The following is a 55,059-nucleotide window of genomic DNA, read 5'->3' as shown; positions in this document are numbered from 1 at the left end:
GTCGCCGGCGCGGTCGCGTGGCGGACCGAAAACGTGTTCGCGACCATCGCGACCGGGATGGGAACGCTGTGGGTCTTCCGGTTCGTCGTGTTCGCGTGAGCGGGCAGTGATAGAGACGAGCGAGGCCGCCGTCAGCGATCGCGCTCGGTCGCGCGCTCCGACCGGCGCTCGCTCCCGTCCGGGCTCTCACGGTCGACGGGGCGGCCGGACCGGGCGTCGCGGTCGACCTCGCGCTCGCGGGCGGCGGCGATCCGCTGGGCGGCGTCGGCGAGCGAGTCGAGCGCGGCGAACAGCCGGTACGAGAGGTACGGTCCCACGGTGAGGACGAGGACGGTCCAGACGCCGAGCAGTATCTGTCCGAGGATCAGCAGCGAGTAGACGAACACGAACAGGCTCACGGCGGCGAGCGTGATGCCGACGCGCGTGCGGAGGGCCTCGGAGGGCGAGAGCGGGTCGTGTGCCATACGCGGAGCTTCCGGCGGAGCTCACTTAAAAATAAACACGAAGCGGCGAGAGGCGTCGACGCGCGAGCGCTCTCGCCCTCGCTCGGGACGCGTTCCCGCTCAGTCGTCGGCGGGGGCCGCGGAGTCGCCGGCGGAGACGCCGGTGCCGGGGCCGACGTCGATGCCGAGGTCGGCGAGCTTCTCGTCCGGGACGACGCCGTCGACCCAGCCGCGGCTCTCGTAGTACTCGGCCTTCAGCTGGTCGAGTTCGACGAGTTCGCCCTCGCTGGCGCCCGTGCCGGGGATGGCGTCCGGGTGGCCCTCGATGAACCGGTTCGGCAGCGTGTCGTCTGCGCCTTCGAAGCCGGCGAGGTTGTTGTAGTAGCGCTCGAGGTTGTAGATGCGCTCGCCGGCCTCGAACAGCTCGTCCTCCGAGAGGTCTTGGCCGGTCACACCGTTGTACTGGAGCACGTACTCCTCGATCCCCTCAGCGAACGCGCTGAACTTACAGATATCGAACGAGTCCGACACCGCGTGGAGGTCCTGGAAGGTGGCGGTGAGCTCGCCTTTCCCCTCCCACTCGTACGGATCGACCTTCTCCGGGATCCCGAGGATCTCGGCGGCCGGCGTGTAGCCGCGCAGGTGGCACGCGCCGCGGTTCGAGGTGGCGTACGCGATCGCCATCCCCTTCATACAGCGCGGGTCGTAGGCGGCCATCGTCTGGCCCTTCACGGAGAGCTTGTTGCCGTGCGCGTCCTTCGCGTCGGCGACGCGCTCGGGACCCTCCGCGAGGAGGTCGCCGAGGTCGGACGAGCGGTGACCGATCTCCTCGATGAGGTCGATCATCGTCTCCGAGTCGCCCCAGTCGAGGTGGCCGACGCCGTCGAGTTTGCCCTCCTCGCTCATCTCCATCGCCATCGCCATCATGTTGCCGGCCTCGATGGTGTCGAGACCGAGGTCGTTACACTGCTCCAACATGCGGGCGATCTCGTCGCGGTCGGAGTGGCCCGAGTTCGGGCCGAGCGCCCACGCGGACTCGTACTCGTACGACTCCGTGCGGACGTTCATCTCCTGGCCCTTGTGGGTGACGTTGACGTCGACTTCCTTCTTACACGCCACGGGACAGGAGTGGCACGTCGGTTCGTCGACGAGGATGTTCTCGCGGACGTTCTCGCCGGAGACCTGCTCCGCCTCGATGTCCGCGCCCTCCGCGTCGTGGTACGCCTCGGTCGAGGTGTACTTCGCGTTCTTCGTCGGGAGGCCGTCCATCTCCTCGGTCGCGTTCATCAGGACGTTCGTCCCGTACATCGAGAGGCCGCCCTCGTTGGGCGCGGTCACGTCGGACTCGCGGATGACCTCCATCGCCTGCTGGTACCCCTCTTGGAACGTCTCGGGGTCGGCGGGCTTCGGCATGTTGGTGCCCGACTTCACGACGACCGCCTTCACGTTCTTCGCGCCCATCACGGCGCCGGTGCCGCCGCGGCCCGAGGCGCGGTCGTCCTCGTTGATGACGCAGCCGTAGCGGACCTGATTCTCGCCGCCCTGCCCGATCGCCATCACGGAGACGTCGCGGCCGACCTTCCCGTCGACCTCCTCGCCGATCTGGTCGATCGTGTCGTGGACGCCCTGTCCCCAGAGGTGGGAGGCGTCGCGCACCTCCACGTCGCCGTCCTCGACGAACAGGTAGACCGGCTCGTCGCTCTCTCCGTCGAGGAGGACGCCGTCGAGTCCGGCCCACTTGAGCCGGGCGCCGGACCAGCCGCCGTGGTGCGAGTCGGTGACGGTCCCCGTCAGCGGGGACTTCGTCACCAAGGCGATCCGGCCGCTCATCACGGTCTGGGTACCCGTGAGCGGTCCGGTCATGAACGCCAGTCGGTTCTCCGGTCCCAGGGGGTCCACGTCGGGCCCCTTATCGAAGACGTATTTGACGCCGAGTCCGCGCGCGCCGATGTACTTCTCCGCGTCCTCGTCGTCGATCCCGTGGTAGTTGACCTCCCCGCCGCTGAGGTCGACCTGTGCCACACGGTCGCGGTAGCCGCCCATTTCAGTCATGTAATGCTCTATCATTATAGAAGGACCACAGCGTGTTAGTTGTTGACCTCCGTACGAAACCGTAAAGCGTTACAAAAGTGAACGCCTCGGAGGTGCGACGTTTATCAGTAGCCCGAGCGTTCACCGCGCGAATATCCGGAGACTGCGGCGCGGTGTGAGAGATTCACAGCGTCCGGTAGCGGCGTAGTGTAAACGACCGGTTTCGGTCGGTCTTACGGGTCGGGCGCCGAATATCGCGAAGACGCAGTCCATAATTGCCGGCGACTCGAAGCACGACCGTGACCGACCGAGGCGGACGGGGAGAGGCGACCGCTCGGCGTCCGGGGGAGATCAGGCGCCGCTTAGGGTCGATCAGGCGTGAGCGAGCGAGGGCGTTCGGGTTCGCGCTCGCCGTGTTCGTCGCGTCGGTGGTCCCGGTGCCCGGATCGTCCGGCGGGGGCGAGAGCGCGCTCGGCGGCGTCCTCGACGCTCTCCCCGCTGAAATCGGACTCACCGATCCGTTCCACGTAGTCGGGTACGCGGTCCTCGCCGGCCTCCTCGTTCCGACGACGGGGAGACGGCGGGTCGGTCCCTTCCTCGCGGCCGCCGCCGCGGTCGCGTTCGGGTTCGGCATCGAACTCGTCCAGGCGCCGATCCCGTGGCGCTCCTTCGCGTGGGGGGACGCCGCGGTCAACGCGGTCGGCGCGGTCATCGGAGCGGCGATCGCGGTCGCCTGGGGGCGCGGACCGGAGACGGCGGGCGACCGCGACGACGAGCGCTAAACCCGCCTGCGTTCAGCGTCCCGGCGGACCGGCGCTGCCGCGGCCCCGACCGCGGCGGCGCACGGTCGCCGACACGTCCGCGTTCAGCCGAGAGCGTTCGAAGTAGATGTGGTCGTACTCGCTAGACTCGTACTCGGCGTAGATGTCGAGCGCGACCTCGTCGCCGTCGTCCGCGTCCTCTATCGTGTCCGCCAAGTTGCCGTCGTCGACCCGGACGACGAGAGTCTCGTCCTCCTCGTCGAAGACGACCTTCTCCGCGTCGACGTGGTCACCTTCCGGCGTCCACACGGCGACGGTGTCCTTGGCGACCGACTGGACGTCGTCGGGCGCGTCGAACTGAGAGACCACCTTGCCGTTCCCGTCGACGGTGACGGCGGCGTCGGGCAGGTCGCGGTCGACGCGCTGCATCCGCCCCTCGACGGTCGGAGCGATGGTATCTTTCTCCTCTAAGTAGTTCACGACCGTCGTCGCCTGGAGTTCGCCGGTGTCCTCGACGGGCTTGTCGTCGAGCGGGTAGCCGCTCCCGCCGTTTGCGATGAAGCTGTTGACGGCCACTTCGTACGTCTCCTCGGGGTCGAGCGGCTCGCCGTCGACGTACACGTCGCGGATCGGTTCGTCGGCGTCGTCGTGGGGGACCCACTCGAAGCGCAGGCCGCTGGTCTGCTGAGAGATCTCCTCGCCGAAGTTCTGCCCGGTGTCGCTCTCCAGCGTGACGACCTGGCTCTCCAAAGTCTCGACGAGCTCCTCGCCAGTGAGCTCAAGCGAGACGACGGTGTTCGGGAACGGAAGCGTGTTGAAGATGTCTCCGCCGGTGATCTCGCCGGGCCCGTACACCGAGTCGGAGCGGATGCCGCCGGCGTTCGTGATCGCGACGTCGGCGTCGACGCGCTCGCGCATCGCGTCGGTGACCACGTTTCCGTAGTTCGTCTCGCGGTGGTAGTTCGAGCCGAACGTGGCGTCGAGCGGCGTCTCCGTCTCCACGATCACCGAGTCCAGGCTCACCTCTCCGCGGTACTCGTTGATGATGTCGGACGCGGTCGGGTCCTTCTCGATGTCGTCGGTGACCTCGATCAGCTCCCCGTCGAACGCGGTGACCTCGCCGCCGTCGATCGTCAGTTCGATCTCGCTGAGGTAACGGGCGCGGGCCCGGGCCTCGGAGACGATCGATCCGTCGACCTCCTCGGGCGGATAGAACTGCTCGTCGTCGCCGACGACGATCGCGTCGATGTCGTCGTCCGCGTCGGCCTCGGCGAGCGCCTCCGCGTCGCCGATGCCCGTGTGCGCGAGGGCGACGACGGCGTCGACGCCCTCGTCCTCCTTGAGCCGCTTCGCTTCGGCGGGGCCGGTTTCGGTGTACTCTTCGAGGGTCAATCCTTCTTCGTTGAATTTGATGTTCGTCTTTCCGAACGTCGCGCCCTCGTCGACGAGTCCGATCAGACCGACCTTGACACCGCCTCGCTCGACGATTCGGACGGACTCCGTTCCGTCGAACGCTTCGCCGGTCTCGCTGTCGACGAGGTTCGTCGCGAGCCACGGGAACTCGGAGTCGGCCGTCACGTCCGAGATAGGGTCGAGCCCGTAGTCGAACTCGTGGTTCCCGATCACGTCGGCGTCCGGCTCGACCTCGTTGAGCACGTCCACCGGCGCGCGCCACTGCGAGACGGGGCTCAGCGCGTGCGGCCCCACCTCGTCGCCGCCGCCGACCACGACGACGGGCCCGTCGGCCGCCGCCCGGCGCTGTTCGATGAGCGTCACCAGCCGCGGGAACTTCTTGTCCTCCGCCGCAGCCGTCTGAATGTCGTTGTACGACAGGACTGTGAGCGTCGTCGCGCCGTCGCCGTCGGCGGCCGTCGCCGACCCCGAGACGAGCGACCCGCCGAGTACGATTCCACCCGCTCGCAACACGTCACGCCGTCCGTAGTCACGGTCCCGTGACATCAAATTATTTCACTTAGTGATGTGTATAAAATCTTTCTATGAAATAGTATATATTTATCAATTCGCGATGTTTGAGAATCTTTCACAAACAACCCTTCTGAGACGGGTCGGCGAGGGACTCGACCGCGGTGGGCGCGCGGAAGAGTGTCCCCGCGGGCCAGACGCGATCACACCCGCAGCGACGCGCCGGCCGTTCCCGCGATGACGACACCGCTTTACGCGCTCGCCCGCTTCCACCGACAATGAGCCAGCCGAGCCCCGACGCGTACGAGCAGGGGCGCGGGATGGACGCGCACAACGCCGTGATGCGCGACATCCGCGCCGAGCGCTCGGAGACGTACGACCCGACGGAGCCCACCCGCGTCTGGATCGACGAGGACAACACGCCCGACGGCGTCGTGAACTCCCTCACGATCATCCTGAACACCGGCGGCTGTCGGTGGGCGCGCGCCGGGGGCTGTACGATGTGCGGGTACGTCGCGGAGTCGGTCGAGGGCGGCAGCGTCGCGCACGAGGACCTCATGACCCAGATCGACGCGTGCCTCGATCACGAGGCCGAGGAGGCCGACGAGCCGGCCGAGCTGATCAAGATCTACACCTCCGGCTCCTTCCTCGACGAGCGCGAGGTCCCCGCGGAGACGCGGCGGGCGATCGCCGAGACGTTCGCGGACCGCGACCGGATCGTCGTCGAATCGCTGCCGGACTTCGTCGACCGCGAGAAGATCGCCGACTTCGCGGACCACGAGATCGCCACCGACGTGGCGGTCGGGCTGGAGACGGCGACCGACCGCGTCCGTCACGACTGCGTGAACAAGTACTTCGACTTCGCCGACTTCGAGGACGCCTGCGCCGAGGCGGCCGCGGCCGACGGCGAGTTCGCCGCCGACGTGGGGATCAAAGCGTACCTCCTGATGAAGCCGCCCTTCCTCGCGGAGCCCGAGGCCGCCGCCGACATGATCGATTCGATCCGGCGCTGCGCGGCCGTCGACGGCTGTCACACGGTCTCGATGAACCCGACGAACGTCCAGCGGTACACGATGGTCGACGAGCTGTTCTTCGAGGGAGGCTACCGGCCGCCGTGGCTCTGGTCGGTCGCGCACGTACTGGAGGAGACCGCCGACGTCGACGCCATCGTCGTCTCCGATCCCGTGGGGCACGGCTCCGACCGCGGCGCGCACAACTGCGGCGAGTGCGACGACCGCGTCCAGACCGCGATCAAGGACTTCGACAGGCGGCAGGACCCGAGCGTGTTCGAGCAGGTGTCCTGCGAGTGCGAGGCCACCTGGGAGTACGTGATGGACGAGGAGACGAGCTACAACATGCCGCTGGCGCGGTAAGCGTGGTCGGCGCGTCGACCCAGAGCGGGCAGGGGAGCGCCCTCGCGCGAGCACAGCCCCCGCCAAACCCCCGGACGCGACCCGCCGATCCCGCGCCGGTCTCCGCGGAACGATTGTGAACGATGCCGATCAACATTTTCCTCATTTAGTAAACGTACGGCCTAGAATATTCGGAAGCGAGTCACAAATCGGCGTGGTAAAGTCGATCATACTGAACGATCAGGTCGAACAAGGCCCTTATACCTCGGACCCGTACAGTAGAACATGAACGCAGACGCCAGCGGTTCCCCGCCCTCCCGCGGGAAGTCGGTCCTCTTCTGTCCGGAGTGTCGCTTCGAAAGCCCCCTGTCGGACGGGTGGCTCGTCGTCAGTGACGGCGACGAGCGAACGCTCGTCTGTCCGAAGTGCGGCCACGTCGCCGACCACCGGTCGGCGCGATCAGCACCGACGCCGCAGCACGCCGACTGATTCCCGCGGCGAGGGTCGCAGCCGTCGTTATCCTTCTTCCGGCGCCCGTTCCGCGAGAACCGGTATCTCGGACAGCTTCTCCGCGTCGAGCGCGTCCCAGTCGACGCCGTCGGGTCGCGCGTACGCCGTCTCCGGCTGGAGCGCTCGCTCCGGTGTGACGACGAGGTCGAGCGGCACGTCGTGAGCGTCGGGCTCCTGGAGGTCAACATCGGCTCCGACCGCCGACTCGGGTCCGTCGAGGACGGAAAGCTCGTGAACCGTCGTCGCGACCGTCGTGTCGTCATCCACGGCGTCGAGTTCGCGGAGCACCGCCCACTCCAGGTCGCTGTACCCCTCGCCCTTGCCGACCCGGGCGCCGCCCGTCGTGACGCCAACGGAGCCGACGACGATCAGGCCGACGCGCGCGACGCCATCGGGCGCTGTCGGCGTCCCGTACTCGGAGATGCCGGAGACGGTCGTCGCGTCGTCAATCTCGTCGGGCGAGATCTCGGCCGGATCGAGGCGGAGGAACGGGTTCGGGTCGCGGAGCCGCGGCTGTGCGACGTAGACGGTCTTCCCGGCGCGGAGCGCGGCCCGGCGGACCGGCAGCTGCGGCGCGTCGGGGTTGGCCTTCAGCGTCGCGGCCGACTCCCACGCCTCGGTCTCCGCGAGCCGCGTCGCCGCGGCGTCCGCGCCGGCGAAGTTCGGGATCCGGTCGTGCGGCGGGAACGGGAACCGCGCCTGATCGCCCTCGTCGAACGCGTCCCACACCGCCTCGCGGACAGCCTCTTTGTCCATGGGAGTCGGTCGGCCCTCGCGGACAAGTAGTCGGCGACGCGGTGAACGCCGGGGAGCTATATACCCGATCGCCGTCATCACGGCGTATGATCGAAGACGGACTCTCCTATCCCGTGCGCGGCGACTGGGTCGGGCGGATGGTCGTCGGCGGCGTATTGGGGCTGCTCTCGGTGTTGGTGATCCCGACGTTCCTCGTGTTCGGATATCTCGTGCGGGTGCTGGAGCGCACCGTCGCGGGGGACGACGAGCCGCCGGAGTTCGACGACTGGGGCGACCTGCTGGCGAAGGGCGTCGTCGGGACGCTGATCGCGCTCGCGTACTCGGTCGTCCCGGTCGTCCTCTACGTGGTCCTCGTCACCGTCGTCGCCGGGATCGGGTCGGGCGTCGGCGGCGATCTGGGTGCGCTCATCGGGGTGACCGGCGCGCTGCTCGCGCTGGCGTTTCTCCCGGTGCTGCTGTTCGTCTACTACGCGGTCCCGGCGGCCCTCACGGCGTACGCGGTCCGCGGCAGGGCGGGCGCGGCGTTCGACGTCGACCTGCTCAAACCCACGCTTTTCAGCGCCGACTACCTCCTCGCAGTACTGGCACCGATTCTCGTCGCGATCGGGGTGTTCGTCGTCTCCGTCGTGCTCCTCGTGACCGTCGTCGGGTCGGTGCTCGTCCCGTTCGTCCAGTTCTACGGACAGGTCGCCGTGTTCCGGATGTTCGGCGCGGCGTTCGCGGACCGGACCGACGGGATCGACGCCGGGAGGGAGAGCGTCGGCGACGCCGCGACCGCCTGAGACCGCGCCGCCGCGACGCGCCTTTTAAACCGCTCTACCGACCACGTACGCGTATGTTCGAAGACCGGCCGGACCGCGACGCCGAGGTCGTCCTCGTGGGGCGCTCGAACGTCGGCAAGTCCACGCTGATGCGCGAACTGACGGGCCACGACTTCTCGACCGGCGGCAAACCGGGCGTCACCCGCCAGCCGAACCACTTCGACTGGGCCAGCGAGAGCTTCATGTTCACGGACCTACCCGGCTTCGGCTTCATGTCCGGCGTCGAGGAGGAGCACCGCGAGCAGATCAAGACCGACATCGTCCGCTACCTAGAGGACAACGCGGACTCCATTCTCGCTGGCGTCGTCGTGATGGACGGGAAGGCCGCGGTCGACATCATCGACCGTCACGCCGAGCGGGGGAATATTCCGCACGACGTGGAGATGTTCGGGTTCCTCGAAGACGTGGGAGTCGAGCCGATCATCGCCGTCAACAAGACCGACAAGATCGACGACCTCGACGAGCGGCTCGACGCGATCTGCGACCGGCTCGGCCTCTACCCGCCGTGGCAGCAGTGGTCCGACCGCGTGGCTCCGATCTGCGCGAAGCGCGGCGACATCGAGGCGCTGGAGGAGTGTCTCCGAACGCGCTTCCACGACCACAACCGCGACGACCTGCTGAAATTCGTCTCTTAAGTATCGGTGTGAGACAGTGGGGTCGGTTGCGCAGAGATTTCAGCCGAATTGGTACAATCGGCCAGCTGTGGATCGGCGGAAAACACCTCCAGACCCCAGTCGCTCGGCTGTACCTGACTGACGAACGATCGACGGTGAACAGCTCCAAAGACTCAGTCGCGAGGGTTCGGTGCGCTCGCTGTCGTTCGAGACGCCGGAGGCGTCTCGTGATAACGAGAGAGCTTTGCTCTCTCGAACCACGCTCCTCGTCGCTCGCTTCACTCGCTCCTGCGGTGCTCGCGTCGCGCGCCTTCGCCCTCGCAACTATCCATTTGAGTCCCACCCCGCAACCGCACCTCACGCCTCCCCAGCCTCGTCGGCCTCCCTCCGCTTCGCTCCGGTCGGCCGACTCCCTCGCGCGTGCTGCTCGGCCGCGGAGCGGCCTCGCAGGCACGCGCCGCCGCGAATTTGTTTATAAACTACCGCGTCAGTGCCCGGCTCGAATCCCTCGCTTCAGAACTCGAAGCCGACCGCGTCATCGCTCGGGCGGAGCGGGCTCTTCGGGTACGGCGGCTCGGCGTCGGGGTCGTTGTACGCGCGCGGCGCCACGTCGTTCGGCCCGTCCGAGTAACAGAGCGCGGCGAGCGTCTGGATCGCGGTGCGGCCGCTGGCGAGTTCGAACTGGCCGCCCCCGTACATCCGGATCCCCTCGCGCTCGCAGTATGCGATCGTCTCGAACAGCGATTCGAGGGTGCCGAACCGCGAGGGTTTGATATTACACCACCCCGGCTCGACGGGGAGCGATTCGAGACTCTCGACGCCGTCGACCGGGTAGTCGAACGAGAGGCGGTCAGCCTGCGGCTCGACGAGCGCGCTGGTCGCGGGCGTGAACGCGGGGTCCTCCACGACCGCCGCCGGGAACGCCGCGAACACGTCGCGGTACAGCTCCGGGTCGGGCTCGACGTCGACCTCGGTCCCCTCGTACCACCCCTTGAGGTCGAGGACGCGCACGGCGTCGGTTTTCCGGAGAGTTTCGAACGCCGACTGCGGCCACTCCGCGGTGGGGTCGAGCTTGAACTCCAAGTCGGCGTTGCGCGCGAGCAGTTCCTCGACCCGGTCGGTCGACGGGGGATCACCGAGGCGAGTGGAGACGACAAACCGAACTGAATCGGGGTCGACGCCGAGCCGGTCGCCCAGCGTCTCCTCGCGTTGCCGGAGCGCCAGGTCGAGCGCCGCGCTCTCGACCGCCCAGCGCCGGTAGTTGCGTGCGGTCTCGTTCTCGGGCGGCGTTCCGTGGAAGAGGTCGATCTCGTCGAGTCGGTCGGAGAGCGCGTCGATCGTCCACTCGCCCTCGATGTCGATCGGGTCGGTCCCGGCGAGCGCGTCGTGGTCGGCGGTCTCGTAGGTCACGTCCTCGCCGCGCCCCACGACGCCGTCGCCGGAGAGCCGGTACTCCGTCGTCGTCCGCTCGAAGCCGCTCGTCGTGTCGGCGACGTACCGCCGGCGGGCGACGGACTCGATCGTCACCGACATGTCGGCGATCCGCTCGTAGTGGCTCATAGCACAGTCGAAGCGGGCCGATCACTTAAATCGGTGAGCGGGAGGTGGCGTCGGACTGGCTACGTCCCGAGGTCGCCCGCGCGGCGTCGGAGCGTCGCGATACGGGTTCCGAGCGTCCAAAACAGCGGGATCACGGTAAGTACGACCGCGCCGGCGGCCGCGACCTGAAGCACGGTCGTCGTGAACCACGGCTCGCCGTCGGCGTACGGCAGCGCGGTGTGTGTCACGTCACCGATCACGGGGACAAAGTAGTCCATCAGCAGGTCGACAGTGTACCACGCGGTCGCGATCGCCACCGCGCGGAGCGGGAAGTCGGTGATGCGGTGGAGGACGAACGCCTGGACGACCATCGCGAGGTGGCTCACGAGCAGGAACGCGTACAGCCCGGGGCCGTTGACCGCGAGGAACTCCGGCCAGAAGACGACGAGGACGTACGGGGTCCACAGCCCGAGCTTGACGTTGCCGAAGAAGGCGAGCGCGGCGAGGGTGTCGCTCGACCGCCCGAGCGCCCACGCGCCGAGCGCGAGCGCGATGAGCAGCGTCGCGCCGGGGCTGTCGGGGATGAAGAGCCACATCTCCGTCGGGAGGGCGCGGAACTGGAACCGGTAGTACCAGAAGCCGAACGCGGTGCCGACGAGGTTGATGACAACGATGACCCACGCGAACCGGAAGGCGACGTCTTCCAGCCGTTTCGGGAGCGGCGCGACCCACCGCGGTAGCGACTCGCGGTCCGGCGGGTCGCGTCCGAGCGCGCCGACGATGTCCATACCGCGGGCTCGGACCGGGCGGGCAAAGCGGTGGCGGTCGCGGTGGACGCGACCGGCGATGCGGGCGACCGCGACGAAAAGGGCTATGCGTGCCCGGCGGGAAGGCGGGGGTATGCGCCCGCGAACGCTGCTCGCGCTGCTGCTCGTCGTCCCCCTCGTGGACGCGCTGTTCCTGATCGTGGTCGCGACGCGGCTCGGGTGGGCCGTCACGGTCGCGCTCGTCGTGTTGACGGCCGTCCTCGGCATGCTCCTGCTGCGCGCCGAGGGACGCGCGACGCTCGCGCGCATCCAACGCAAACTGGCCCGGGGCTCGCCGCCGACCGACGAACTGCTCGACGGCGGGCTGCTCATCGCCGCGGGCGCGTTCCTGCTCACGCCGGGGCTCGTCACCGACGCCGTCGGGTTCCTGCTTGCCCTCCCGCTCTCGCGGGTCCCGATCCGAATGGCCCTGAAGAAGTACGTCGTCGTCCCGTACCTCGAACGCGAGACGGACGGCTTCTTCTCGGGGAACGTCTACGTCGGCGGCTTCCCGGGCGACGGTGAGGGCGGGTTCTCGATGGGCGGCGGCTTCCCCGGTGGTCCCGGGGGCGACCCCGACGGGTTCGACGGCGGCAGCGGCACGGACGCCGACGAGAGCGTCGCAGGGAACGCGGGCTCCGGTGGCGCGTCGACGGACGACGACGTCGTCGACGTGGACTTCACCGTCGAAGAGGAGGAGCGGAAGGGAAGCGACTGACGGCGCCGGGGTCGCGATCCCCCGTGAAACCGCCACACGGCGGGGCGGCCTTCGAAAGGAAACCCTTAAAATCCTACCCGCGCAACGACTGAATGCGCTCACCTGGGCCAATAGCTCAGTCAGGTTGAGCGCTCGGCTGATAACCGGGAGGTCCACGGTTCAAATCCGTGTTGGCCCACCTACAACGTCCACGGTCTTCGGCCGTGGCGTGTTAGGGGCCGGGAACTCCCCAGCCACCTAATTCCGTCCTAACTCTCAATAGTTAGAGCCTTCTGTACCAGTAGAATTCGACCGTTGTGTCCACGGATACCGCGACGTGGTCAGCCCCGTCGTAGCCTAGCCGTAGCGCACGGCGCCACGTTCGTGGACCTCCGACCGCGTCGACGAGCGCGGACCGGTGACGGTATCGATCGAGTTGCGATCGACGACGGTGAAACTGGAAGGCGTCCCGAAGCAAGCGAGGAGAGATATGCGCGGGTCTGCCTCTGACGTGGTGTTCCGATTACACCGATTTGATAGAGGGACTAGAGGCGGAAAAGTTTGCTGAAATATGTTGTCGTCCCTTCGCTGAGAGCCCTCTAACAGAAGCCATTGACAACGACTCACACGGCCCTGACTGTGCGTTCGGGCCGATACGCGAACGGTCCGACGACGAGAGGAGACCGGCCGTGAGCGAGGGCAGCGATATCGGCCCACTCCGAGACCGATCAACGCTCGGTGAGCGCCTCACTCGGCGTCGACGTCGATGTTGAGGACGTCTTCGATGATATCGTCGTCCCGAAAGTCGGTCGCGAGGTCGAAGTCGACGTTCAGCGCGTCGTAGTGAGCGCGGGCGCACTCGATCTTCGTCGCCTCGGACGGCCGGAGGTCGTCTTCGGTGCCGAACTTCGTCTCCCTGATGAGGTACAGTCGGCGGTCTTCCGCGTCCGCGCGGACCGCCGTCTCCTTGTCGAAGAGGACGGCCCAGTCCGGGTTGTACGGCCCTATCGGCGTGGGGAGCTGATACTCGCGCGGGAGCTTGATGAACAGCGCGACGGAGTCGTCCCGGTCGAGGCGGCGCGCGAACCGCCGCTCACCCTCGCTGTCGCAGATAACCTTATCGTAGACGCTCTTGTCCACGCTGACAGTGTTTTCGGCGTAGGTCTCGACCTCGCTGAGGATGTCCGTCGGGTGCGCATCGCCGATCCGCTCGTAGTCGATGTGTTCGACCACGTACTCGGTTTTGACCGCGTCGATCGTCTCGCGGGCCGCGACCCGATACGCGTGGGGGTTCTTCAGTAGCTGGTCGACCGTCTCGGATTCGAGGATGATCTCTGCGACTGTTTGCTTCGTCAGCCCCGTCTCGGCGGCGATATGACTGACGACATCCGGGAGCGGGCCGTCGCGGTCGACGGACTCCACCTGCGAGGCGATGCCCACCGTCTCGATGTCGGCGCCGTCGTCCATCGATAGCTCTCCGCGGGAGACGCGGAGCCGCGGCTCGTCGACCGTGACGCCGGCGAGTTCGGCCGCCGCGCTCTCGACGAGCGCCGGCGAATCGATCGTCGTCGTGTACGTCGTTTTCGGCGCGATCCGCTCCCACAGCCTCGCGAACGCCGGGGACTCGTCGACGACCTCAGTCCGCGGCGTGACGACGGTCCGGTCCCGGTGATCGTTCGTCTGCGCGCGCATGTCGTCGCCGTAGTCCGTCGCCGAACTGTACTCCGCCTGGAGGTCGTCGGCGTAGTCGGCGTAGCTCTCGTTGGCGATCACCGTGAGGCGATTGCGCCGGTCGCCCGGCGGCAGGCGCGTCCCGTCCTGATAGACGGGGAGTCGAACGCCGCGTCCGATCTCCTGACGCTTCTTCACCGAACTGACCGTATTGTTGAGCGTACAGATCTGGAAGACGTTGGGGTTGTCCCACCCCTCCTGGAGCGCGCTGTGCGAGAAGATGAACTGCGTCGGCTCGTCGGCGGAGAGCAGCGTTTCCTTATGTCGCATGATGAGCTCGTACGACTCCACGTCGTCCCGGATCGAGCTCTCTCGCACCTTGATGTCGCCGCTCGTCGTCGTGGCGAAGTACGCGCCGGCGACGTCCTCCGGCGACTGATCGGGGAACAGATCGCTGTACCGGTCTTCGGCCTTCAGCTCGGTGAACGCCTCGCAGAAGGCTTCCCAGAGGTGGCCGGTCTCGTCGCCGCTCCTGCCGCGGAAGTTGTCGATCCGATCGATGAAAAAGAGGCTCAAGACTTTGATCCCGTCTCGGCGGTAGTCGAGCGCCTTCTCGAAGTGCTCGCGGACCGTCTCCCGGATCTGCCGGTGCTGGATCGTCTCGATGTCGGTGTCCGTGGACTCCCCGCTGTGGAGCCGCGTCCCGTCGCTGAGCTCGATGACTTCGTGGCGGGCGTCGATCGACGCCACCTCGACACCCTCGTACGGCGGTAAGCCGTTGCTCGCCGCGTAGAGGCTGTCCCCGGCGCGGACCGTCTTCTTTCCAAGTTGGGCCCCGGTCGACCGGTCCTTGTACAGCTCTATCCGTGCCTTCGGACCGGCGTCGAACGACAGCGGTCGAACGTATCGCTTGTCGAAGTCCTCGTCTTGGACGACGGAGAGCACTTCGATGGTTTTCACCAACCCCTTCTCGTGCGCGTCGACGGGCGAGAGCTCGTACACCTTGTTTCTGATCCGTCGGTGCGTCGCCGAGTACCGAAGCGTACAGAGGGGGTCCAACGCCGAGATGGCCGCTTTGCTCTTCTCGCCCTCCATGTTCTGCGGCTCGTCCAAGACGGCGATCGGATTGGTCGCCGCGATGCGGTCGACCGGGCGGTCGCCGTTGAGCTTGTCGTGAGGCCGGAACATGACGTTCTCGTCGCTCCGGTTGATGCTCTGGAGCGTCATGACCATGACCTCGATCTGGCTGCTGCTGCCGAACCGGATCACATCGCTCAGCGTTGACGAGTCGTACTCGGTCCAGTTGAACGGCGGCCGCGAATACAGCGAGTCGAAGTGGGCTCGCGTCTGCTGTATCGTTTTCACGACGCCCTCGCGGATCGCCACGCTCGGGACGACGATGAGGAACTTTCGCCAGCCGTACCGCCGGTAGAGCTCGTGGATCGTCCGGAGGTAGACGTACGTCTTCCCCGTCCCGGTCTCCATGTCGACGCTGAAGCTCAACAGGTCGGTCGTCTCGCCGTCGGCCGCCCGATAGAGGTCGTCGCTCTGTGCGAGGTCGTGACGCCGCTGGACCTTTCGCGTGTTGGCCGTGAGCTGCTCCTCGGAGAGTGCTAACTCGTTCGGAACGGTCGTCCCGTGCGTCCCGAACGCGGGCTGCTCGCCGACGTTCGGCTGGCCGTCGAAGACGTCGGTGACCGCTTCGACGGCCTCCTGCTGATACTCGAGGTCGGGATCGAATTCGAATTCCATGGTCAGATCGTTCGGAGCGAGAGGTCGCGGTTGAGGCGTTCCTTGTCCGTATCGGAGAGGCTCCCGTCCAAGCAGACGTACTGCGTGTCCGCCGGGAGATCGAACTCGGTGAGCGTCTCGTACGTCACCGATTCCGCGAAGGTGACCAGCGCGTCGCGGTCGTCTTCGGACAGGTGATAGGTGTGGTCCGCGAGGGCCTCGCGGGCGGCGTCCAGCGAGAACCCGAGCAGGAGCTGTACCTCGACCAGCGCGGCGTCCGGATCGGTCAGATCGACGGCCGAGCCGGCGTCGGCCGCGTATCGTTCGAGCGCGGCGCGGGCTTCCGACTCCGTGTCGGGCCGTCCCCACCGCTCGAAGCGCGACTCCCCGAGCGTGTACTTGTCGAAGCCGAGCCCCGGAGCGGCGCCCGGCAGGTCGTGGTCGTCGGCGACCTGCTCGCTCGCCAGCCGCAGGCGCCGCTCGCAGACCTCCGCGTGGGTCGTCTCTTCCCCCCGCGGCTCGTCGAGTTCGTCGTCCAGTTGGACGAGCATGAACCGGACGGGGTCGTCGAACTCCTCGGTCGCGTTGAGCTGCATGACCGCGTGGCCCGTCGTCCCCGATCCCGCGAAGAAGTCCAAGACGATGTCGCCGCCGTCCACGCTGTGGCGGATCAGCTTCCGGATCAGGTCCGTCGACTTGGGGAAGTCGTACGCCTTGTAGCCGAACAGCGATTTCAGCTCGCGCGTCGCCGTGCCGGTCATCCCCGTCTGGAGGACGGTGCGGTCGAAGGCGTCCTCGAACAGCTCGATGTCCTCGTCGGTCGTCGTCGTTTCGATCCACGACGAGAGCGGCTTGTACCGGCTCTCGATCTCGTTTTGGAAGCGTTTGAACTTGGGCACGCCCTCGCCGTCGTCGGGGAAGAGGATCCGACCCTCCTCGATGTACTGCCGCATCGTCTCCTCGCCGAGGCGCCAGACGCTGTTCGGGTCCGGCTGATAGGTGTGGCCGGTCTCGGGGTCCGTGATCTCGTAGAACATCGTCGGCCGCTCGTCTTTCGTCCGCGAGTTCTTCAGATCGCCGGCGACCCACGGGCCGCGGGGATCGTCGTCCGGGTTCGTGTAGTTGTCGAACGACTTCTCGACGCCCCGCATCTCGAACGCGTCGGACCGCTGGTACACCACGACGTACTCGTGGTCGATGGACATCCCGCCCGAGTTCCGTGCGTCGGGGGTCCGGCGCTTCCAGACGAAGGTGCCGACGTAGTTGTCCTCGCCGTAGATCTCGTCCATGAGGTGGCGGAGGTTGTGGTGCTCGTTGTGATCGATGCTCACGAAGATTGCCCCGTCGTTCCGGAGGAGATTCCGCCCGAGGAACAGCCGGGGATACATCATCGACAGCCAGTCGCTGTGATACCGCCCGTTCGTCTCCGGGTTGCTCACCAGCTTGTCGCCGTCCGCCGTCCGCTGGCCGGTCTCTCGCTCGTAGTCGGCGGCCGCGGTCGAGTAGTCGTCCTTGTAGATGAAATCCGACCCGGTGTTGTACGGCGGGTCGAGGTAGATCATCTTTATTCGCTGCTGGTAGGACCGCTGGAGCGTCTTCAGGGTCGCGAGGTTCTCGCCCTCGATGAAGTGGTTGCCCGACTCCCCGTAGTCGACGCTCTCGTCGGGACGCGGGACCAGCGTCTGCTCCGTCGCCGCCTGGGCGCGTGCGGTGGCCTCGCCCTTTCCGGCCCACGAGAGCTCGTACCGCTCCGCCCCCGACGACTCACCGTCGGCGTCGAGCAGCGATTCGAGCTTCGCCGCGTCGAGCTCTCCCTCGGAGAACGCGCTCGGCACAATCTCACGGAGTTTCGCCCGTATGGCGGCCGCGTTGGACGGTTTCTCCAGTCGGTCACGCTCATCGCTCATATACACCCGGAGAGAACCGACACGGGGTTAAACCATCGTACTGGGGACCGAGCCTCGTTGAGAGCCCGGTCGACGACGCCGGTTCGCGTCGCGGGCGGGGCTCACCGAGTCAGGGCGGCGTCGTCGCGAGTTCGAACAGCCGTTTTTCGCCCCGCTCCGCGGGCGACCGGCGCCCGCCGAGGAGCTCGATCAGCTTCGAATACGTGAGACAGCGGAACGGGTTGTCGTCGGTCAACTCGTCGAGGGCGGGCTGCGTGACGGCCTTCTCCCATCGATCGTATCGGTTGTCGGGGACGACGGACACGGCCCGGGGCGTCGCGCCGGTTTCCGCGTACGCGTTCCCCATGCGAACGATTCCGTCCTGCGGGTCCGTCGAGTGCTCCACCTCGAACATCGCGACCGGCGTCTCGCCGTCGAACCAGATCAGGTCGACGTTCCTGAGCCGCTCGCGAACGGTGTCGGAGAAGTCGCCGGGTATCCGCAGCCGCGTCTGCGTATCGCGGAGGACCTCGCTGCGATCGGTCTCCGGGTCCCCGATCCACGCGTCGTAGCCGACGGATTTGCCGAACTCGGCGAGTCGGTTGATGATCCGGTCGTGGTCCAGTTCCAGCTGCTCGCGCTGCGTTTCCGTGTCGACCAGGCCTTCCTCCTCGGCCAAGGTGTTTCCGGCGAGCGTCTGCTGGTACGAGTCGCGTCGCCGCCAGTAGACGACGCCGTCTTTCTCGACCGGCTCAGCAGTCGACTGTAACACGTCCAATATCTCTTGGTTCTCCGGCGTCTGCGCGTCCTTGAGGCTCGTGAAGATCCGCGAAAGGATCTCGTCGAGCGTGGCGGCGGACCCCTCCTTCCCCGCGTAGACGGATTCGATCAGCCACCTGATGCGGCGCTGGAGCGGGATGTACTCGACCTCGTCGGTCGCCGCCCAGTCGGCGGTCGTCCACGCGTCGCCGTCGGCGGTGCGTTCGAGGTAATCGTCGAAGAGGCGGCGATAGTCGAAGTCGCGCACCTGTTCGGAGTGCATCCTGTTGTCCTCGATGAGCCGCAGCGTCACCCCGCGGACCAGCTGATCGTACGTCGCGCGGCCGTCGTGGAGCCGGATGACGCGCTTCGCCTCCTCCAAGATGGACTCCCGGACCGCCTGAATGTCACCGAAGTCCAGTTCGGGCTGTTCCCGGGTCTCCGGTCGCCGGAACGTGCTGTAGATGTCGCCGTTCATCGTCCCCGGCTTCCGGCGGTTGATCCAGTTCGTGTACTCCTGTGCGGGAACCTGATAGACCGCGTCGACGTAGTCGAACCCGGCCTGCTGGATCGCGTGCATCAGGGAGTTCCAGTATTTGAGTTCGCTGCTGTGGAACGTGACCGTCAGATGTCCGCCGCTCTCGAGCACCCGGAACACCTCCTCGAACGCCGCCGCGAGCATCTCCTCGTAGCGCTCCCGCGGCTTCTCTTGGCGCGGATTGACGACGATTTCGTCCTCCCAGTTGACGCTGCTGTCCAGCCAGCTGTTCGCCATGTAGCTGAGCTCGAAGTACTGGACGGCGTCGCCGTACTCAGGATCGGTGAACACGTACTGTACCGACTGGTCGTCGACCGGGGGGTCGCGCGCGTCTCCCTGGATGAACCTCCCTCGGTCTCCCACGGGGTCGCCCCCGTTCAGTTCGTCGTTCGCCTCGCGCATGCCGTCGAGCACGGTCGAGAACCGGTTCCGGAACGCGTGCGCGACGTTGAGTTCGAGGTTCTCCGGGTGGATGACGTAGTTCTTCGCCGCCCAGCCCTTCTTGTTCGGCCGCTGCATCCGGCTCACGTGTTCGAGAATGGCGACGAAAGTGAGCAGGAGGGCGTCGACGACGGTCCGGTCAAATCCCTGTGTTTCCAGCCGGTGTATCTCGTGCCGGAGGATAGACAGCGCGATCAGATTCCGGTCGGTGAACAGCTTGTCGACGCGCTCGGTCCCCGGACGACTCGTATAGAAGTCCTGTCCGTTGGGGTACACCAGCTCGTTGTCGGGGTAGTAATAGGGGGGCGAGAGCTCGCCGATCCGGTCGAGTTTGGCCTCGTCCGCCTCGTCCAGCGGGACCGTTTCACTCGCGTCGCACTCCGGACAGACGTACTTGTGCTCGTTCGGAACGTCCTCCTCGATCCGGATGTACCCGTTTTCGAACAGCCGCTGGTTGATCGCCCGCGTTATCTCCGACTTGCGCGCGTCGCCGAACTCGTCTAAGTCGATGCGCTCCACCAACGCGTCGTGCGAGAGGCGCTCGGCCTCGCTGAGCTGATCGTAGATTTCCGTCGCGAGGGCATCGAGCGTCCCGTCGCCGGATATCGGCTCGCTCGCTTGCCCCGGACTGGGTGAGTACACCCGAGTCGCGGTCGTTTCGAGCGTCCGCGCCCGTTCGTGGCCGCAGTTCCGGCACGTCGTCTCGTAGAGCCACCGGAATGACCGCTGCGCGTCGCCGTCGGCGCCGCCGACCTCGTGGCGCCGGTACCGGAGGTTCTCCATCACGGTGTCGAACCCGTCTTCGAGTTCGTCCAAGTCCACGTGAGCGGCGGTCGTGCGGGCGATGTGGCGGAACAGCGGGTTCAGGTCGTTGTAGATACCGCGACGGTCCGCCCGGAGCGCCTCCAAGGCGGTGACGCCGCTCCCGGAGAACGGGTCCAGCACCGTCTCCCCCTCGTCGGTGAACTGCTCGATGTAGCTCGTGACGAGGTTCTGTGGCTTCCGCCCCCAGAACCGAACCATGTTGTACATCGGTGTGTTCGGCGAGGAGACGGCGTGTTCGGGGGGCTCCGTGATATCGTCCGCAGGCATATCGATCGGTTACCGGGGGGAGGTAGCTGCCGGGGATAAGGGCACCGCCTCACGACCGGCGATATCTCTATAAGATAGCTGACTGTTTAGACGGAACGTCGATGGACATCACGACGGAAACGATAGACTGCGACGGGCATGGCGGCTTCGACTGCGTTCGGTATCGGTTCGACTACGGCGGCGAGGACCGCGCGCTGCTCGACGAGCTACGAGACGACGGGGAGCGTCTCGCTGAGGGCTCCGACGGACGGATGGCCCGGGACAGCTCCCGCGGCAGGTCAGCCGACACGCAGAGCGTCGACGGTATCTCGGGAGTGCTGGCGGAGTGGGTGTGGAAAGACTGGCTCACCCGAACGGCCGAGCGGCGCGACACGGGCGCGGACGTGTTCCAAGACGACGAGTGGGACACCCCACAGGAACAGGTCGACATCACCGTCGACCGCGGCCGCGGCGAGAGCGCCGCCGTGGAGGTCCGGTCGTCGTTCCCCTACACGGGCGCGGAGAAGGCGGTGTGTACCCACTTCGACGTGATTGGCTGGTACAACAACGAGGTGAAGAAACGCGAGATACGGAAGGACTACTACGTCCGCGTGTTGTTCCCGTTCCACAGGAGTAACTTCTGGACGGAGTTCGAGTCGAACTCCTTCGACGTCTACCTGGCCGGGGGTGCGCCCCGAGCGATGCTAGAAGACAGCCCGCACGCCGAAGACAAGCCGTTCACGCCTCACTGGGACGACTCCTCCGACGGTGGCCAACGGGGGACGTACCGGGTGATCAGCCCGATCGCGAACGCGATGGACACGCCGGCGATCACCGACGAGATCGTCGCGTAGGCGGGGCGAACGTCGAACCGAGCGCCACGGCCGCCGGAGCGACGGCGATCTGCACCCCAAGCGATCCGAGTCAGAGGTCGATCGGAGAACCGTTCGCGGCGCTCTCCGACAGCGCGTCGAGGATCCGCATGTTCGCAACGGCCGACGCGCCGTCGGTCACGGGGGTCGCGTCGCCGGCGACGCGGTCGGCGAAGTGCTCGACCTGAAGCCGGTACTGATCGACCGCCGGGAACGTCTCGACCCCGCGACGGCCGTCGATCTCGTACTCCAGTTCCAGCCGCTCGTCGGCCGGGGCGTCGAAGGCGTTCTCGACCGCGACCCACCCGTTCGTCGCGTCCACGCGGTACCGCTCGACGTGGCGGGTGTCGAACCCGGAGGCGACCCGGGCCGACCGGCCGTCGCCGTACGCAAGCACGCCCGCGAGTTCGGTGTCGACGCCCGCGTCGCGGGTGTCCCCCGTGTGGGCGTACGCCCGGTCGGGAGCGCCGAGGACGGTGTGAGCCAGCGAAACGGGGTAGCAGCCGACGTCCATCAGCGACCCGCCGGCGAGCTCCGGGTCGAGCCGAACGTCGTTCGGGCGGTCGGACAGCGGGAACCGGAACGTCGCGGTCACCGTGCGCACGTCGTCGAGTTCCGTCGCGGCGAGCTCGACGGCGCGCTCGGTCCGGGGGTGGTACCGGTACATGAACGCCTCCATCAGGGTGACGCCGCGGCGGTCGCAGTGGTCGGCGACCGCTCGCGCCTCGGCGGCGTCGGCGGCCAGCGGCTTCTCGCAGAGGACGGCGAGCCCGGCGTCCGCGGCGCGTTTCGTCCACTCACCGTGGAGCCCGTTGGGGAGCGGGACGTACACCGCGTCGATGGCGTCGTCGTCGAGCAGTGCCTCGTAGGTGCCGTAACTGCGGGGGATCGAGTGGCGGGCGGCGAACGACGCCGCGCGGTCGGCGTCCCGGGACGCGACCGCGCCGACGGCGTGGTCGCTCGCGGCGATCGCCGGGACGACAGCCTTGTCGGCGATTCCCGCGGTCCCGAGGACGCCGAATTCGAGGCGGGCCGGATCGGTCGAGTGAGCGCTCATGTCCGCCGCGACGCGGCCCCACCTCAAGTGGTTTGGGTCCCGGCCGAACGAGACGCTCGACGTGGGGCGGCGCGCAATGTATCCGTCTGCGAGCCCGAGACACGGGCGATGCGGTCCGACCCGCGAACCGCGCTCCGGCGGCTCTACAGACAGGTGGCACCCATGGAACTCACACGGACACAGGTACGCGAGTACGACCGCCGCGCGGCCGACGCCGGCGAGACCGAGACGGCGACGTTCGGCGTCGGCTGCTTCTGGGGCCCGGACGCGCAGTTCGGCGCGGTGGAGGGCGTCGTCCGCACCCGCGCGGGGTACGCGGGTGGGACCAAACGTGACCCGACGTACCACTCGCTGGGCGACCACACGGAGGTGGTTCAGGTCGATTTCGACCCCGAAACGATATCGTACCGGGATGTGCTGGAACGGGTGTTCGCGGCGCACGACCCGCGGCGGCAGTCCCGGAAGACGCAGTACCAGAACGTCGTCCTCGTCGAGCGCGCGGCCCAGCGGGAGGCCCTCGACGAGTTCCTCTCGGCGCGGGGACTCACCGCCGACGGGATCAACACGCGCGTCGAGCGGCTGTCGCGGTTCTCTCCCGCGGAGGACTACCACCAGAAGTACAGGCTCAGGTCCGCCTCGTCACTAATTGAGCCGTTCGACGCGGCCGGATACGACGGCGCCGAGCTGCGAGAGTCGCCGCTCGCCGCCAAGCTGAACGGGTACGTTGCCGGACACGACGTGAACGTCGCCGAGGAGCTCCCGGCGCCCGAGTGAGTCCGTCGAGGCTCGCCCGCTCGAACTCGATCGGCGACCAGCGTTCGCCATGGAACTCGCGCCGGGCGTACGCGCACTCCTGCTACACGTATCGCTAGACTGCCGGGAAGCGACACTCACTCCCACCGCGGTCGAGACCCCGCAGGGACTCCTCCTGATCGACGTGGGCCTGCCCGACGAGGTCGGCGTCCTCGGAGACGCGCTCGCGGACAAGGGGTTGTCCCTCGACGACGCGCGGGGCGTCCTCGTCACGCATTAGGAGCTCGACCTCGCCGCCTGTCTGGCGGCCGTGGTCGACCGGACCGGCGCCGCCGTGTTCGCCCACGAGGCAGAGGCCCCGTACCTGGAGGGCGACGAGGAGCTCGTCAAGTCGAGCGAGGAGCGGCCGACGGTGATCGAACCGGCGACCGTCGACGTCCGCCTGACCGGGGGCGAGACGTTCGCGACGGCGGCCGGTCCGACGGAGGTCGTCCCGCCCCCCGGCCACAGTCCGGGGCACGTGTCGGCGTACTTCCCCGACGCCGAGCTGCTCGTCAGCGCCGACGCGCTCACCGTCGCCGACGGCGAACTCGCCGGGCTCAGCCCGGAGATGACCCCGGACCTCGACACCGCGCTGGAGAGCGTCGCGGTCCTCGCCGACCGGGACGTGGCGGAGACGGTCTGCTTCCACGGGGGCCACGTCAAGGCCGGGACGGAGCGCCTCGAAGAGATCGCTGGCGGTGAGTAGGGTCGACGCGCTGAGCGCGGATGCGTCGAGCGCGGATGTGCGGTAACGTCGAAGCTCAGAGAGCGAGCGCGCCCCCCGCGATCCGTGTCTTCAAGCCGGACGCGCCGTCACGGTTCGTCGTGGACGCGAACGAACTCTCGCTCCGGTCGTACGACCCGCGGGACGACGCGGCCGTGTGGGCGCTTCACGAGTGGGCGATGCGGGAGACCGGGGTCGACCCGTCCGACATCCCCGGCACCGACGACCTGCGGTCCGTGGCGGCGTCGTACCTCGACGCGGGGGGCGCGTTCGTCGTCGGCGTCGTCGACGCCGTCGACGCCGACCAGTCGCCGGACGATCCGTCGCCGGAGCGGCAGTCGGTGGATTCGGCGGCGTCACGGGCCCCGGACCAACTGGCGACCCACGACGGGACGCTCGCCGCGATGGGCGGCTACGTGCCCAACGAGGCCGGGCACGGCGACGAGCGCGACCGCCCCGGCGCCGCGGAGCTCCACCGGATGCGCGTCGCGCCGCCGTATCAGCGGCGCGGCTACGGACGGGCGCTGCTCGACGAGCTGGAGCGGCGGGCGGCCTCCGGTGGGTTCGAGACGCTCCTCGCGACGACCTCGACGCGCCAGCCCGCGGCGCTCGACTTCTACGCGAGTCGGGGATACGAGCGGACGGACACCTCGACCGCCGGCGCGTACGAACTCGTCCACTTCGAGAAGGAGCTCTGAGCGCCGCGCCGGAAGGGGTCAATCGGGCGGGAGAGTCTCACCCGGAGAGGTGACCTCACCCGGAGAGATCGAAGTGCTCCGCCGCCGTCTGCATGTCCTTGTCGCCGCGCCCGCAGAGGTTGACCAACAGCGTGTCGTGTCGGTCCTCCTCGGCGAGCTTGGCGGTCAGCGCGAGGGCGTGGGCCGGCTCCAGCGCCGGGATGATCCCCTCGGCCTCGCTCAGTTCGCGGAACGCGGCCAGCGCCTCGTCGTCGGAGACCGCGTGGTACTCCGCGCGGCCCATCTCCTGGAGCGCGGCGTGCTCCGGCCCGATGGCGGGGTAGTCGAGCCCGGCGGAGACGGAGTGGTTCTCGGTGTCGTCGCCGATCGTCTTCGTCTTCATCCCCTGGAAGATCCGCGGCTCCTCCTGTTTCGTCTTCGAGAGCGGGGCCGAGTGGTTCGCGTCGTCGGTGCCGCCCGGCTCGGCGCCGTAGAACATCACGTCGTCATTCTTGAACGCGTGCCAGAGGCCGATCGAGTTCGACCCGCCGCCCACGCAGGCGACGCACGCGTCGGGGAGATCGCCGTGGCGCTCTTGGATCTGCTCGCGGGCCTCGGTCCCGATGACGGACTGGAACTCGCGGACCATCCGCGGAAACGGGTCGGGCCCCACGACGCTGCCGACGAGGTAGTGCGTCGAGTCGACGTTCTCGGCGAAGTCCTCTAACGCGGCGTCGACCGCCTCCGCGAGCCCCTCGTTTCCGCGGTCGACCGGCTCCACGTCCGCGCCCATGAGGCGCATCCGGAACACGTTCATCTCCTGTCGCTGCATGTCGTGCCGGCCCATGTACACGGTCGTGTCGAGGTCCAGCAGGGCGCCGACCATCGCCGTCGCGGTGCCGTGCTGCCCCGCCCCGGTCTCCGCGATCAGGCGGTCCTTCCCGGCCCGCTTGGCCAGCAGCGCCTGCCCGAGCGTGTTGTTGAGCTTGTGCGCCCCGCCGTGGAGGAGGTCCTCGTGTTTGAGGTAGATGTCCGCGCCGTACCGCTCGCTGAGCGTCTCCGCGTAGAAGACGGGCGTCGGCCGCCCCGCGAAGTGTTCGAGCAGGTCACGGAACTCCGCCATGAACTCGTCGTCGGCGACGGCCTCCTCGTAGGCCGCCGCCAGCTCCGCCAACGGTTCCTCCAGCGGTTCCGGGACGTGTCGGCCGCCGAACTCGCCGAACTCGCCTGGCGTACCCATGCGTGACTGGTGTGGCCGCGACTCAAAAAAGACGAGGGAACCCCCGGGCGCTGCCGCGGTCGCGGCGCCCGCCCGTGACCAACGATTTGTGTCGCGACCGAGACCGTGGCGTATGGAACGACTGGTCTGTTACGACTGCGGCGAGACGTACCCCGCCGGCGAGGCGGCCCGCTGCGCGTGCGGCGAGCCGCTCTGGTTCGACACGCACGGGACCGGGTTCTCGTGGCCCGAGGCGAGCGGCGGCGGTGGCGTGCGGCTCGGGCGAGACTCCCTCTGGCGGTACGAGCCCGTCCTACCCGCGGCGACCGTTCCGAGCGGCCTCGCCGCGGCCGCCGGGGGCACGCCGCTGTTCCGCGCGCCGTCGATCGAGCCGGCGGACGGGCCGCGGGTCCACCTCAAGGTCGAGGGGACCAACCCGACGGGGAGCTTCAAGGACCGGGGGACGGCCGTCGGGATGGCCCGCATCGACGGCCCGGTCGGGACGGTCTCGCACGGCAACATGGCACTGAGCGTCGCCGCGCACGCGGCGGCGCTGGACCGGGAGGCCGCGATCCTCGTCGCCGAGGACACGCCGGACTCGCGGCTCGCGATGATCGCCCAGCACGACCCGCACCTGTTCCGGGTCCGGGGGGAGTACGGGCGGCTCTACGAGGACACGCTCGACCGCGACCTCGGGGTCGCCTTCCTCAACTCCGACGCCCCCCTCCGGGTCGCCGGCCAGAAGACGGTGGCGTACGAGATCTGCGAGGCGTTCGCTCCCGACGCGCCCGACGCGATCGTCCTGCCGGTCAGCAGCGGCGGACAGGCGAGCGGCGTCTGGAAGGCGCTCCGAGAGCTGGACGCGGCGGGAGTGCTCCCGTCGATCCCGCGGATCTACCTCGCGCAGGCCGCCCGCTGTGACCCGATCGCGCGGGCGTTCCGGCGGGGAGACTCCCGCGTCGAACCCGTCGCGGGCGAGCCGACGGCGGCCGTCTCGATCAACAACGCCGACCCGCCGAGCGGGAACCGCGCGCTGGCCGCCGTCCGGGCGACAGACGGCGGCGTCGTCTCCGTCTCGGAGGAGTCGATGCTGGCCGAGACGGACCGGCTCGCGGCCGACGCCGGAGTCTCCGTCGAGCCGTCGTGCGCGGTGGCGACGGCCGCCGTGCGAGAGCTCGCCGCGGTGGGCGAGTTCGGCCCCGACGACGACGTGGCCGCGATCCTGACGGGGTCGGGGTACAAGTACGGAGCGACCGAGGTCGAGGGCTCGTCCGTTCGGGAGGTCGACCGGGCCGACGTTCCCGACGCGGTCCGCGATATCGTATCGTGACCGGCCGGACGCACAGAGGTCGTTCGGAAGAGCGGCCAGCGGGGTCGGCGGCCTCGTCGGAGCGGCTACGGCGCGGCCTGCTTCGTCGAGACCAGTTCGATCACGTCGCGGTGGGAGAGCTCGCGGTCGGTGCCCACCTGCCGGCCGCTCCGGCAGTCGGTGCCGTGGAGCAGCCCCTCGCCGATGTCCGAGTGGATGTGGTACGCGAAGTCCTCCGTCGTCGACCCCTCGGGGAGGATGAAGCAGTCGCGGAAGACTCCCTTCTCGTCTTTGCTCCCGTTCGCGGAGCCGGGGAAGACGGCGATACAGCCCAGCACGTCGAAGACGGCGGACTCGAGCGCGCCCTGGACGCCCGTGCCGTCGTACTCGTCGACGAACTCGGCGATCTGGTCGAGGCCGGCCTTCTGCTCCCCGGAGACGTCGCCGACGACCTCGAACGCGTCGTCGCCGGGCGTGTAGTCGACGACGCCGGCGTCGTCGGCGTTCTTCAGCGCCTTCTCCGCGTGAGCGCTCGCGGGGACGAACGAGAGGTGGTCGTAGTCGGGGTCGGTCGTTATCTCCGCCCAGTTGGCCTGCGCCTCGGGCGTGTCCATCTTGTTGGCGGCGATCACCATCGGCTTCGTGCGCTTGCGGATCTCGCGGGCCAGTTCGACTCTGTCCGTCTCGTCCCACGTCTCGGGGTCGAGTTCGAGCCCCTCGGCGAGGATGACGCGCTTCATCCGGTCCTTGTCGATGCCGAACGCGGACATCTGGTCGGCGAGCTCCGCCTCGATCGCCGCGTCCGCGCCGTGATACCGCGTCTCGAACTTCTCTAATCCCTTCTCCAACACGTCGAGGTACCACGCGTCGAGTTCCGCTTCGAGGAAGTCGATGTCCTCGCGAGGGTCGTGGCCCTCGGTCGCCTCGCCTTCGATGTCCGTTTTGCCCGAGAAGTCGACGACGTGGATCAGCACGTCGGTCTCGTTGAGGTCGGTGAGGAACTGGTTGCCGAGCCCGCGGCCCTCGTGGGCGCCCGGGACGAGCCCGGCCACGTCGACCAGCTTCACGGGGACGAACCGCGTCCCCTCGCGGCAGACGCCGACGCTCGGCGTACAGGTCTCGTCGAACTCGGGCGCGGCGCAGTCGACGCGGACGTACGCCTCGCCGACGGTCGGGTCGATGGTTGTGAACGGGTACGCCCCCTCCGGTACGTCGTTCATCGTCGCGGCGTTGAAGAACGTCGACTTGCCCACCGAGGGCTTGCCGACGAGACCGATCCGATAGCTCATTACCACCGCTGCGCGGCGCGGCGGCAAAAGCGATGCGAGACGCGCCGTGGCGTGGGGATCGGTGACGAGGGAGGGGCCCGGCCGCGAGCCGTCGCGGGAGGCCCGATCTACGCGTCGCCGTCGGACTGCCCGGGCTCCCCGAGCGCCTCGATCGGGAGGACGTTCTGGAGCGCGGCGTGCGCGTCGGCGGCGCCCTCGAACCTCGCCTGGTCGACCTCGGCCAGGAGGTCGCCGAGGTCGGCGTCGCCGTCGGCGAACAACACCGTCGTGCCTGCGAACGAGTCGGCGAGCGCTCCGCGGTCGGCGGGGTACGCGCGGTCGGCGAGCCTCGATTCGAGGCGGGAGCGGTTGATCTCGTCGGACATACCGACCCGTCGTGCGAGAGAGCATAAGCGCGCGCTCGGCCCGGACGCCACCGGACGGCGGCGAGAAACCGGCAAGAACAAAGGGTTATCCGTCCCGGCATTCATGCTACACGTGAACATGCCCCTATACGACCGGATTCTGGTCCCGACCGACGGCTCCTCGGAGGGGGAGTTAGCGGTGTGTCACGCGCTCGACCTCGCCGCGGTCCACGGGGCGTCGGTGCGCGCGATATACGTGGTCGACACCGCGCGGTACGCCGGGATGCCGATGGAGACGACGTGGGAGGGGGTGGGCGACCTGCTGTACGACGACGGCGAGGCGGCGCTCGAGACGGTGTGCGAACTCGCCGCCGACCGCGGCGTCGACGTCGAGACGTCCGTCGTCGACGGCTCGCCGAGCCGCGAGATCATCACCCACGCCGAACGGACGGGCTGCGACCTCGTCGTGATGGGGACCCACGGGCGCGGCGGGATCGACCGCCTCCTCCTCGGTAGCGTCGCCGAGAAGGTGGTCCGGGGGTCGTCGGTGCCGGTGTTGACCGTCCGGATCGGCGACGACGAGGACGCGGCGACCGCGGGCGAGACCGCGACCGCGGGCGAGACGGGCGCCGCCGGGGCCGACGCGGACGGGTCCGTCTCCGACGCGACGGAGACGGGGTAGCGAGCCGCGGCGTGTCGGCTGGGAGTCAGGCCGCGTCGCGGAGGTCAGGCCGCGTCGCGGAGGTGTTCACAGTCGCCCGCGTGGACGCGCCGCCGGCCCTCGTCGGTGTCGACCACGAGCGCACCCGGCTCCGTCACGTCGACCGCGGTTCCCTCCACGACCCCCTCGGCGGTGTCGACCCGGACGCGCCGCCCGAGCGTGCTCGCCCGCTCGCGCCACGCGGGGAGGACCTCGTCGAGCGCGCCGGGCGAGGCGGTCAGTTCCGCGTAACGTTCGAGCAACGTCGCGGCGAACCGCCGCCGGTCGATCGGGCCGCCGCGCTCCGCCGAAAGCGACGTCGCGCCGGCGGGCAGCGTCTCGGGGTCGAGGTTGGCGTTGACGCCGACGCCGACGACGAGCCAGCCGACCCGGTCGGCCTCCCCCTCCATCTCCGTCAAGATCCCCGCCAGCTTCGGGCCGCCGCGGCCGGGGGCGGCGGGATCTGGCACTTCGGAGCCGCTTCCGTCGCCCCCGACGAGCACGTCGTTCGGCCACTTGATCCGCGCGTCCACGCCGGCCTCGCGGGCGGCGTCGGTCGTCGCCACCGCGGCCGCGAGGGTGAAGAGCGGCGCCCGCGCGGTCGGCACGTCCGGCCGGGTGAGGACCGACAGCCAGACCCCGCCGCTCGGCGCGACCCACTCCCGGTCGAGGCGGCCGCGGCTCCCGGTCTGTTCGTCGGCGACTACGGCGACGTCGGTCTCCCCTTCCGCCGCGAGCTCCCGGGCCCGCTCGTTCGTCGACGCGATCCGGTCGTGATACTCCACGGAGTAGGGTGCGTCGAGGCCGAACGCGATCCCCGGTCCGGAGTACCCCGGCTCGTCGGGGGCGACGTACCCCGCCGCGGTCGACTTGACCGCGAACCCGTCCTCGCGGAGCCCCTCGACCGCCTTCCAGACGGCCGCCCGAGAGACGCCGAGCGACTCGGCGAGGGCGGGCCCGGAGACGGGGCCGTCGTCGGCAGCGAGGGCGTCGAGCAGCGCGCGCCGCGTGTCCATGTCGCCCGTTCCGACGCCCGGGCCGAAAGCCGTTCCGGGTCCGGGACGATTTGTGTGCGGCGCGCGAAGGGACGCCGATGACCGAGGACGAACCCGACGAGGACGCCGGCGGACGGTCAGGGGGCGGGTCCGAGACGGTCCCGCTCGTCGTCGTCGACGGCGACGACCGCGTCGAACTCGCCGTGGAGCGCGGTCGCAACCTCCGGCGGGTCATGCTCGACGCCGGCCTGTCGCCGTACGCGTCCGCGACGCGCCGGCTCAACTGCGGGGGGCGGGGGATCTGCGCCACCTGCGGCGTCCGCGTCCGAGAGGGGCCGCCGGCCGACCAGTGGCACGACCGCCTCGCCGACCGGTTCGGCTACCCGCGGCTCTCCTGTCAGATCGCGGTCGACCGCCCGATGACGGTCGCGCTCGTCGACAAGCGCGTGTGGGGCGGGCGGCGGTCGAGCGGCGACGGGTAGCGGCCGCGACCGCGCCGGGCCACACCGCGTTTCCGGTGAAACGGCGAACGGTAGCGCGTGGTACGCGACGGCGCGGGGAAAGCGTGACGACACCGCTCGCGGCACAAAAGCCAAGTCCGCGGGCCCGAACGGTCCGGTATGCAACCCTCCAAGGAGCGCGAGTCGTCCGACGACCCGATGGACGACCTCGACGACCTCCTCGACGACGACCTCGCGGGCGGTGAGGGAGAGTCAGAGGCCGACGCCGGCGGGGCCGCGAGCGCCGAGCCGACGGCGGGGAGCGAGGCCGGCTCCGGGGACGCCGGCCGGGTCGGCGTCTCGGGGCGGTGGTTCTCGGCGAAGGCGTTCGGTCTCGCGCTCGTCGCGGTCGCGGTCGGCGTGTTCGTCGGCGGCCTGATCCCGCTCATCGGCGGGACGATCGGGACCGCGGGCGGCGTGTTCGTCGCCGCGTTCCTGCTCGGCCTTGTGCTATCGGCGCGCCGCTACGTCGAGACCGGGACCGCCGGCGCCGCCGCGGGCGCGGCGAGCGCGGTGACGAGCGTCCTCGGCGTCGGCTTCCTCCCGATCGGGATCGACTACCTCTCGCAGTGGGGGCTCCCGCTCGTCGCGGTCGGCGGGGGCGTCGGGCTGGTGCTCGCGCTGCTCGGCCACTACTTCGGCCGCGACCTCCGCGCGGGGCTGAGCCGAGACGTGGAGGGGTGAGTCGCCGAAATCCGCGAGGGGTGAACGACCGGAACCCGCGAGAGGCGTCTCCGTGAGCCGCTACTCTCGCAACCGGTCGACGCCGACGTAGTCGGCGATCTCGCGGCGCTCTAAGACGAGGAAGCCGGCGAGGATCGCGACGAACCCGATCAGCGCCTCGGCGTCGACGAGGTGACCGAGCAGGGCCCAGCTACCGACCGCGGCGACGACGGGCTCGGCGTAGCCGACGAGGTGGAGCTGCGACGGGCCGACCGCGTCGAGCAGCGCGAAGTACAGGAGGAACGCGACCACGCCGGAGAGCAGCGTCAGATACGCGAGCGAGGCGATCGCCGTCTGGTTCCAGGCGATCGCGGCGGGCGACTCGCCGATCGCGGCGGCCGCGACGAGCAGCTGCCCGGCTCCGATCACCATCGCCCAGCCCTGAAGCGCGGCGATCGGGAGGTCAGTGCGGAGCGGGCGCAGCAGGACGGCGCCCAGAGAGAAGGCGGCCGCGCCGGCGAACGCGAGCGCGACGCCGACGACCGCCGCGCTGCCCAGCCCGGCCGCGGCCGGGTCGGCGATCACGGCCACGCCGATGACGCCGAGCGCGAACCCGCCGATTTCGACGGGGCCGAGGCGTTCGTTCGGGAGGAGCACGGCCGCGAAGACGGCAGTCAACACCGGCGAGAGGCTCACGACGACCGCGGCGACCGCGCCGGAGATCCGGATCTCGCCGAGGTAGAGGAACCCGTGATACGCCGCGATCACGAACGTGCCCGCGACGGCGACGCCGAGCCACTCGTCGCGGCCCCGCGGGATCCACCGGTCCGCGGCGACCGCGGCGTAGCCCAGCACGACCGCGCCGGCGACGACGTACCTGACGCCGGCGAACAACAGCGGCGGGAAGTAGTGGAGGCCGGCCTCGATCGCGACGAAGGACGTGCCCCAGAGCGTTGCGAGCAGCAGGAACGCGGCGACGACCGCTTCCGGAGTAGAGAGGAGGTTTCTGAGATTCACTGGTTATGAATTCGAAAGACGTAGACGTAGTTAAACTATTCTCTCGGATAGTGCGTTATTCGAAACGAAGAATCAGACATACGAATTAGATCCGATTCGAGCCCCGAACGGCGCCGACATCTTGGAGTATCCTCCAACCCTGTCGGTCGACATATACAACCGGTCGGGGGTCGATCCGGGGGTATGGACGAGCGCGACGTGCGGCTGTTGAAGGCGATATCCGATCTCGGTACCGGGAGCCCGGAGCGGCTCCACGAGGAGACCGGGATTCCGGTGTCGACGATCCACTACCGACTGAACAACCTCCGGGAGGACGGCGTCATCGAGAACGACCTGTACGACCTCGACCACGAGGCGCTCGGGCTCGGCGTCACCGTCATCGTCGAGGTGCTCGCGAGCTACGAGGGCCCGTACGAGGAGTTCGCGGAAGAGCTGCTGGCGGTGGAGGGCGTCACGGAGGCGTTCTTCACGATGGGCGAGACGGACTTCGTCGTCCTCGCGCGACTCTCCTCGTCGGACACCGTCGAGCGGCTCATCAGCGACTTCGAGGCGATCCCCGAGGTCGAGCGCACGAACTCGACGTTCACCATCGCGGCGCTGCGCGACGAGCCGCGCGCGCCGGCGACGTACGACCTCGACACGTTGATCGAGGAGCTGACCGAGTGACGGCGGCTCACTCGGGCGTCAGCGAGGCGCCGACAGAGCGCTCGACGTACAACAGCAGCACGAGCCCGAGCATTACGGTCCCGTAGGAGACGGCGGCGAACAGCGCGTCCTGCGTCGAGGGGTACTCGGTGGTGCGGAAGATGATCACCTTCCGGACCATCGCGATGACGCCGGTGTAGATCACCAGCCTGACGATCCGCCTGGTGTCGCTCTGTTCGATGTACGCGACGACCGTCTGGTACACCTCGACGATGATGAGCAGCAGGAGGCCCGTCTCGATGAAGCCGATGACCACTTCCGGGTTCGTGATCTCTCCCGTCGGGACGGACTCAACGATCTGGATCGCGAGGTCGACGACGCCGATACCGAACAGGAGCGCGAACAGCGCCGCGGCGGCGAGTTCGACGGCGTGAACGAAGCGGTTCGTCACCTCCGAGACGCGGCCGCTGACCGTCTGCGTCTCGGCCGGGTCGGGCGCGCGGTCCGACGCGGACGAATCGTCCGACTGGTCGACCACAGGCGAGTCTGCCATCAGATGACCCTCAATTCCGATAACGGACTCGCGCCACGTAAAGAGGGGGCCTAACCGGTGTGGGACGCGCGGAACGCGTTACGAGCGCTTGCCGATCTCCTCGCGAAGCACGTCGGAGACGACCTCCCCGTCGGCCTTCCCGCGGAGCGCGCCCATCGCCTCGCCCATCAGCCCGGAGAACGCCCCCATCCCCTCGGCCTCGATCTGGTCGGCATTGCGCTCGACGACCTCGACGACCGCCTCGCGAACCTCCGCCTCGCTCACGCCCGAGAGGCCCGCCGCCTCGACGGCCTCGCTCGCCGTCAGATCGGGGTCCTCGGCGAGCGTCGTCAGCACCTCGGGGACGCCCTCCTTCGCGAGGTCCCCCGACTCGACGAGGTCGAACAGCGCGAGGAAGTGGTCGTCGGTGAGGTGCTCGACGGGCGCGCCGTCGCGCCGGATCTCCGTCGTCGTCGACTCCAGCGTCGTCGCAGCGAAGGTGGGGCCGACGCCGCGGTCGACCGCCGCCTCGAACAGCGGGAACCGCTGGCCGAACGCGACCTGCTCGGCGAGCCCGGCGTCGAGGCCGAACTCGTCGGCGTACCGTTCGGCCTTCTCGTCGAGGAGTTCCGGCGTCTCCACGTCCGAGGGGTCCGGTTCCACCGGCGGCACGTCCGTCTCGGGGTACATCCGCGCGGCGCCCGGGAGCGGGCGGAGGTAGCGGGTCGTGCCGTCGTCGTTCGCGCCGCGGGTCTCCTCGGGGACGCCCTCCATCGCGGCCTCGGCGCGCTCCGCGGCCGCCTCGATCGCGAGGTCGGCGGTCTCCGGGTCGGCCGCGACGATGGCGACCGCGTCCGCCTCGCCCGCGCCGACCGCATCGCGTAGCGCGTCGACCTCCGCCTCGGTGACGCCGTACGCCGGCAGTTCGTCGGTGTGGAAGATGCCGCCCGCGCCGTGGCGCTTCGCGTGGTCCGACAGCTCCGTGCCGAGCCGGCGGTCGGGCTGGAGTTCGCGGCCAACGAGGCCGTCGAACCCGAACAGCGGGACCGCGGTGACCTTCCCGCCAGAGTCGAGCGCGCCGCGGATGACGCCCGACTCGGTGTCGGCGAAGACGTCGGTCGCGTCCGTCACGTCGCCGACGCTCGCGTCGCGTTCGCGGAGTTCGTCGCGGATTTCGAGCAGCTCCGCCTGTCGGCCCACCTCGCCGCGGACGATGTCCTCGATCCCCTGGAGGTCCTGAACGCCCTTCACCTCGACGCGCGCGCCGTCCGCGATGGAGACGTTCACGTCCTGCCGGATCGTGCCGAGCCCGCGCTTGACCGCGCCCGTCGAGCGCAGCAGCATCCCGATGCGCTCCGCGGCCTGCCGCGCGCCCTCCGGGCTGCGGATGTCCGGGCCCGTCCCGATCTCGACGAGGGGGACGCCGAGCCGGTCGAGCGAGTAGACGACGCCGTCGTCCGTCTCTTCGACGCGCTTCGCGGACTCCTCTTCGAGCATGAGGTCGACGACCGACACCGACCCGGACTCCGTCTCGATCTCGCCGTCCTGCCCGAGGAGGATCGAGCGCTGGAAGCCGGAGGTGTTCGAGCCGTCGATGACGAGCTTCCGCATGACGTGCGCCTGGTCGACGACCGAGAGGTCGAGCAGGTCGGCGATCTGGAGCGCCACGGAGAGCGCCTCGCCGTCGACGCGGCGGGGCGGCTCGTCGTCCTCCTCGACGAGGCAGGTCGTGTCGTACGCGAGATAGGTGAACTCGCGGTCGACGCGGCTCTCTTCCATCGCGGCGTCGTCCAGCTCGCCCAGTTCGCTCTTCGTCGGGTGGAGCTGTCGGGTGATCGACCGGTCGGACTCGTCGGGGTCGCGCTCGACGGTCGGGGAGTCGCAGAACAGCTTGGTCTCGGTGTCGAGCTGCTGGTGGATCTCCAGCCCGGCGACGAGCCCCAGTTCCTCGTAGTCGTACTCGGGGGTCGCGTCCGTACTCATTACGCCACACTCCGACGGCGCGCGACTAAAAGGGTGGCAGTTCGCGCGGGCGAGGCGACAATCAGCAACAAACAGCCGATGCGGTGGCGCATGCCTGCGATCGACCGCCCCCGGCGGCCGCGAAGCCAGCACGCGCGAGGGAGTCGGTGGTCCGGAGCGAAGCGGAGGACCACCGACAGGGCGAGAGCCCCGCTCTCGCTTGCAACCGGAGGTCGTCCGGTGACGAGGCTGGGGAGGCGTGAGGCGCGGTGCTGTGCTGGGCGGGACTCGAAGGGGCAGTCGCGAGGGCGGCGCAGGCGACGTAAGCACCGTAGTGAGTGAGCGAAGCGAACGAACGAGGAGCGCAGCGAGCGTGCGCCGCCCTCGCGACTGGGGCTTTGGAGGTGGTCGCCGCCGGTCCACGAGTAATGATTTATAACCGAGCGGCCGGGGCTTTGGGGCAGTTCACGACCGCAGCATTCCGATCGTCGTCGTCACTTCTCACGTGGCATCGAAAGGAATTGTGCGTGGGTGCTGTCGTAGAGACAACACCGGCATCGGTGGGGGTGTGCCCCGAGCGATGCGTGGGACCGGATTTGAACCGGCGGACCTCTACAGGACAGCGCCCTCAACGCTGCGCCGTTGGCCTGGCTTGGCTACCCACGCTCGCGGTGTTCTGTCGCGTCTCCACGTACCCTGTCCCCAATTAAAAGCCCTTCCATTCGAGGGAGCCGTGCCGGGGTTTCGCAGACCGGCGGGCGGCGCGCCGCCGTCCCGATCCGGCGACCGCGACCGGAACGCGTCGACCGCAACCGGCACGCGTTTGGGGGTCGCGTCCCTCCGTCCGGGCATGTCCGACTGGGCCCGCGAGAACGTCTCCGTGTTGACCGCCGTCGCCTCCGGCGTCGCGCTCGCGCTCGTCTTCGGCGCGGTGGGCGGCGTGATCCCGAGTTCGCTGCTCCCGCGCGCGAGCGACGCCGTCCTCGCCGCGATCCCGCACTTCAACGCCGCCGTCTCCGCGACGGCGATCGCAACGATCCTGCTCGGCTGGCGGGCGATCTCCCGCGGGAACGTGACGCGTCATCGGAACTTCATGGTGACCTCGTTCGCGCTGTTCGCCGCGTTCCTCGGGGCGTACCTCTACCGACTGATCCACGTCGGCACCACCGAGTTCCCCGGGCCGGAGCTCGTCTACTCGTACGTGTACCTCCCCTTCCTCGCGATCCACATCCTGCTCGCGATCGTCTGCGTCCCCTTCGTCTTCCACGCGCTGTTCCTCGCGGCGACGCGCCCGTACGCGGACCTCTATCAGACGCGGCACTCGCAGGTCGGGTTCGTCGGCGCCGTCCTCTGGCTGATCTCCTTCACGATGGGGATCGGCGTGTACCTGCTGCTGTACCACATCTACTGAGGAAAGGCGCGAGAAGAGGACTACGCGTTCCGCTCTGCCTTCTTGTGTGCCGCGTAGAACAGCGGGACGAGCAGCGCGCCGGCGAAGCCGAACCCGAGCGCCAGCGTTCCGATGTCGCTCGCGGAGAGACCGCCGTCGGACCCGCCCGAGTCGCCGCTCCCGGAGCCACCGTCGCCGCCGTCGCCGCCAGAGCCACCGCCGCTGCCGGAGCCGCCCTCGGCCTGCGGGTCGACGAGGTCGTCGTCGACGGACCCGACAGCCACGACGCCCTTCATTCCGACCGCCCGGTGGGGTTCACAGAGGTAATTGAACGTGTCGCCGTCGCTCGCGTCCTCGAAGGTGTACTCGAAGGTCGTGCCCTCCTCCGAGACGGGCGAGCCGCTGTCGAACGTGCCATCGTCCGCGACGACGTTGTGACCGCCGCCCTGTCCGGTCCACTCCCAGACGACGGTCGCGCCCGGGTTGATGAGGATGGCGGCGGGGCCGAAGCGGAGCCCGTTCTCGCCCGCGCCGACCGAGACGGTGACCTCGTCCTGCCCGCGGTAGTCGTGAGTACCGTCGTAGTTGCTGACGCCCTCGAGCCACCCGTCGTACTGGGCGGCGGCGGTCCCGCTTCCGGCCGCGACCCCCGCCGCGACCGCCGCTCCGGCGGCCCCGGCGCGGAAGAATCCGCGGCGGCTCATCGACGCGGCGTCGCCCTCGGCGGCGTCGGTGTTCCCTGTCATGCTCGCACCTCTGACCGTGATCGTATTTAAGCCCCCGATACGTTCCGAGCGGGCGGCCCGGCGGCGAACGTGTGCGGGGCCGGCGCCGAGTCGGAAGGGTCAGTCGTCCGCCGGCGTCGGGTCCGACACCGGCGCGTCGACATCACGGTCGGTCGCCTCGCCCTCGACATCGAAGGGGTACTCGCCGGTGACACAGCCGAGACAGAGGTCCGCGCGGCTCTCGCCGAGCGCCTCCGCGACCGCGTCGATGGAGAGGTACGAGAGCGAGTCGGCGCCCACCTCCTCGCGGATCTCCTCGGTCGAGGCGTCGGCGGCGATGAGTTCGTCGCGCGTGGCCATGTCGATGCCGAAGTAGCAGGGGGCGAGGATCGGCGGCGCGCCGATCCGGAGGTGGACCTCCTCGGCGCCGGCCTCGCGGACCAGCTCGACGAGCTGCGTCGATGTCGTCCCGCGGACGATGGAGTCGTCGATGATGGTGACCGACTTCCCCTCCACAGTCGACCGAATCGGGTTCAGCTTCAGCCGGACGGCGCGCTCGCGCTCGTCCTGCGTCGGCATGATGAACGTCCGGCCCACGTACCGGTTCTTCATCAGCCCTTCGGCGAACTCCACGCCGCCGTCGTCCGCCGGCCGCGGTTCGCCGGCGGCCGTGGTCTCGCCCGCCGCGTCCGCGTAGCCGGAGGCGAAGGCGCGCCCGGAGTCGGGGACGGGCATCACCACGTCGGACTCGACACCGGACTCCTCCCAGAGCTTCCGGCCGAGCTTCCGGCGCACCTCGTACACGAGGCTCTCGTCGATGACGGAGTCGGGGCGCGCGAAGTAGACGTGTTCGAAGAAACAGTGGGCGGTCGCGTCGCGCTCGACCAACTGATACGTGTCGTACCCCGTGCCGTCGGGGTCGAGGACGACGAGCTCGCCGGGTCGGACGTCGCGGATCAGCTCCCCGTCGAGCGTGTCGATGGCGGCCGACTCGCTGGCGAGGACGTAGCCGCCGTCGATCTTCCCGAGACACAGCGGGCGGTTGCCAAGCGGGTCGCGGACGCCCAGCACGGTGTCGTCGTGGGTGATCGCCAGCGAGTAGGAGCCGTGGATGCGGTTCATCGTGTGTTTGACCGCCCGCACGAGGTCCTCTTCGAGGAGGTTCCGCGCGAGGTCGTGGGCGATCACCTCGGTGTCGCCGTCGGAGGTGAACGCGTGGCCCGTGGCCGCGAGCTCCTCGCGCACTTCGTCGGCGTTGACGAGGTTCCCGTTGTGGGAGAGCCCGAGCGAGCCGGACTTGAACGACACCGAGAAGGGCTGCGCACAGCTCTTGTCAAGGCTCCCGGCGGTCGGGTAGCGGACGTGGCCGATGCCCGTGCCGCCCGACAGCGACGCGAGGTCCCCCTCCTCGAAGGCGTCGCCGACGAGGCCGCGCTCGACATGGCTGTGCTGCTGGAACCCATCGTGCGTGACGATGCCGGCCGACTCCTGGCCGCGGTGTTGGAGCGCGTACAGCGCGTAGTACAGCGGTCGCGCGGCCTCCCGGTCCTCGAGCGAGACGCCGACGACGCCGCACTTCTCTCGCGGTTCGTCGCCGCCGTAGTCCCCACCGGCGTTCATGTACGCGAGGGTGAGGCGGGCGGCGATAAAAATCCTCGTGTTCGTGGCGTATCGCTCCGCTAATCGTGCGATGATATACGCGATCGTGGATAAAACTCGGCTCGCCGGCGCGTCGTTACGCCCCCTCTTCAGCACCGACGAACTCGTCGAGGCGCGCGAAGTACGCCTCGCGGGGCACCTGATACGCGTCCCGGTAATCGATCTCGCCCCCGACGAACCGTTCCGCGACATCGACCGCGCCGGCCGCGCCCGCCTCGTGGCTCTCGTGCGTCTCCGCGACCGCCTCAATTTCGGGCTCCAAGAAGAGGACGACGTGCCACTCGTCAGTCGCGTACTGGCCCGAGCCGGGCCGCGCGTTGCGGGAGCCGTTCGTCAGGTAGATCGTCGGGAGACACTCGTCCGGGAGGTCGCCGCTCCCGAAGACGTCGGGTCGGTAGACGAGGATCGCCCGGCCGCTGGGCTCCTCGTTCCACACCCGCCACCCCTCCGGCAGCGATTCGAAGGTCATAGCCTCGCCTCGGTCGCGGAGGCTTGAAAACGTCGCGCTCGGGGAGAAGAATCGTTCCGCGGTCGACGGGGGGCCTCAGTCGACGATGTCCGACCCGCCCGGCGGGAGGAACTCCTGTAGCTGGTCCGCGCTCGCGACCTTCCGCACGAACGACTGGTCCGCGAACCGCTCTTTCAGATTCCGGTACGCCATCATCGCGGCGTCGTTCTGCGCGTACATCCCCGGTTCGAAGGTGAGGTGCGCGGCCGCGCGGTCGACGACGGCCGACGGCGGGCCGCCGATGGCGCGGGTGACCGGCTCGCACTGGACGCCGACGGCGATCCGGCAGGGGACGTCCTCGAAGTACGTCCGGTCGCCGCGGATCACGAAGCTCCCCTTCTCGATGTACTCGCCGCTCTCGGGGGTCTTCGACACCTGGTCGGGGTCGACCATGTACGCGTCGCCCGCGCCGCGGCCGTCCTTCCAGTCAGACGAGTAGGAGACGGCGAACTGCGCGGCCTCCCGCAGGGTCTCCTCCGAGAAGTCGACCGGATCGGCCGACTCCGACGGGCCCGAGGCCTTGAGGATCGTCACCGGCCCCCCGTGCGCCTGCGTGTGGAAGAACCGATCGTGTTTACCCATGTACTTCTTCACCAACTCCTCGTTCTGGTCGGCGTTGCGCCCGCCGATGACGAGGTAGCCGGTCGAGGTGCGGAACCAGCGGAACCGCTCGAACCAGTCGTCCGGGCTGCGGATCGGGATCGAAGAGCGGGAGAGCCAGTCGGTCTCGTACGCCTCGTCGTCGTCCTCGTCGTCGCCCTCTTGCTCGCCGCCGTCGTCGGCCGCCTGCTGTTCCTCCCACTCCGCCTTCCGTTCCTTGACCGCCTCCAGCTCCTCGCGGGTGGCCTCGATCGCCGCCATCGCCCCCTCCTTCTTCTCCTCGACGCGTTTCGCCTCCCGGTAGAGGCGGTCGGCGTTGACCTCGACGCCCTCGCTCGCGTCGACCTCGACGCGGACGGGGTCGCCGTCATCGTCCTCGAGTTCCACCGTTACCGTCCCCTCGCCGCCGTCGACGTCGACGACGGCCTCCGCGGCCGGAATCCCCCGCTCCGCGCCGGCGTCGAGCGTCTCCGCGATCTCGTCCCACGGCACCTCGTTCTCGCGGGCCTCCCGCACCGTCGAGATCACCTCGTCGACGAGGTCGTAGTTCGCGTACAGCAGCTCCGCGCGCTCGCGCTCCGCCTGCGCCTGTTCCTCGAACCCCTCGATCGCGCCGCGCTGCTGTTCGATGATCCGCTCCTGTTTGGCGATCTCCTCCTCGAAGTCCGGGCGGGAGGCGCTCGCGTCGGCGGGGGCTTCGCCGTCGCCGGTCTCCTCGCTCCCCAGCCGGTGGAAGTACTCGTCGACGGCGGCGTTGAAGGAGTCGAACCCCACGCTCGGCAGGTCCTCGTGCTCCGCGAGCGGGAAGGGGGTCACGTCGACCACGCGGGGGTCGGCGTCATCGGCGCCGCCGTCGCTCCCGTCGCCGTCGATCGATTCCTCGTACACTCGGGGGTCGATGTCGCCCGAGCGGAGCCGTTCGTCGATCCGGGAGAGGGCGTCGTGGAGCGCCCCGAGTTGGTCGTCCGTCGCCTCCTCGATGGGCGTCTCCTTCGGCACGCCGGCGCGGGTGCACACCTCCTCGGCGTAGAGGCCGCCGAGGTTCAACTGCGTGGCGAGGGTGCGCACCACGTCGCTGTCCGACTCGCGCATGTGCCGGTCGAACCCGCCGCGGCTCACGTCGAGGGGGTTGAGCCGCGAGGCGGGGTACTCGTACTGCGAGCCGGGCGCCACCGTCCGGGACTTCAGCCGGACCGTCGACAGCGCCCCGATCACCTCGCCCGTCTCGTCGAGCGCGGCGACGTTGCCCTGCCCGAACAGCTCGGCGACGAGCGTCGTGTTCTGGTCCTCGCGCTCAAACTCGAAGGTGAGGATTCGGTCGAACTCGTACTGCTCGACGCCCGCGAAGTCCGCGCCGGACAGCCGGTTCCGGAGCATCTTCGCGAAGTTCGGCGGGCGGCCCGGCGCGTCCGCGACGTGATCGGGGTCGGCGGCGTGCGCGCGTTTGATGTCTCCGACCTCGATCATGAGCTCGACGCGGCCGCGGTCGAAGTCGCGCAGCTTCAGCCGGAGCAGGTCGTCGTCGTAGAGGTACGCCTTGTCGACCTTCGCGCCCTCGTACCGATTGAGCTCGGTGACGAGGGCCGCGAGGTCGATGCTCGATAGCTCCCGCTTCTGGTCCATACGTGATAGAGACCGCCGGGGCGGAAAAAGGCGTGTCGTTGTGGGATTCAGCGCGACGGTCGGCTCCCCGCGCGTCAGTTACCGTTGCCTTTCCCCTTGCCGCTGCCGAGGCGCTCGACGGTGTTGAGCGCGTTGATGATCCCGGCACCGAACTCCGAGTCGCTCTTGCCGTTCGCCCCCTCGGCGCCCTTCTGGATCGCCTGCTCGATCCGGCTCGCATTCGCGTTCGGTTCGAGTTCGCGGACGAGTGCAGCGAGGCCGGCGACCTGCGGGGCTGCCATGGAAGTGCCGGCCTTGTACCCGTACGATCCCTGTTCGACGGGGATTGTCGACAGCACGAGGTTCGTCGGGAATGGCCACTCGACGGCGTCGGGGTCTTCGACCAGCGTCTTCTCCAGCGTTTCGTACCCACCGCCCGGCGCGGCGATGTCGATGTCGCTCGTGCCGAAGTTCGAGTAGAAGGAGAGCGTGTCCGCGGGCGAGGTCGCACTAACGGTGAACGCCGCCGGGACGCTGTTCGGCAGGGTGAAGCCGCTCCCCTGAAGGCTCCCCGAGTCGTTGCCGGCGCTCCCCGTGATCACGGTCCCGCGCCGGACCGCGCTCTGGAACACGGTCTGGACCTCCGCCTTGAGCTTGTTCAGCTCCGATCCCGGCTGCTGAACGCCCGGGATTCCGAGGCTGAAGTTCGCCGCGTCGGCGCCGATCTCTGCCGCGTAGTCGATGCCAGCGAGGATATCACCGAACGTCGCGCCGCCCTCTGCGGGGAACACGCGAACCGGGATCAGCTCCGTGTCCGGGGCAGTACCGACGACGCCGGATTCGCCCGTGGCGCCGACGGTTCCGGCGACGTGCGTGCCGTGAGATCCAGAGTCGTCGGGCCCGATCTCCGGCACGTCGTCGTCGGCGACGAAGGCTTGGCCGAGCTCCTCGTTGACGTTTCCGAGGTCCGGGTGGTTCAGGTCAATCCCGGTGTCGACGATCGCGACGCGCGTTCCCTCCCCGGTCGCGTACTCGTGGGCCTCGAAGACGTCGGTGATCTCCTTGTCCCACTGGAGGTCGGACAGCGCGGCGCCCTCGCTCGGCGGGGTCTCGTCGGCCGCCTCGGTGTTGACTTCCGGCTCGTCGAGTTCGAGCTTCAGGTCCGGATTCGCCGCCTTGACGCCCTTGACCGACTCGATGTCGGCGGCTGCGTCGCTCGGACCGACCGCGACCAGCACGTCACCGTCGGCGAGCTCGTGACGGACCTCGAACCCCGCGTCCGTGACGGCGTCGGCGACGCCGTTCCCGTTCGCACCGACGATATACTGCGTCTGTCCGTCCGCGGCCGACGCAGTTCCTGTGATCGTCGCCGTCGCGGCGAGCCCGGCAACCCCCTTCACGAAAGTTCGTCGTTCGAAATTCATGTGAGTAGTCCTCGTGTGACGAGGTACCGATATTGTATCCTGATAGAGTATAAATGTTCATCAATGAATGACTCTGTACTAATCCAAATCCAAGTAAACAGAAAGGCGGTGGTCGCCAGAAACGTCAGTCGACGACGGTACGCGACGGGGGAGCGACTCCCGACGGAAGCGGGCGTGGGTTCGGTCGGCCGAGGGCCTACAGCCGCTTCGACACGTACGGCCCGTCCTGCCGGTAACCGAGCTTGTTGCGGTAGTACTCGCGGGCGCCGATGCCGGAGATGACCGCGACCTTGTCGTAGCCCGCGTCGCGAGAGAGCTCCTCGGCGCGTTCGAGCAGCTTCGTCCCGTACCCCTTATGCTGCCAGTCACCGTCGCCGCCGATGCCGACCTCGGTGCCGTACACGTGGAGCTCGCGGACCAGCGCGGCGTCTTCGAGCTCCGGCCGGATCGGGTCGCTCTCGGTTCCCGGCGCGCCCGGCTGGTCGGGGGCGAACGAGGGGAACCGAAGCCGACAGAAGCCGACGAGCAGGTCGCGCACGGGGTCCTCGAAGGCGATGAAGTGTTCCGTGCCGCCGCCGGCCTCGTAGGTGGTGACCGAGAGTTCCACGTCGTCCGGGTCCGGGTCGGCGTCGTTGTGGCCGACTTCGCGGGCGCGGATGTCGCGCTGGATGATTCCCTTCTCCTCGGCGCGCTGGGCGGCGAGCTGTCGGAGGTTCGACTTCTGGACGCCCGCGTCGATGAAGTCGGCCGGGATGTCGCGCTGGACGCGCTGGAGCCGCGTGTACTTCGGGATGTGGTCCATCACGTCGGCGACGAGGTCGGCCGCCTCCTCGCTCGTGAGCGGGTCGAAGTCGTCGCGCCGCCACCGGTCGTACACCCGCGTCCCCTCGACGACGAGCGTGGGGTAGATCTTCAGGTAGTCGGGGCGCCAGTCGGGGTTCTCGAACAGCTGCCGGAAGTCCTCCAGACACATCTCGCGGGTCATCCCGGGCTGGCCCGGCATCATGTGGAAGCCGACTTTGAACGCGGCGTCGCGCAGGCGGCGGTTGGCGTTCCGGCTCGCCTCGTTGCCGTGGCCGCGGTGCATCTCGCGGTTGATCCGCTCGTAGGTGGTCTGGACGCCGACCTCGACCTTCGTGCCGCCGAGGTCGAGCATCCGGTCGATCTGCTCCGGGTCGCACCAGTCGGGCTTCGTCTCGAAGGTGGTGCCGATGTTGCGGATCGGATTCGTCTCGTTCTCGGCGATCACGTCTTCGAGGTACTCGAACTCGGTCTCCTCGGGCGCGGGCGCGAACGACTCGCCCTCCGCGGGCTCCGGCTCCTTGTCGAGGTCGTAGTCGTTCATCGCCTGGAGCGCGCGCTTGACGAACCACTCCTGGTAGTCGTGCGAGCGCGCGGTCATCGTCCCGCCCATGAGGATGAGCTCCACCTTGTCGACGGGGTGGCCGATCTTGCGGAGCTGTTCGAGCCGGAGCGTGACCTGCCCGTACGGGTCGTAGTCGTTCTGCTCGCCGCGGGCCGCCGCGGGCTCGTGGCCCGTGTACGACTGCGCGGAGGAGAACTCTGAGGCCGGGCCGCCCGGGCAGTAGAGGCACTTCCCGTGCGGGCACAGTTCGGGGGAAGTCATGATCGCCACGGGGGAGACCCCGGACGCGGTCCGGACGGGCTTGCGCTGGACCACCTCGATCACGTCGTCGCGGTGCTCCGTCGGTGCGTGGTCGAGGATCTCGGTGTTCTTCGGCACCTTGGGGGAGCCGAACTCCGAGCAGGCGTCGAGCTTGGCGCGTTCGAGGTCGTCGCGCTCGATCTCGCCGTCGAGGATCCTGTCGACGAGGTGTTCGCAGGTGCGGACGAACGCCTCGGAGTCGGTGGGGTCCCCGGAAGCGGCGTCGTCGGACTCGGCGTCGCCCGCCGCGTCGGTACTCATTACCCTCCGATCCGCGAGTTTCGGGGTTAAGCGTGTCGCACCCGGGCGCCGACTCGGTGCGCCGAGCCGTTTACCACAGAATATATTAGTTAGTGGTATTACCAAGTGGTTATGCCAGCGACACAGATGGAGCGGGCGCGACGCGGCGAGGTCACCTCCGCGATCGAACGCGCGGCGGCGCGCGAGAACCGCGACCCGGAGTTCGTTCGCGAGGCGGTCGCCGAGGGGCGCGCGGTGATTCCGAACAACCACGCGCACGACGCGCTCGACCCGATGGTCATCGGCCGGGCGTTCGCCACGAAGGTCAACGCGAACATCGGGAACAGCGAGACGACGAGCGGCCGGGAGGAGGAGCTCGAAAAGCTCCACGCGGCGGTCCACTACGGCGCCGACACGGTGATGGACCTCTCGACGGGCGACGAGCTGGACGCGACCCGCGAGGCCAACGTCGCGCACTCGCCGGTGCCGGTCGGGACGGTCCCGATCTACGAGGCGGTCAAGCGGGCCGAGTCCGCCGAGGCGATCACCCGCGAGCTCCTGCTCGACGTCATCGAGAAACAGGCGCGGCAGGGCGTCGACTACATGACGGTCCACGCGGGGATACTGATGGAACACCTCCCGCTGACCGACGGCCGGAAGACGGGGATCGTCTCGCGAGGGGGGTCGATCCTCGCGCAGTGGATGGAGGAGAACGGGTCGCAGAACCCGCTGTACGCGAATTTCGAGGCAATATGTGAGATATTCGCCGAACACGACGTGACGGTCTCGCTCGGGGACGGCCTCCGGCCGGGCTGTGTGGCCGACGCGAGCGACGAGGCGCAGTTCGCCGAGCTCGACACCCTCGGAGACCTCACGCGGACCGCGTGGGACCACGGCGTCCAGGTAATGGTGGAGGGCCCCGGCCACGTCCCGCTGGACGATATCGCGGAGAACGTCGAGCGGCAGCAGGCGGTGTGCGACGGAGCGCCGTTCTACGTCCTCGGCCCGCTGGTGACGGACGTGGCGCCGGGGTACGACCACATCACGAGCGCGATCGGCGCGACCGAGGCCGCGCGGGCCGGCGCGGCCATGCTGTGCTATGTGACGCCGAAGGAGCACCTCGGACTGCCGGAGCCCGAGGGCGTGCGGGACGGTCTCGCCGCGTATCGTATCGCGGCGCACGCGGCCGACGTGGCGAACGACCTTCCCGGCGCGCGCGACTGGGACGACGCGCTCTCTGAGGCGCGGTACGAGTTCGACTGGCGGCGCCAGTTCGACCTCGCGCTCGACCCCGAGCGCGCGCGGTCGTACCACGACCAGACGCTTCCGGGAGACAACTACAAGGAGGCCCGCTTCTGCTCGATGTGCGGCGCGGAGTTCTGCTCGATGCGGATCGATCAGGACGCCCGAGACGCGGACGGCGAGATGGCGTCGATAGCGGGATCGGAGGGGACGGACCTCGACGCGTCGCCGGCCGCGAACGTGAACCTCCCGCCGGTCGGGACCCACGACACGAGCCGCGTGCCGGAGCGGATCGAGGTCGAGGGAGTGACGTTCACCCCGGAGACCACGGACGACGACTGATGCGGGCGGAGGGGCCGATGCGGGCGAGCCGCGGCCACAAGCGCGCGTCGGCGCGGGAGAGTCGAACCCGGCCGGTTTTAGGCCGCCACGCCCGTAGCCGCCGCCGTGCTACGGAAGGACCTCCTGCGCGTCTCCCGGGCGGGCGGCGGCTACCGCCCGCAGTTCACCGGGCGGGAACATCGGCCGCTCGCGGCGCGCGTGCTCGGGGCGTTCGAGTCGCACGTCGGCGAGCGCCGCGGCGACCTCGACGACGCGCTGGCGGACTTGGCGGCCGACGCGGCCGCGCGGAACGGCGACTTCAAGCTCGTCCGCGGGCTGGCGGCGCTCGTCTAGCGCGAGTGCGAGTTCGAGACGCGCGCGGCCGTCCCGCCGCGTCGCGTCCGGGGGGCCGCGTTCGAGGCCGCGGAGGCGGTCGGCGTCGCGAGCGAGGCGGAGCGAGAGACCGCGGTCGACCGCGCGGCCGACGCGCTTGGGATCGACTCGAGGGACGTGTCGGCGTCGCTGTACGCCGACCGCGACGTGAATCGGGTACTCGTCGACGCCGACGTGCGCTGGGACCCCGACACGCTGCTGGAGCAGTACGACCTCTCTCTGGCCCAGACTACGCTGTTCGACGCCACCGAGGTCAGAGTGCGGTCGAACGACCCGAAGCGGCTCGTCTCGGCGGTGAAGCGCCTGCGGCTGATGTACGAACTGGAGCAGACTCCCGAGGGCCGGGAGCTCGTCGTCACCGGGCCTGACGCGCTGTTCTCGCGCACCCGACGGTACGGGACCGCCTTCGCGAGACTGCTCCGGACCGCCGCGGAGTCCGCCGAGTGGTCGCTGGAGGCGACGATCGACGACCGCGGCCGCGAGCGAACGATGCGGCTCTCGGACGGCGACGTGACCGTGCCCGACGTGGAGCCGGTGGCGGAGCCCGACTTCGACAGCGGGGTCGAAGCGGACTTCGCCGGTCGGTTCCGCGGGCTCGACCTCGACTGGACCCTCGTCCGCGAGCCGGAACCCCTCGAAACCGGCGCGAGCGTCATGATCCCGGACTTCGCGTTCGACTACGACCACGCCGACTTCCGGCTGTTCTTCGAGGTCATGGGCTTCTGGACCCCCGAGTACGTCGAGAAGAAGCTCGGCCAACTCGCTGACGTGGAGGACGTGGACCTGCTCGTCGCGGTCGACGAGAGCCTTGGCGTCGGCGAGGAGGTAGCCGCACGCGACCACCGCGTCGTCACCTACTCGGGCGCGGTCCGCGTGAAGGACGTGGTCGACGTGCTCCGCGAGTACGAGGCCGAGTTCGTCGCGGACGCCGCCGCCGCCCTCCCGGACGCCTTCGAACCGGCGGACGACGTGCTCCCCCTGCGGGACCTCGCCGACCGACACGGCGTGAGCGAGGCGGCGGTGGAGGGCGGGCCGTTCCCCGCCCACGAGCTCGTCGGCCGCACGCTGGTCAGACCGGCGGTGTTGGAGCGAATCGACGACGATATCGACGACGGGGCGGCGCTGTCCACGGTGGAGGCGACGCTGGACGAGTACGGCGTCGACGACGCGAGCGCAACCCTCTCGACGCTCGGCTACCGAGTTGAGTGGGAGGGGCTCGGCGGCGGAACGGTGAGACGGAAGGAGTAGTCCGCGGTTCGCGAATTACTCGTCGGTGACATTGGAGATAGGTTTATATATCCTAACCGAACATTTTCGCAACCGAGGTTACGCATGGTCACGAACATCCAAACGCAGCTGCTGGGCAGAGACGTATCGTTCCCGGTCGAGGAGTCGCGCTTCGCCTACTGGCTCGTCGTCTTGCGTCTGATCGTCGGGTGGTGGTTCCTCCACGCGGGACTCGACAAGTTCCTCGCGTGGCCGTTCGACGCGAGCTGGTTCGTCGGCGGCGCGGCGGCGCAGACGAGCCTCGGCCCGGTGGTCACGCTGTTCTCCGACGGGATCCTGTTGTCGTTCACGAACATCATGGTCCCCTTGGGACAGACGCTGATCGGGTTGGGGCTGATCGTCGGCGCGCTGACGCGGCTGGCGGCGTTCTTCGGCGCGTTCCTGATGACGTTCTTCTACTTCATCAACGGCGAGACCGGCGGCTGGGCCCACGGCGTGATCACCGGCGACCTGCTCGGGCTGCTGATCTTCGCGATGATCGCCACGCTCGGGGCCGGGCGCGTGCTCGGCGTCGACGCCTACCTCGCGAAGACGTCGTTCGTCAGGGACCACCCGCGGCTGCGGTACTTAATCGGCTAACGAGGTGACGACGCATGAGCCAACTCACTACCATGGAACGAGTCGGACTGTACGGCGGCGGCGCACTCATCCTGATCGGCACGGTCGGGATGGGGCTGCTCGAGATAATCGCGGGGGCGCCGCACCCGGTGTCGGGAGAGGGACAGGTCGTCCACGAGACGCTGATAAGCCTCAGCGTCCGGTCGTACACCATCCTGCTGGGGCTGCTGCTACTGGCGGCGTACGGAATCACCAACCTCGCCACCAAACCGCCGGAGGACACGTCGATCTGACCCGCACGACCCGCTGGAGCGCCGTCGAACCGCGGCGCTCCGACGACTAACTTTTTACCGAACGCCGGGAGGGCCGCTCACTCCACGACCGGCAGGTCCGCCCGGCTCCCCTTCGGGACCACGGAGCGCAGCTCGTCGTAGAGGTACAGCCCAACCCCGATCGGGACCGACTCGCCCGCGACCTCGTGGGTCGCGATCAGGTAGCCCCAGTCGCCGTCCCACTCGGGAAGGTCTTGGTCGTCACCCGCCGCGAACCGGGACGCCTGCGCCGGGTCCAGTTCGATCGCGTTCTTGGTCGCGAGATGACCGAACCGCGAGACCGCCCGGCCGGTCGGCTTCCAGTGGTCCTGTCGCGTGCGCAGGAAGGTCATCCCGATTGCCTCGACCTCGCTGGGGTCGGTCGCCTCGCCGTTGAAGATCCAGATCTTCCCCGCGCCCTTCTCCCAGAAGGAGTACTCCGCGAACACCTCGGGGTCGATCCCGAACCGCTCCTCCCACCAGTCGAGGACCTCCGCGCGGCTCGCACGGCCCTCGACCTCGCGGTCCGCAGGGGTCGCGGGGAGCCGGTCGAACCGCTGGCCGTCGTTGGTGGGGGCGTCGCCCGCCTCTCCGCCGGTCTCGTCGCTCACGCGTCCACCACCCCGTCGGCGGCGGCCGCGCTATCGGTCTCATCGCCCGCCGCGCCGCCGACTCGAAGCTTCGCGCAGAAGAAGCCGCCCGTGTCGTTGCGGTGGGGGTAGATCCGCTGCGCGCGCGTCACCGACTCGTCGTACGTCTCCCCCTCCCACTCGGTCACGCCGGGGTCGGCGTCGAGCGGCAGGTCGAACTCGACCAGTTCGCAGTCCTCGTTCGCGAGGACGTGGTCGAGGACGGCCTCGTTCTCCTCGGGCGCGAACGTACACGTGGAGTAGACGACGACGCCGCCGGGGCGGGTCGCCTGGACGGCCCTCGCCAGGACGCCCTTCTGGATGCCGGCGACCGCGTGGACGTGGTCGAGCGTCCACTGGTCGAGGACGTCCAGGTTCTTCCGGCACGTACCCTCACAGGAGCAGGGCGCGTCGACCAACGCGCGGTCGAACTCGTCGAACGCCAGCGGCTTCGTCGAGAAGTTGCGGGCGTCCTGGTTCGTGACGATCGCGTTCGTGATCCCGAGGCGCTCGGCGTTGTGCCGGAGCGCGGAGAGGCGCCCGAGGTTGTTGTCGTTGGCGACGACGGTCCCCTCGTCGTCCATCGCGTCGGCGATCTGGGTGGTCTTGCTGCCGGGCGCCGCGCAGGCGTCCCAGACGCGCTCGCCGGGTCGCGGGTCGAGGGCGAGCGTCGGCAGCACGGACACCTCCTCCTGCCCGTGAGTCCAGCCGTGGACGTACGGCCAGTTGCCGCCGGGGTTGCCGGCGGGGAGCCGGAAGAGGCCGTCGTGCCAGTCGACGGGCTCGTAAGCGACGCCCGACTCGTCGAACGCCTCGCGGACGCGGGCCGGCGTCGCCGCGATCCCGTTCGTGCGCACGACCGAGGGGAGGGGCCGGTCGCACGCCGCCCGGAACGCGTCGACGTCGTCGACGAGCGACTCGTATCGGTCGAGCGGATTCATGGCCACCCTTTCGCGTCGGGCCGTTAGACCGTTTCGGGACGCGCGAGGTGCCTCCCGCCGCCGCACCTTTAGGTCGACCCCGGGCGTACGGCCGCACATGGCACGCATCTCCGTCCTCGACGACGGCGTCTCGCTGGACGAGCCGACGCTGATAGAGGGGTTCCCCGGCGTCGGGCTCGTCGGGAAAATCGCGACGGACCACCTGATCGACGCCCACGGGATGACCCACTACGCGAACGTCCACTGCGACGGGCTCCCGCCGGTGACCGTCTACCGCGAGTCCGAGACGGCCGCGACGACCCCGGTCCGGCTGTACGCCGACTCCGAGCTGGATCTCGTCGCGCTGCGCAGCGACATCCCCGTGAACCCGGGGGCAGCGACGGAGGTCGCGGCCTGCCTCGGCTCGTGGTTCGACGAGATCGACCTGTTCCCGGTGTTCCTCTCCGGCCTCGGCCGCGAGAAGGACGAGGAGCCCCCGGAGCTGTACGGGATCGCGACCGGGAACGGCGCCGAGGCGCTGGACCGCGCCGAGGTGTCGGAGCCGTCGGAGTCCGGGCTCGTCTCCGGGCCAACGGGCGCGATGCTGGCGGCCGCGCTGGAGGACGACCGCGACGCGGTCGGGCTCGTCGTCGAGTCCGACCCGCAGTTCCCCGACCCCGAGGCGGCGCGGGCGCTCATCGTCGACGGCATCGACCCGATCGCGGGGATCGAGACGCTGACCGACGGGCTCGTGGAGCAGGCGACGGAGATCCGGAACGCGAAGCGCCAGCTCGCAGAGCAGATGCGACAGGCGACCGAGGAAAGCACGCAGGCCGAGCCGCTGAAGATGTTCCAGTAGGCGGGGTCAATCTGCTGCGTCGCCCTCCAGCTCGTCGAGGATCGGCCGGTACTTCAGCTGGACCTCGTCCCACTCGCGGTCGGGGTCGGAGTCGGAGACGACGCCGACGCCGGCGAACAGCGTGGCTCGACGGCGGGTTCCGACCGCGGACCGGATCGCGACCGCGAACGCGCCGTTGCCGGCGGCGTCGATCCAGCCCACCGGCGCGGCGTACCAGCCGCGGTCGAACGGCTCTGTCTCGCGGATCGTCGCCAGCGCGCGGTCCGGCGGGAGCCCGCCGACCGCCGGGGTGGGGTGGAGCGCCTCGACGAGTTCGAGGACGTGTCGGTCCGCGTCGAGCTCGGCGGTGATCGGCGTGTGGAGGTGTTGGACGGTCGCGAGTCGTCGAACCCGACGCTCGCCCGCGGAGACCGACGCGGCGAACGGCTCAAGCTGGTCGCGGACCGTCTCCGCGACCAGCTCGTGCTCGTGAACGTTCTTCTCGTCGTCAAGGAGCTCGCGCGCGAGCCACTCGTCTTCGCTCGGCGTCTCGCCGCGGCCGGTCGTCCCGGCGAGCGCGTCGGTCTCGACGGTCCGCCCCCGCAGCGAGACGAGTCGCTCCGGCGTGGCGCCGAAGAAGGCGCTCTCCCCCGCGGCGGGCTCGAACCAGTAGCGGTGGCAGTCGGGGTACTTCTCGGCGAGGCGTTCGAGGGTGGCCGCCCGCGGGAAGTCGGCCGCGAGGTCGGCCTCCAGCGCCTGCGCCAACACCACCTTCTGAAGGTCGCCGTCGGCGATCCTGTCGACCGCGGCGCCGACGCTCTCGCGCCACGCGTCGCGGCTCGTCGTCCGGCGGCTCTCGCGGATCCCCGGGCGAGGGGGCCGGGAGCCGGCGGCCGCGGTCGGCGACCCGGCGTCGACGGCGTCGAGGGCGGCGAACCGGTCGACCTCGCGGGCGAGCCGGTCCTCGACGGCGTCGACGCCGGCGTCCGGCCCGACCGCGTTGACCGTGAGCCACGCACCGTTGTCGGCGTAGGTCAGCTGGACCCGCGGCAGGACGAACCGGGCCTCCGGAAACGGCGCCCACGGCTCGCCGTCGCAGGCGCCCTCGTGGAAGGCGAACCCGCCGAACACGCGGGGGCGGGCCGCCTCGGTACCGGCGTGGACGTCGCCGGACTCGAACAGCTCCGTCGCCGACTCGCGGATCGCCGCGAACCGGTCGCCCCCGGACGCGGTCAGCGTCGCGGCCTCGCCGCCGCCGATCACCAGCGCGTCGTCCGGCGCGCTCCACGTCGTGCGCGGGGTGGGAAGCGCCTCGAACGCCGCCGCGAACGCCGGCTCGACGACCTCGGTGGTCCGGCTGACCAGCGGCGACGACGACCGCGAACGCGCCTGTTCCATGCGTATCGAGTCGGGGACGTGGACCCTTTATCCTGACTATCGGGGCGGAGGACCGGGGGAACTCGAACGACGACGCGGACGGGCCGAGCGCGACCCCGGGGGGGGCGCTCAGCTGTAGCGCTCCTCGTTCCAAGGGTTCGCCGTGTCGCTGTACCCCCGCTTCTCCCAGTAGCCGAGTTCGGGCTCGGTGAGGAACTCGACGCCCGAGACCCACTTCGCGCCCTTGTACGCGTACTTGTGCGGCGTGACGACGCGGATGGGGCCGCCGTGGTCGGCCGGGAGGTCGTCGCCGTCGTAGCCGTAGGTGAGCTGGACGCCCGGCTTCGTACACTCGTCGAGCGGGAGGTCGGTCGTGTACCCGTCGAGCGCGTGGAACATGACGTGTTCGGCGTCGTCGCGGACGCCGGCGCGCTCGGCGAGGTCGGCGAAGGAGACGCCCGTGAACTCGCAGTCGAACTTACTCCAGCCGGTCACGCAGTGGAAGTCCTGTCGCTGGGTGACCGACGGGAGGTCGCGGAACTCGTCGAGCGAGAGGGAGAGCGGCTCCTCGACCGCGCCCCACACCTCGAACTCGAACGTCTCCGGGTCCCACGAGGGCGTCCCGCTCTTCGAGAGGACCGGGAAGCCGTCCGTCTCGCGCTGGCCCGGAGGGAGTCTGTCGTCGCCGTACTCGCGGTAGAGGTCGGTGAGGTCCTCGGCCGCGTCGACGCCGGAATCAGTCATGAACCGCCGTTCGGCCCGGACCGACGTATGAATGTCGCTCTCAGAGGACGCGCTGGGGACCCGCGAGTGTCGCCCTCGAACGGCACGGACGCCCGGCGGCGAGACGCCGGTACCGCTCGGCGAGGGATTCGTACAAACCTAACCGACCTTCAGAAGAACAAAAATGAACTTTCGAGTCTCTGCTTTGAGTTTTCATATCTCCGGATCTGCGACGCCAATTTTATATACGCCATGCCACAAGACCCGAACAGCAAATGCCACAAGTGAAGATAACCGTGCCGGAGCATCTGGAGATGCAGATCGCCCAGATGGTCGAGGAAGGAGAGTTCCTCAACCGCGAGGAGGCGGTCGAGGAGCTGTTGTCGACCGGCATCAAGGCGTACAAGACGAGCGGCCCGCGAGACGACGACGACTCCAACGGGTTCGAGGACGAGGGGATGATGGGCCACGAAGACGAGTACGTCTTCTGACCGCGCGGCTCCCTCGGTCGAGGTCTCCGCGGCGCAGAACCGTGCGTACCGCCCTCAACAACGCTTAAAGGGCCTACGACCCGTATCCGTGGGTATGCACAAGGACGAGCTGCTTGAGCTTCACGAACAGATGGTGACGATCATGGAGCACTTCCGCGCGCAGGAGACGGTCGACGAGTCGCTGTTCGACCCCTACGACGAGCTCGAAGTCGACCCCTCCCACGTCCACAAATCGAAGAGCGAACACAAACACGCCGTGTTCGTCCTCGGTAACGCCTTAGCGAACGCGATGAGCGAAGACGAGTTCTCGCCCGCCGGCCGCGTCGGCAAGCGGATGGAGGAGCTCGCCGACGACGCCGAGAACAAGATCTGACCCGTCGGACGCTTTCGCCCGCCCACTCGACCTCGCATTACGCCCGACCCCCGTTATTGATGTGTGCGCGCCCCCGTCGAACCTGCCATGGTCCCCGACGCGCCTGCCCCCGCCCCCCCCCCCCCCCCCCGC

Annotated in this window: 51 protein-coding genes, 2 tRNA genes and 1 pseudogene (1 of these 54 only partly in view); 26 read left to right on the top strand and 28 right to left on the bottom strand. The window is 69.0% G+C overall.

The window, feature by feature from the left end:
* Positions 1 to 99 carry the final stretch of an AzlD domain-containing protein gene (locus B9G49_RS04665; protein WP_049929386.1) on the top strand. Its footprint begins 258 nt before the window's first position, so only the last 99 of its 357 coding nucleotides appear in the window; the start codon falls outside the window, past its left edge; its stop codon occupies positions 97 to 99.
* A gap of 32 nt (positions 100 to 131) precedes the next feature.
* Here B9G49_RS04665 and B9G49_RS04660 read toward each other — a convergent pair whose 3' ends face one another.
* Both B9G49_RS04660 and B9G49_RS04655 read right to left on the bottom strand, forming a co-directional pair.
* The gene (locus tag B9G49_RS04660) at positions 132 to 464 is read right to left on the bottom strand and encodes a hypothetical protein (RefSeq protein ID WP_086215587.1); all 333 of its coding nucleotides are present in this window, start codon (positions 462 to 464) and stop codon (positions 132 to 134) included.
* Positions 465 to 563: 99 nt separating this feature from the next.
* Positions 564 to 2,495: an aldehyde ferredoxin oxidoreductase family protein gene (locus B9G49_RS04655; RefSeq protein WP_049929384.1), complete on the bottom strand. Its 1,932-nt coding sequence runs from the start codon at positions 2,493 to 2,495 to the stop codon at positions 564 to 566.
* A gap of 278 nt (positions 2,496 to 2,773) precedes the next feature.
* Here B9G49_RS04655 and B9G49_RS04650 point away from each other — a divergent pair, with 278 nt between their 5' ends.
* Positions 2,774 to 3,256, top strand: a complete 483-nt coding sequence (locus B9G49_RS04650; protein WP_394334813.1) for a VanZ family protein — start codon at positions 2,774 to 2,776, stop codon at positions 3,254 to 3,256.
* Positions 3,257 to 3,268: 12 nt separating this feature from the next.
* Here B9G49_RS04650 and B9G49_RS04645 read toward each other — a convergent pair whose 3' ends face one another.
* Positions 3,269 to 5,161, bottom strand: a complete 1,893-nt coding sequence (locus tag B9G49_RS04645; RefSeq protein WP_086215594.1) for a bifunctional UDP-sugar hydrolase/5'-nucleotidase — start codon at positions 5,159 to 5,161, stop codon at positions 3,269 to 3,271.
* A 275-nt stretch (positions 5,162 to 5,436) separates the two neighbouring features.
* On the opposite strand from B9G49_RS04645, the gene B9G49_RS04640 reads away from it, so the two are divergent.
* Positions 5,437 to 6,531 carry an archaeosine biosynthesis radical SAM protein RaSEA gene (locus tag B9G49_RS04640; RefSeq protein WP_086215586.1) on the top strand — a complete coding sequence of 365 codons (1,095 nt, stop codon included), beginning with the start codon at positions 5,437 to 5,439 and terminating at the stop codon, positions 6,529 to 6,531.
* Between the two features lie 264 nt (positions 6,532 to 6,795).
* Complete coding sequence (locus B9G49_RS04635; protein WP_086215585.1) at positions 6,796 to 6,999, top strand: hypothetical protein; 204 nt, start codon at positions 6,796 to 6,798, stop codon at positions 6,997 to 6,999.
* Between the two features lie 27 nt (positions 7,000 to 7,026).
* Here the strand turns inward: B9G49_RS04635 and B9G49_RS04630 are convergent, their stop codons facing one another.
* Positions 7,027 to 7,776, bottom strand: a complete 750-nt coding sequence (locus B9G49_RS04630) for a 5-formyltetrahydrofolate cyclo-ligase (protein ID WP_086215584.1) — start codon at positions 7,774 to 7,776, stop codon at positions 7,027 to 7,029.
* A gap of 86 nt (positions 7,777 to 7,862) precedes the next feature.
* On the opposite strand from B9G49_RS04630, the gene B9G49_RS04625 reads away from it, so the two are divergent.
* Positions 7,863 to 8,558: a DUF4013 domain-containing protein gene (locus tag B9G49_RS04625; RefSeq protein WP_086215583.1), complete on the top strand. Its 696-nt coding sequence runs from the start codon at positions 7,863 to 7,865 to the stop codon at positions 8,556 to 8,558.
* A 53-nt stretch (positions 8,559 to 8,611) separates the two neighbouring features.
* Positions 8,612 to 9,232 carry a GTP-binding protein EngB gene (engB, locus tag B9G49_RS04620; protein ID WP_049929379.1) on the top strand — a complete coding sequence of 207 codons (621 nt, stop codon included), beginning with the start codon at positions 8,612 to 8,614 and terminating at the stop codon, positions 9,230 to 9,232.
* A 492-nt stretch (positions 9,233 to 9,724) separates the two neighbouring features.
* Here engB and B9G49_RS04615 read toward each other — a convergent pair whose 3' ends face one another.
* On the bottom strand, positions 9,725 to 10,771 hold the full coding sequence (locus B9G49_RS04615) for a hypothetical protein (protein ID WP_086215582.1): 1,047 nt from the start codon (positions 10,769 to 10,771) through the stop codon (positions 9,725 to 9,727).
* 59 nt (positions 10,772 to 10,830) lie between these two features.
* A complete protein-coding gene (locus tag B9G49_RS04610; protein ID WP_049929373.1) occupies positions 10,831 to 11,538 on the bottom strand; it encodes a DUF1405 domain-containing protein in 708 nt (235 codons plus the stop codon).
* Between the two features lie 112 nt (positions 11,539 to 11,650).
* Between B9G49_RS04610 and B9G49_RS04605 the strand changes: the two genes are divergently transcribed.
* Positions 11,651 to 12,274 carry an FxsA family protein gene (locus B9G49_RS04605; protein ID WP_086215581.1) on the top strand — a complete coding sequence of 208 codons (624 nt, stop codon included), beginning with the start codon at positions 11,651 to 11,653 and terminating at the stop codon, positions 12,272 to 12,274.
* Between the two features lie 104 nt (positions 12,275 to 12,378).
* Positions 12,379 to 12,452 (top strand) — tRNA-Ile (locus B9G49_RS04600).
* Positions 12,453 to 13,000: 548 nt separating this feature from the next.
* On the opposite strand, the gene B9G49_RS04595 is transcribed toward B9G49_RS04600, so the two are convergent.
* The 3 genes from B9G49_RS04595 to B9G49_RS04585 form a co-directional block, all read right to left on the bottom strand.
* Positions 13,001 to 15,676 (bottom strand): DEAD/DEAH box helicase family protein, encoded by a 2,676-nt coding sequence (locus B9G49_RS04595; RefSeq protein ID WP_086215580.1) that lies wholly within the window; start codon positions 15,674 to 15,676, stop codon positions 13,001 to 13,003.
* Between the two features lie 2 nt (positions 15,677 to 15,678).
* On the bottom strand, positions 15,679 to 17,562 hold the full coding sequence (locus B9G49_RS04590; RefSeq protein ID WP_086215579.1) for a site-specific DNA-methyltransferase: 1,884 nt from the start codon (positions 17,560 to 17,562) through the stop codon (positions 15,679 to 15,681).
* Between the two features lie 109 nt (positions 17,563 to 17,671).
* Positions 17,672 to 20,371, bottom strand: a complete 2,700-nt coding sequence (locus B9G49_RS04585; RefSeq protein WP_086215578.1) for a DNA methyltransferase — start codon at positions 20,369 to 20,371, stop codon at positions 17,672 to 17,674.
* Between the two features lie 101 nt (positions 20,372 to 20,472).
* Here B9G49_RS04585 and B9G49_RS04580 point away from each other — a divergent pair, with 101 nt between their 5' ends.
* On the top strand, positions 20,473 to 21,204 hold the full coding sequence (locus B9G49_RS04580; RefSeq protein ID WP_086215577.1) for a hypothetical protein: 732 nt from the start codon (positions 20,473 to 20,475) through the stop codon (positions 21,202 to 21,204).
* 70 nt (positions 21,205 to 21,274) lie between these two features.
* Here B9G49_RS04580 and B9G49_RS04575 read toward each other — a convergent pair whose 3' ends face one another.
* Complete coding sequence (locus tag B9G49_RS04575; protein WP_086215576.1) at positions 21,275 to 22,279, bottom strand: Gfo/Idh/MocA family protein; 1,005 nt, start codon at positions 22,277 to 22,279, stop codon at positions 21,275 to 21,277.
* A gap of 162 nt (positions 22,280 to 22,441) precedes the next feature.
* On the opposite strand from B9G49_RS04575, the gene B9G49_RS04570 reads away from it, so the two are divergent.
* From B9G49_RS04570 to B9G49_RS04560, 4 genes are all read left to right on the top strand, one after another.
* The gene (locus B9G49_RS04570) at positions 22,442 to 23,053 is read left to right on the top strand and encodes a peptide-methionine (S)-S-oxide reductase (protein WP_086215593.1); all 612 of its coding nucleotides are present in this window, start codon (positions 22,442 to 22,444) and stop codon (positions 23,051 to 23,053) included.
* 49 nt (positions 23,054 to 23,102) lie between these two features.
* On the top strand, positions 23,103 to 23,312 hold the full coding sequence (locus B9G49_RS16955) for a hypothetical protein (RefSeq protein WP_233125160.1): 210 nt from the start codon (positions 23,103 to 23,105) through the stop codon (positions 23,310 to 23,312).
* Positions 23,313 to 23,333: 21 nt separating this feature from the next.
* Positions 23,334 to 23,780, top strand: a complete 447-nt coding sequence (locus B9G49_RS16950) for an MBL fold metallo-hydrolase (RefSeq protein WP_255376743.1) — start codon at positions 23,334 to 23,336, stop codon at positions 23,778 to 23,780.
* Positions 23,781 to 23,899: 119 nt separating this feature from the next.
* Positions 23,900 to 24,496 (top strand): GNAT family N-acetyltransferase, encoded by a 597-nt coding sequence (locus tag B9G49_RS04560; protein WP_086220053.1) that lies wholly within the window; start codon positions 23,900 to 23,902, stop codon positions 24,494 to 24,496.
* A gap of 55 nt (positions 24,497 to 24,551) precedes the next feature.
* On the opposite strand, the gene trpB is transcribed toward B9G49_RS04560, so the two are convergent.
* Complete coding sequence (gene trpB / locus B9G49_RS04555) at positions 24,552 to 25,715, bottom strand: tryptophan synthase subunit beta (RefSeq protein WP_086215574.1); 1,164 nt, start codon at positions 25,713 to 25,715, stop codon at positions 24,552 to 24,554.
* Positions 25,716 to 25,827: 112 nt separating this feature from the next.
* Here trpB and B9G49_RS04550 point away from each other — a divergent pair, with 112 nt between their 5' ends.
* Positions 25,828 to 27,024, top strand: a complete 1,197-nt coding sequence (locus tag B9G49_RS04550) for a pyridoxal-phosphate dependent enzyme (RefSeq protein ID WP_086215573.1) — start codon at positions 25,828 to 25,830, stop codon at positions 27,022 to 27,024.
* A gap of 65 nt (positions 27,025 to 27,089) precedes the next feature.
* Here B9G49_RS04550 and B9G49_RS04545 read toward each other — a convergent pair whose 3' ends face one another.
* On the bottom strand, positions 27,090 to 28,292 hold the full coding sequence (locus B9G49_RS04545; RefSeq protein WP_086215572.1) for a redox-regulated ATPase YchF: 1,203 nt from the start codon (positions 28,290 to 28,292) through the stop codon (positions 27,090 to 27,092).
* A gap of 107 nt (positions 28,293 to 28,399) precedes the next feature.
* The gene (locus B9G49_RS04540; RefSeq protein WP_086215571.1) at positions 28,400 to 28,657 is read right to left on the bottom strand and encodes a hypothetical protein; all 258 of its coding nucleotides are present in this window, start codon (positions 28,655 to 28,657) and stop codon (positions 28,400 to 28,402) included.
* Positions 28,658 to 28,775: 118 nt separating this feature from the next.
* Here B9G49_RS04540 and B9G49_RS04535 point away from each other — a divergent pair, with 118 nt between their 5' ends.
* Entirely contained in the window at positions 28,776 to 29,318 is a 543-nt protein-coding gene (locus tag B9G49_RS04535; RefSeq protein WP_049929361.1) for a universal stress protein, read from the top strand.
* Between the two features lie 44 nt (positions 29,319 to 29,362).
* Here the strand turns inward: B9G49_RS04535 and B9G49_RS04530 are convergent, their stop codons facing one another.
* Positions 29,363 to 30,352, bottom strand: a complete 990-nt coding sequence (locus B9G49_RS04530; protein WP_086215570.1) for a biotin--[acetyl-CoA-carboxylase] ligase — start codon at positions 30,350 to 30,352, stop codon at positions 29,363 to 29,365.
* Between the two features lie 77 nt (positions 30,353 to 30,429).
* Between B9G49_RS04530 and B9G49_RS04525 the strand changes: the two genes are divergently transcribed.
* A complete protein-coding gene (locus B9G49_RS04525; protein WP_086215569.1) occupies positions 30,430 to 30,813 on the top strand; it encodes a 2Fe-2S iron-sulfur cluster-binding protein in 384 nt (127 codons plus the stop codon).
* Positions 30,814 to 30,951: 138 nt separating this feature from the next.
* On the top strand, positions 30,952 to 31,515 hold the full coding sequence (locus tag B9G49_RS04520; protein ID WP_086215568.1) for a hypothetical protein: 564 nt from the start codon (positions 30,952 to 30,954) through the stop codon (positions 31,513 to 31,515).
* Positions 31,516 to 31,575: 60 nt separating this feature from the next.
* Here the strand turns inward: B9G49_RS04520 and B9G49_RS04515 are convergent, their stop codons facing one another.
* Positions 31,576 to 32,511, bottom strand: a complete 936-nt coding sequence (locus B9G49_RS04515) for a DMT family transporter (protein ID WP_086215567.1) — start codon at positions 32,509 to 32,511, stop codon at positions 31,576 to 31,578.
* A 183-nt stretch (positions 32,512 to 32,694) separates the two neighbouring features.
* Here B9G49_RS04515 and B9G49_RS04510 point away from each other — a divergent pair, with 183 nt between their 5' ends.
* Positions 32,695 to 33,177 (top strand): Lrp/AsnC family transcriptional regulator, encoded by a 483-nt coding sequence (locus tag B9G49_RS04510; RefSeq protein WP_086215566.1) that lies wholly within the window; start codon positions 32,695 to 32,697, stop codon positions 33,175 to 33,177.
* A 7-nt stretch (positions 33,178 to 33,184) separates the two neighbouring features.
* Here the strand turns inward: B9G49_RS04510 and B9G49_RS04505 are convergent, their stop codons facing one another.
* The 3 genes from B9G49_RS04505 to B9G49_RS04495 all read right to left on the bottom strand — a co-directional run bounded on the left by B9G49_RS04505 (position 33,185) and on the right by B9G49_RS04495 (position 36,316).
* Positions 33,185 to 33,709, bottom strand: a complete 525-nt coding sequence (locus B9G49_RS04505; RefSeq protein WP_049929353.1) for a phosphate-starvation-inducible PsiE family protein — start codon at positions 33,707 to 33,709, stop codon at positions 33,185 to 33,187.
* A 78-nt stretch (positions 33,710 to 33,787) separates the two neighbouring features.
* A complete protein-coding gene (gatE, locus tag B9G49_RS04500) occupies positions 33,788 to 35,671 on the bottom strand; it encodes a Glu-tRNA(Gln) amidotransferase subunit GatE (protein WP_086215565.1) in 1,884 nt (627 codons plus the stop codon).
* 560 nt (positions 35,672 to 36,231) lie between these two features.
* A tRNA-Leu gene (locus tag B9G49_RS04495) sits at positions 36,232 to 36,316 on the bottom strand.
* 184 nt (positions 36,317 to 36,500) lie between these two features.
* On the opposite strand from B9G49_RS04495, the gene B9G49_RS04490 reads away from it, so the two are divergent.
* Positions 36,501 to 37,061 carry a DUF420 domain-containing protein gene (locus B9G49_RS04490; protein WP_086215564.1) on the top strand — a complete coding sequence of 187 codons (561 nt, stop codon included), beginning with the start codon at positions 36,501 to 36,503 and terminating at the stop codon, positions 37,059 to 37,061.
* 20 nt (positions 37,062 to 37,081) lie between these two features.
* Here the strand turns inward: B9G49_RS04490 and B9G49_RS04485 are convergent, their stop codons facing one another.
* The 6 genes from B9G49_RS04485 to B9G49_RS04460 form a co-directional block, all read right to left on the bottom strand.
* On the bottom strand, positions 37,082 to 37,786 hold the full coding sequence (locus tag B9G49_RS04485; RefSeq protein ID WP_086215563.1) for a halocyanin domain-containing protein: 705 nt from the start codon (positions 37,784 to 37,786) through the stop codon (positions 37,082 to 37,084).
* Positions 37,787 to 37,885: 99 nt separating this feature from the next.
* On the bottom strand, positions 37,886 to 39,385 hold the full coding sequence (gene purF / locus B9G49_RS04480) for an amidophosphoribosyltransferase (RefSeq protein WP_086215562.1): 1,500 nt from the start codon (positions 39,383 to 39,385) through the stop codon (positions 37,886 to 37,888).
* 115 nt (positions 39,386 to 39,500) lie between these two features.
* The gene (locus B9G49_RS04475) at positions 39,501 to 39,893 is read right to left on the bottom strand and encodes a DUF5820 family protein (protein WP_086215561.1); all 393 of its coding nucleotides are present in this window, start codon (positions 39,891 to 39,893) and stop codon (positions 39,501 to 39,503) included.
* 75 nt (positions 39,894 to 39,968) lie between these two features.
* Positions 39,969 to 42,155 (bottom strand): ribosome rescue protein RqcH, encoded by a 2,187-nt coding sequence (gene rqcH, locus B9G49_RS04470; protein ID WP_086215560.1) that lies wholly within the window; start codon positions 42,153 to 42,155, stop codon positions 39,969 to 39,971.
* Between the two features lie 74 nt (positions 42,156 to 42,229).
* Positions 42,230 to 43,558, bottom strand: a complete 1,329-nt coding sequence (locus tag B9G49_RS04465; RefSeq protein WP_086215559.1) for a S8 family serine peptidase — start codon at positions 43,556 to 43,558, stop codon at positions 42,230 to 42,232.
* 196 nt (positions 43,559 to 43,754) lie between these two features.
* Positions 43,755 to 45,485, bottom strand: a complete 1,731-nt coding sequence (locus tag B9G49_RS04460) for a tRNA uridine(34) 5-carboxymethylaminomethyl modification radical SAM/GNAT enzyme Elp3 (RefSeq protein ID WP_086215558.1) — start codon at positions 45,483 to 45,485, stop codon at positions 43,755 to 43,757.
* Positions 45,486 to 45,611: 126 nt separating this feature from the next.
* Between B9G49_RS04460 and thiC the strand changes: the two genes are divergently transcribed.
* The 4 genes and pseudogenes from thiC to B9G49_RS04440 all read left to right on the top strand — a co-directional run bounded on the left by thiC (position 45,612) and on the right by B9G49_RS04440 (position 49,558).
* Positions 45,612 to 47,048, top strand: coding sequence for a phosphomethylpyrimidine synthase ThiC (gene thiC, locus B9G49_RS04455; RefSeq protein ID WP_086215557.1), 1,437 nt, complete (start codon positions 45,612 to 45,614; stop codon positions 47,046 to 47,048).
* Between the two features lie 105 nt (positions 47,049 to 47,153).
* Positions 47,154 to 48,668, top strand: a pseudogene (locus B9G49_RS04450) (DUF790 family protein).
* A gap of 84 nt (positions 48,669 to 48,752) precedes the next feature.
* The gene (locus B9G49_RS04445; RefSeq protein ID WP_049929340.1) at positions 48,753 to 49,286 is read left to right on the top strand and encodes a DoxX family protein; all 534 of its coding nucleotides are present in this window, start codon (positions 48,753 to 48,755) and stop codon (positions 49,284 to 49,286) included.
* A gap of 14 nt (positions 49,287 to 49,300) precedes the next feature.
* Positions 49,301 to 49,558 carry a hypothetical protein gene (locus B9G49_RS04440; protein ID WP_233125157.1) on the top strand — a complete coding sequence of 86 codons (258 nt, stop codon included), beginning with the start codon at positions 49,301 to 49,303 and terminating at the stop codon, positions 49,556 to 49,558.
* Between the two features lie 77 nt (positions 49,559 to 49,635).
* On the opposite strand, the gene B9G49_RS04435 is transcribed toward B9G49_RS04440, so the two are convergent.
* Both B9G49_RS04435 and B9G49_RS04430 read right to left on the bottom strand, forming a co-directional pair.
* Positions 49,636 to 50,187 carry a hypothetical protein gene (locus B9G49_RS04435; protein ID WP_086215556.1) on the bottom strand — a complete coding sequence of 184 codons (552 nt, stop codon included), beginning with the start codon at positions 50,185 to 50,187 and terminating at the stop codon, positions 49,636 to 49,638.
* Positions 50,184 to 51,146, bottom strand: a complete 963-nt coding sequence (locus tag B9G49_RS04430) for an RsmB/NOP family class I SAM-dependent RNA methyltransferase (RefSeq protein ID WP_086215555.1) — start codon at positions 51,144 to 51,146, stop codon at positions 50,184 to 50,186. The genes B9G49_RS04435 and B9G49_RS04430 overlap by 4 nt, the downstream gene beginning before the upstream one ends.
* 97 nt (positions 51,147 to 51,243) lie before the next feature.
* Between B9G49_RS04430 and B9G49_RS04425 the strand changes: the two genes are divergently transcribed.
* On the top strand, positions 51,244 to 51,984 hold the full coding sequence (locus tag B9G49_RS04425) for a proteasome assembly chaperone family protein (protein WP_086215554.1): 741 nt from the start codon (positions 51,244 to 51,246) through the stop codon (positions 51,982 to 51,984).
* Positions 51,985 to 51,990: 6 nt separating this feature from the next.
* Here B9G49_RS04425 and B9G49_RS04420 read toward each other — a convergent pair whose 3' ends face one another.
* Positions 51,991 to 53,361: an isochorismate synthase MenF gene (locus tag B9G49_RS04420; RefSeq protein WP_049929335.1), complete on the bottom strand. Its 1,371-nt coding sequence runs from the start codon at positions 53,359 to 53,361 to the stop codon at positions 51,991 to 51,993.
* Positions 53,362 to 53,469: 108 nt separating this feature from the next.
* Positions 53,470 to 54,084 carry a sulfite oxidase-like oxidoreductase gene (locus B9G49_RS04415; RefSeq protein ID WP_049929334.1) on the bottom strand — a complete coding sequence of 205 codons (615 nt, stop codon included), beginning with the start codon at positions 54,082 to 54,084 and terminating at the stop codon, positions 53,470 to 53,472.
* Between the two features lie 254 nt (positions 54,085 to 54,338).
* Here B9G49_RS04415 and B9G49_RS04410 point away from each other — a divergent pair, with 254 nt between their 5' ends.
* Together B9G49_RS04410 and B9G49_RS04405 are read left to right on the top strand one after the other, a co-directional pair.
* A complete protein-coding gene (locus B9G49_RS04410) occupies positions 54,339 to 54,554 on the top strand; it encodes a cell surface protein (RefSeq protein ID WP_049929331.1) in 216 nt (71 codons plus the stop codon).
* Positions 54,555 to 54,648: 94 nt separating this feature from the next.
* Positions 54,649 to 54,927, top strand: a complete 279-nt coding sequence (locus tag B9G49_RS04405) for a UPF0058 family protein (RefSeq protein WP_086215553.1) — start codon at positions 54,649 to 54,651, stop codon at positions 54,925 to 54,927.
* Positions 54,928 to 55,059 lie beyond the last annotated feature (132 nt).

The sequence above is a fragment of the Halorubrum sp. SD683 genome (assembly GCF_002135045.1).
GTDB lineage: Archaea > Halobacteriota > Halobacteria > Halobacteriales > Haloferacaceae > Halorubrum > Halorubrum ezzemoulense.
Note: the sequence above shows the minus strand (reverse complement) of the source record. Positions and strands in the feature narration are given on the sequence as shown.

Bases quoted from the DNA above. Each gene is read 5' to 3' on its own strand.
- B9G49_RS04625 (WP_086215583.1), top strand. From the start codon at position 7,863: ATGATCGAAGACGGACTCTCCTATCCCGTGCGCGGCGACTGGGTCGGG.
- B9G49_RS04485 (WP_086215563.1), bottom strand. From the start codon at position 37,786: ATGACAGGGAACACCGACGCCGCCGAGGGCGACGCCGCGTCGATGAGC.
- B9G49_RS04590 (WP_086215579.1), bottom strand. From the start codon at position 17,562: ATGAGCGATGAGCGTGACCGACTGGAGAAACCGTCCAACGCGGCCGCC.
- B9G49_RS04575 (WP_086215576.1), bottom strand. From the start codon at position 22,279: ATGAGCGCTCACTCGACCGATCCGGCCCGCCTCGAATTCGGCGTCCTC.
- B9G49_RS04615 (WP_086215582.1), bottom strand. From the start codon at position 10,771: ATGAGCCACTACGAGCGGATCGCCGACATGTCGGTGACGATCGAGTCC.
- B9G49_RS04405 (WP_086215553.1), top strand. From the start codon at position 54,649: ATGCACAAGGACGAGCTGCTTGAGCTTCACGAACAGATGGTGACGATC.
- B9G49_RS04545 (WP_086215572.1), bottom strand. From the start codon at position 28,292: ATGAGCTATCGGATCGGTCTCGTCGGCAAGCCCTCGGTGGGCAAGTCG.
- B9G49_RS04610 (WP_049929373.1), bottom strand. From the start codon at position 11,538: ATGGACATCGTCGGCGCGCTCGGACGCGACCCGCCGGACCGCGAGTCG.
- B9G49_RS04465 (WP_086215559.1), bottom strand. From the start codon at position 43,558: ATGAATTTCGAACGACGAACTTTCGTGAAGGGGGTTGCCGGGCTCGCC.
- B9G49_RS04570 (WP_086215593.1), top strand. From the start codon at position 22,442: ATGGAACTCACACGGACACAGGTACGCGAGTACGACCGCCGCGCGGCC.
- B9G49_RS04420 (WP_049929335.1), bottom strand. From the start codon at position 53,361: ATGGAACAGGCGCGTTCGCGGTCGTCGTCGCCGCTGGTCAGCCGGACC.
- engB (WP_049929379.1), top strand. From the start codon at position 8,612: ATGTTCGAAGACCGGCCGGACCGCGACGCCGAGGTCGTCCTCGTGGGG.
- gatE (WP_086215565.1), bottom strand. From the start codon at position 35,671: ATGAGTACGGACGCGACCCCCGAGTACGACTACGAGGAACTGGGGCTC.
- B9G49_RS04630 (WP_086215584.1), bottom strand. From the start codon at position 7,776: ATGGACAAAGAGGCTGTCCGCGAGGCGGTGTGGGACGCGTTCGACGAG.
- B9G49_RS04540 (WP_086215571.1), bottom strand. From the start codon at position 28,657: ATGTCCGACGAGATCAACCGCTCCCGCCTCGAATCGAGGCTCGCCGAC.
- B9G49_RS04530 (WP_086215570.1), bottom strand. From the start codon at position 30,352: ATGGACACGCGGCGCGCGCTGCTCGACGCCCTCGCTGCCGACGACGGC.
- purF (WP_086215562.1), bottom strand. From the start codon at position 39,385: ATGAACGCCGGTGGGGACTACGGCGGCGACGAACCGCGAGAGAAGTGC.
- B9G49_RS04605 (WP_086215581.1), top strand. From the start codon at position 11,651: ATGCGCCCGCGAACGCTGCTCGCGCTGCTGCTCGTCGTCCCCCTCGTG.
- B9G49_RS04490 (WP_086215564.1), top strand. From the start codon at position 36,501: ATGTCCGACTGGGCCCGCGAGAACGTCTCCGTGTTGACCGCCGTCGCC.
- B9G49_RS04660 (WP_086215587.1), bottom strand. From the start codon at position 464: ATGGCACACGACCCGCTCTCGCCCTCCGAGGCCCTCCGCACGCGCGTC.
- B9G49_RS04460 (WP_086215558.1), bottom strand. From the start codon at position 45,485: ATGAGTACCGACGCGGCGGGCGACGCCGAGTCCGACGACGCCGCTTCC.
- B9G49_RS04595 (WP_086215580.1), bottom strand. From the start codon at position 15,676: ATGGAATTCGAATTCGATCCCGACCTCGAGTATCAGCAGGAGGCCGTC.
- B9G49_RS04430 (WP_086215555.1), bottom strand. From the start codon at position 51,146: ATGAATCCGCTCGACCGATACGAGTCGCTCGTCGACGACGTCGACGCG.
- trpB (WP_086215574.1), bottom strand. From the start codon at position 25,715: ATGGGTACGCCAGGCGAGTTCGGCGAGTTCGGCGGCCGACACGTCCCG.
- B9G49_RS04550 (WP_086215573.1), top strand. From the start codon at position 25,828: ATGGAACGACTGGTCTGTTACGACTGCGGCGAGACGTACCCCGCCGGC.
- B9G49_RS04445 (WP_049929340.1), top strand. From the start codon at position 48,753: ATGGTCACGAACATCCAAACGCAGCTGCTGGGCAGAGACGTATCGTTC.
- B9G49_RS04510 (WP_086215566.1), top strand. From the start codon at position 32,695: ATGGACGAGCGCGACGTGCGGCTGTTGAAGGCGATATCCGATCTCGGT.
- B9G49_RS04585 (WP_086215578.1), bottom strand. From the start codon at position 20,371: ATGCCTGCGGACGATATCACGGAGCCCCCCGAACACGCCGTCTCCTCG.
- B9G49_RS04635 (WP_086215585.1), top strand. From the start codon at position 6,796: ATGAACGCAGACGCCAGCGGTTCCCCGCCCTCCCGCGGGAAGTCGGTC.
- B9G49_RS04410 (WP_049929331.1), top strand. From the start codon at position 54,339: ATGCCACAAGTGAAGATAACCGTGCCGGAGCATCTGGAGATGCAGATC.
- thiC (WP_086215557.1), top strand. From the start codon at position 45,612: ATGGAGCGGGCGCGACGCGGCGAGGTCACCTCCGCGATCGAACGCGCG.
- B9G49_RS04520 (WP_086215568.1), top strand. From the start codon at position 30,952: ATGCAACCCTCCAAGGAGCGCGAGTCGTCCGACGACCCGATGGACGAC.
- B9G49_RS04655 (WP_049929384.1), bottom strand. From the start codon at position 2,495: ATGACTGAAATGGGCGGCTACCGCGACCGTGTGGCACAGGTCGACCTC.
- B9G49_RS04425 (WP_086215554.1), top strand. From the start codon at position 51,244: ATGGCACGCATCTCCGTCCTCGACGACGGCGTCTCGCTGGACGAGCCG.
- B9G49_RS04415 (WP_049929334.1), bottom strand. From the start codon at position 54,084: ATGACTGATTCCGGCGTCGACGCGGCCGAGGACCTCACCGACCTCTAC.
- B9G49_RS04580 (WP_086215577.1), top strand. From the start codon at position 20,473: ATGGACATCACGACGGAAACGATAGACTGCGACGGGCATGGCGGCTTC.
- B9G49_RS04535 (WP_049929361.1), top strand. From the start codon at position 28,776: ATGCCCCTATACGACCGGATTCTGGTCCCGACCGACGGCTCCTCGGAG.
- B9G49_RS04475 (WP_086215561.1), bottom strand. From the start codon at position 39,893: ATGACCTTCGAATCGCTGCCGGAGGGGTGGCGGGTGTGGAACGAGGAG.
- B9G49_RS16955 (WP_233125160.1), top strand. From the start codon at position 23,103: ATGGAACTCGCGCCGGGCGTACGCGCACTCCTGCTACACGTATCGCTA.
- B9G49_RS04640 (WP_086215586.1), top strand. From the start codon at position 5,437: ATGAGCCAGCCGAGCCCCGACGCGTACGAGCAGGGGCGCGGGATGGAC.
- rqcH (WP_086215560.1), bottom strand. From the start codon at position 42,155: ATGGACCAGAAGCGGGAGCTATCGAGCATCGACCTCGCGGCCCTCGTC.
- B9G49_RS04440 (WP_233125157.1), top strand. From the start codon at position 49,301: ATGAGCCAACTCACTACCATGGAACGAGTCGGACTGTACGGCGGCGGC.
- B9G49_RS04505 (WP_049929353.1), bottom strand. From the start codon at position 33,709: ATGGCAGACTCGCCTGTGGTCGACCAGTCGGACGATTCGTCCGCGTCG.
- B9G49_RS04525 (WP_086215569.1), top strand. From the start codon at position 30,430: ATGACCGAGGACGAACCCGACGAGGACGCCGGCGGACGGTCAGGGGGC.